Source organism: Pseudomonas sp. AC016, from assembly GCF_979253365.1.
This window is the reverse complement of the sequence record NZ_CEEDCC010000001.1, coordinates 1,611,678-1,668,712: the sequence shown is the minus strand read 5'-3', so window position 1 is coordinate 1,668,712 and position 57,035 is coordinate 1,611,678. Positions and strand designations below refer to the sequence as shown.

General features: G+C 56.2%; 48 protein-coding genes and 2 pseudogenes (1 of these 50 only partly in view). 33 read left to right on the top strand and 17 right to left on the bottom strand.

Annotation, left to right across the window (positions count from 1 at the left end; genetic code table 11):
- Positions 1-13: 13 nt before the first annotated feature.
- Positions 14-850 (top strand): CvfB family protein, encoded by an 837-nt coding sequence (locus AC0IXS_RS07365; protein WP_004887568.1) that lies wholly within the window; start codon positions 14-16, stop codon positions 848-850.
- Between the two features lie 42 nt (positions 851-892).
- On the opposite strand, the gene AC0IXS_RS07360 is transcribed toward AC0IXS_RS07365, so the two are convergent.
- Positions 893-1,525 carry a DsbA family protein gene (locus tag AC0IXS_RS07360; protein WP_471824235.1) on the bottom strand — a complete coding sequence of 211 codons (633 nt, stop codon included), beginning with the start codon at positions 1,523-1,525 and terminating at the stop codon, positions 893-895.
- A gap of 153 nt (positions 1,526-1,678) precedes the next feature.
- Here AC0IXS_RS07360 and AC0IXS_RS07355 point away from each other — a divergent pair, with 153 nt between their 5' ends.
- Entirely contained in the window at positions 1,679-2,080 is a 402-nt protein-coding gene (locus tag AC0IXS_RS07355) for a DUF2177 family protein (protein ID WP_191954980.1), read from the top strand.
- 257 nt (positions 2,081-2,337) lie between these two features.
- Here the strand turns inward: AC0IXS_RS07355 and AC0IXS_RS07350 are convergent, their stop codons facing one another.
- Positions 2,338-2,718, bottom strand: coding sequence for a hypothetical protein (locus tag AC0IXS_RS07350; RefSeq protein ID WP_004888248.1), 381 nt, complete (start codon positions 2,716-2,718; stop codon positions 2,338-2,340).
- A gap of 245 nt (positions 2,719-2,963) precedes the next feature.
- On the opposite strand from AC0IXS_RS07350, the gene AC0IXS_RS07345 reads away from it, so the two are divergent.
- The 3 genes from AC0IXS_RS07345 (at position 2,964) to def (ending at position 4,938) form a co-directional block, all read left to right on the top strand.
- Positions 2,964-3,155: a CsbD family protein gene (locus AC0IXS_RS07345; protein ID WP_004888250.1), complete on the top strand. Its 192-nt coding sequence runs from the start codon at positions 2,964-2,966 to the stop codon at positions 3,153-3,155.
- 226 nt (positions 3,156-3,381) lie between these two features.
- Positions 3,382-4,371 carry a YihY/virulence factor BrkB family protein gene (locus AC0IXS_RS07340; RefSeq protein WP_043306150.1) on the top strand — a complete coding sequence of 330 codons (990 nt, stop codon included), beginning with the start codon at positions 3,382-3,384 and terminating at the stop codon, positions 4,369-4,371.
- A 27-nt stretch (positions 4,372-4,398) separates the two neighbouring features.
- Positions 4,399-4,938 (top strand): peptide deformylase, encoded by a 540-nt coding sequence (def, locus tag AC0IXS_RS07335; protein ID WP_057408057.1) that lies wholly within the window; start codon positions 4,399-4,401, stop codon positions 4,936-4,938.
- Between the two features lie 9 nt (positions 4,939-4,947).
- Here the strand turns inward: def and AC0IXS_RS07330 are convergent, their stop codons facing one another.
- Positions 4,948-5,358, bottom strand: coding sequence for a GNAT family N-acetyltransferase (locus AC0IXS_RS07330; RefSeq protein ID WP_137202945.1), 411 nt, complete (start codon positions 5,356-5,358; stop codon positions 4,948-4,950).
- A gap of 155 nt (positions 5,359-5,513) precedes the next feature.
- Here AC0IXS_RS07330 and AC0IXS_RS07325 point away from each other — a divergent pair, with 155 nt between their 5' ends.
- The 9 genes from AC0IXS_RS07325 (at position 5,514) to AC0IXS_RS07285 (ending at position 13,788) form a co-directional block, all read left to right on the top strand.
- Positions 5,514-6,527, top strand: a complete 1,014-nt coding sequence (locus tag AC0IXS_RS07325; protein ID WP_043306147.1) for an ABC transporter substrate-binding protein — start codon at positions 5,514-5,516, stop codon at positions 6,525-6,527.
- A 7-nt stretch (positions 6,528-6,534) separates the two neighbouring features.
- Positions 6,535-7,062, top strand: coding sequence for a GNAT family N-acetyltransferase (locus AC0IXS_RS07320; protein ID WP_025994754.1), 528 nt, complete (start codon positions 6,535-6,537; stop codon positions 7,060-7,062).
- Between the two features lie 99 nt (positions 7,063-7,161).
- Positions 7,162-7,662, top strand: a complete 501-nt coding sequence (locus AC0IXS_RS07315; RefSeq protein WP_025994753.1) for a hypothetical protein — start codon at positions 7,162-7,164, stop codon at positions 7,660-7,662.
- Positions 7,663-7,693: 31 nt separating this feature from the next.
- On the top strand, positions 7,694-8,131 hold the full coding sequence (locus AC0IXS_RS07310; protein WP_025994752.1) for a nucleoside deaminase: 438 nt from the start codon (positions 7,694-7,696) through the stop codon (positions 8,129-8,131).
- A 513-nt stretch (positions 8,132-8,644) separates the two neighbouring features.
- Positions 8,645-9,466, top strand: a complete 822-nt coding sequence (locus AC0IXS_RS07305; RefSeq protein WP_057408384.1) for an alpha/beta fold hydrolase — start codon at positions 8,645-8,647, stop codon at positions 9,464-9,466.
- Positions 9,456-10,631, top strand: coding sequence for a PAS domain-containing sensor histidine kinase (locus tag AC0IXS_RS07300; protein ID WP_058432471.1), 1,176 nt, complete (start codon positions 9,456-9,458; stop codon positions 10,629-10,631). The genes AC0IXS_RS07305 and AC0IXS_RS07300 overlap by 11 nt, the downstream gene beginning before the upstream one ends.
- Before the next feature lie 230 nt (positions 10,632-10,861).
- Positions 10,862-12,073 carry a GAF domain-containing sensor histidine kinase gene (locus tag AC0IXS_RS07295; RefSeq protein ID WP_057408382.1) on the top strand — a complete coding sequence of 404 codons (1,212 nt, stop codon included), beginning with the start codon at positions 10,862-10,864 and terminating at the stop codon, positions 12,071-12,073.
- A gap of 173 nt (positions 12,074-12,246) precedes the next feature.
- Positions 12,247-12,567, top strand: a complete 321-nt coding sequence (locus tag AC0IXS_RS07290) for a hypothetical protein (RefSeq protein ID WP_025994748.1) — start codon at positions 12,247-12,249, stop codon at positions 12,565-12,567.
- A 54-nt stretch (positions 12,568-12,621) separates the two neighbouring features.
- A complete protein-coding gene (locus tag AC0IXS_RS07285; RefSeq protein ID WP_191954968.1) occupies positions 12,622-13,788 on the top strand; it encodes a PQQ-dependent sugar dehydrogenase in 1,167 nt (388 codons plus the stop codon).
- A gap of 97 nt (positions 13,789-13,885) precedes the next feature.
- Here AC0IXS_RS07285 and AC0IXS_RS07280 read toward each other — a convergent pair whose 3' ends face one another.
- On the bottom strand, positions 13,886-14,194 hold the full coding sequence (locus AC0IXS_RS07280) for a PepSY domain-containing protein (protein WP_004888273.1): 309 nt from the start codon (positions 14,192-14,194) through the stop codon (positions 13,886-13,888).
- Positions 14,195-14,480: 286 nt separating this feature from the next.
- On the opposite strand from AC0IXS_RS07280, the gene AC0IXS_RS07275 reads away from it, so the two are divergent.
- From AC0IXS_RS07275 to AC0IXS_RS07255, 5 genes and pseudogenes are all read left to right on the top strand, one after another.
- Entirely contained in the window at positions 14,481-16,652 is a 2,172-nt protein-coding gene (locus AC0IXS_RS07275) for a TonB-dependent siderophore receptor (protein WP_137202939.1), read from the top strand.
- Positions 16,653-17,198: 546 nt separating this feature from the next.
- Positions 17,199-18,515: an MFS transporter gene (locus AC0IXS_RS07270; protein WP_057410451.1), complete on the top strand. Its 1,317-nt coding sequence runs from the start codon at positions 17,199-17,201 to the stop codon at positions 18,513-18,515.
- Positions 18,516-18,926: 411 nt separating this feature from the next.
- Positions 18,927-19,180: pseudogene (locus AC0IXS_RS07265) on the top strand (helix-turn-helix domain-containing protein).
- Positions 19,181-19,379: 199 nt separating this feature from the next.
- A complete protein-coding gene (locus AC0IXS_RS07260) occupies positions 19,380-20,099 on the top strand; it encodes a hypothetical protein (RefSeq protein ID WP_471824228.1) in 720 nt (239 codons plus the stop codon).
- Between the two features lie 69 nt (positions 20,100-20,168).
- The gene (locus AC0IXS_RS07255) at positions 20,169-21,062 is read left to right on the top strand and encodes a hypothetical protein (RefSeq protein WP_471824226.1); all 894 of its coding nucleotides are present in this window, start codon (positions 20,169-20,171) and stop codon (positions 21,060-21,062) included.
- Between the two features lie 4 nt (positions 21,063-21,066).
- Here the strand turns inward: AC0IXS_RS07255 and AC0IXS_RS07250 are convergent, their stop codons facing one another.
- Positions 21,067-22,143, bottom strand: a complete 1,077-nt coding sequence (locus AC0IXS_RS07250) for a diguanylate cyclase (RefSeq protein WP_471824224.1) — start codon at positions 22,141-22,143, stop codon at positions 21,067-21,069.
- Positions 22,144-22,396: 253 nt separating this feature from the next.
- Entirely contained in the window at positions 22,397-23,611 is a 1,215-nt protein-coding gene (locus AC0IXS_RS07245) for an MFS transporter (RefSeq protein WP_471824223.1), read from the bottom strand.
- 109 nt (positions 23,612-23,720) lie between these two features.
- On the opposite strand from AC0IXS_RS07245, the gene AC0IXS_RS07240 reads away from it, so the two are divergent.
- Positions 23,721-24,629, top strand: a complete 909-nt coding sequence (locus AC0IXS_RS07240; protein ID WP_057410447.1) for a LysR family transcriptional regulator — start codon at positions 23,721-23,723, stop codon at positions 24,627-24,629.
- Between the two features lie 12 nt (positions 24,630-24,641).
- Here AC0IXS_RS07240 and AC0IXS_RS07235 read toward each other — a convergent pair whose 3' ends face one another.
- Both AC0IXS_RS07235 and AC0IXS_RS07230 read right to left on the bottom strand, forming a co-directional pair.
- Positions 24,642-25,232 carry a DcrB/PsbP domain-containing protein gene (locus AC0IXS_RS07235; protein ID WP_057410446.1) on the bottom strand — a complete coding sequence of 197 codons (591 nt, stop codon included), beginning with the start codon at positions 25,230-25,232 and terminating at the stop codon, positions 24,642-24,644.
- Positions 25,233-25,739: 507 nt separating this feature from the next.
- The gene (locus AC0IXS_RS07230) at positions 25,740-26,111 is read right to left on the bottom strand and encodes a topoisomerase DNA-binding C4 zinc finger domain-containing protein (protein ID WP_122667718.1); all 372 of its coding nucleotides are present in this window, start codon (positions 26,109-26,111) and stop codon (positions 25,740-25,742) included.
- Positions 26,112-26,326: 215 nt separating this feature from the next.
- Here AC0IXS_RS07230 and AC0IXS_RS07225 point away from each other — a divergent pair.
- Positions 26,327-26,608: pseudogene (locus AC0IXS_RS07225) on the top strand (PAS domain-containing protein); the annotation flags it as partial.
- A gap of 249 nt (positions 26,609-26,857) precedes the next feature.
- Positions 26,858-27,892: a methyl-accepting chemotaxis protein gene (locus AC0IXS_RS07220; protein WP_412778835.1), complete on the top strand. Its 1,035-nt coding sequence runs from the start codon at positions 26,858-26,860 to the stop codon at positions 27,890-27,892.
- Between the two features lie 1,038 nt (positions 27,893-28,930).
- On the opposite strand, the gene AC0IXS_RS07215 is transcribed toward AC0IXS_RS07220, so the two are convergent.
- Together AC0IXS_RS07215 and AC0IXS_RS07210 are read right to left on the bottom strand one after the other, a co-directional pair.
- Positions 28,931-29,653: a DUF4225 domain-containing protein gene (locus AC0IXS_RS07215; RefSeq protein WP_122690823.1), complete on the bottom strand. Its 723-nt coding sequence runs from the start codon at positions 29,651-29,653 to the stop codon at positions 28,931-28,933.
- Positions 29,650-30,135, bottom strand: a complete 486-nt coding sequence (locus AC0IXS_RS07210) for an Hcp family type VI secretion system effector (RefSeq protein WP_057410442.1) — start codon at positions 30,133-30,135, stop codon at positions 29,650-29,652. Before AC0IXS_RS07210 ends, AC0IXS_RS07215 begins: the two co-directional genes overlap by 4 nt.
- A 289-nt stretch (positions 30,136-30,424) precedes the next feature.
- Between AC0IXS_RS07210 and AC0IXS_RS07205 the strand changes: the two genes are divergently transcribed.
- On the top strand, positions 30,425-31,141 hold the full coding sequence (locus AC0IXS_RS07205; protein ID WP_057410441.1) for a hypothetical protein: 717 nt from the start codon (positions 30,425-30,427) through the stop codon (positions 31,139-31,141).
- A 90-nt stretch (positions 31,142-31,231) separates the two neighbouring features.
- Here the strand turns inward: AC0IXS_RS07205 and AC0IXS_RS07200 are convergent, their stop codons facing one another.
- Positions 31,232-32,575 carry a DUF7256 domain-containing protein gene (locus AC0IXS_RS07200; RefSeq protein WP_122667719.1) on the bottom strand — a complete coding sequence of 448 codons (1,344 nt, stop codon included), beginning with the start codon at positions 32,573-32,575 and terminating at the stop codon, positions 31,232-31,234.
- Between the two features lie 221 nt (positions 32,576-32,796).
- Entirely contained in the window at positions 32,797-33,372 is a 576-nt protein-coding gene (locus tag AC0IXS_RS07195; protein ID WP_471824219.1) for a BRO-N domain-containing protein, read from the bottom strand.
- Between the two features lie 663 nt (positions 33,373-34,035).
- Between AC0IXS_RS07195 and AC0IXS_RS07190 the strand changes: the two genes are divergently transcribed.
- The gene (locus AC0IXS_RS07190) at positions 34,036-34,995 is read left to right on the top strand and encodes a hypothetical protein (RefSeq protein ID WP_057410438.1); all 960 of its coding nucleotides are present in this window, start codon (positions 34,036-34,038) and stop codon (positions 34,993-34,995) included.
- Positions 34,996-35,011: 16 nt separating this feature from the next.
- On the opposite strand, the gene AC0IXS_RS07185 is transcribed toward AC0IXS_RS07190, so the two are convergent.
- Entirely contained in the window at positions 35,012-35,437 is a 426-nt protein-coding gene (locus AC0IXS_RS07185) for a very short patch repair endonuclease (protein ID WP_081021839.1), read from the bottom strand.
- Between the two features lie 29 nt (positions 35,438-35,466).
- Here AC0IXS_RS07185 and AC0IXS_RS07180 point away from each other — a divergent pair, with 29 nt between their 5' ends.
- The 6 genes from AC0IXS_RS07180 to AC0IXS_RS07155 all read left to right on the top strand — a co-directional run bounded on the left by AC0IXS_RS07180 (position 35,467) and on the right by AC0IXS_RS07155 (position 46,223).
- Positions 35,467-37,071 carry a DNA cytosine methyltransferase gene (locus AC0IXS_RS07180; RefSeq protein WP_471824217.1) on the top strand — a complete coding sequence of 535 codons (1,605 nt, stop codon included), beginning with the start codon at positions 35,467-35,469 and terminating at the stop codon, positions 37,069-37,071.
- 79 nt (positions 37,072-37,150) lie between these two features.
- Positions 37,151-38,602 carry an ATP-binding protein gene (locus AC0IXS_RS07175; RefSeq protein ID WP_057410436.1) on the top strand — a complete coding sequence of 484 codons (1,452 nt, stop codon included), beginning with the start codon at positions 37,151-37,153 and terminating at the stop codon, positions 38,600-38,602.
- Positions 38,603-38,608: 6 nt separating this feature from the next.
- Positions 38,609-41,446 (top strand): Z1 domain-containing protein, encoded by a 2,838-nt coding sequence (locus AC0IXS_RS07170; protein WP_057410435.1) that lies wholly within the window; start codon positions 38,609-38,611, stop codon positions 41,444-41,446.
- Complete coding sequence (locus AC0IXS_RS07165) at positions 41,430-42,443, top strand: PD-(D/E)XK motif protein (RefSeq protein WP_057410434.1); 1,014 nt, start codon at positions 41,430-41,432, stop codon at positions 42,441-42,443. Before AC0IXS_RS07170 ends, AC0IXS_RS07165 begins: the two co-directional genes overlap by 17 nt.
- On the top strand, positions 42,443-44,257 hold the full coding sequence (locus AC0IXS_RS07160; RefSeq protein WP_057410433.1) for an AIPR family protein: 1,815 nt from the start codon (positions 42,443-42,445) through the stop codon (positions 44,255-44,257). Before AC0IXS_RS07165 ends, AC0IXS_RS07160 begins: the two co-directional genes overlap by 1 nt.
- A gap of 574 nt (positions 44,258-44,831) precedes the next feature.
- Positions 44,832-46,223 carry an ATP-binding protein gene (locus AC0IXS_RS07155; RefSeq protein WP_057410432.1) on the top strand — a complete coding sequence of 464 codons (1,392 nt, stop codon included), beginning with the start codon at positions 44,832-44,834 and terminating at the stop codon, positions 46,221-46,223.
- A 333-nt stretch (positions 46,224-46,556) separates the two neighbouring features.
- Here AC0IXS_RS07155 and AC0IXS_RS07150 read toward each other — a convergent pair whose 3' ends face one another.
- A complete protein-coding gene (locus AC0IXS_RS07150) occupies positions 46,557-47,498 on the bottom strand; it encodes a 3-hydroxyacyl-CoA dehydrogenase family protein (RefSeq protein ID WP_081021838.1) in 942 nt (313 codons plus the stop codon).
- 303 nt (positions 47,499-47,801) lie between these two features.
- A complete protein-coding gene (locus tag AC0IXS_RS07145; protein ID WP_004887331.1) occupies positions 47,802-48,185 on the bottom strand; it encodes a winged helix-turn-helix transcriptional regulator in 384 nt (127 codons plus the stop codon).
- A gap of 103 nt (positions 48,186-48,288) precedes the next feature.
- Here AC0IXS_RS07145 and AC0IXS_RS07140 point away from each other — a divergent pair, with 103 nt between their 5' ends.
- Positions 48,289-49,407 carry an NADH:flavin oxidoreductase gene (locus AC0IXS_RS07140; protein WP_057408501.1) on the top strand — a complete coding sequence of 373 codons (1,119 nt, stop codon included), beginning with the start codon at positions 48,289-48,291 and terminating at the stop codon, positions 49,405-49,407.
- 1,097 nt (positions 49,408-50,504) lie between these two features.
- Positions 50,505-50,747 (top strand): hypothetical protein, encoded by a 243-nt coding sequence (locus AC0IXS_RS07135; RefSeq protein ID WP_449117614.1) that lies wholly within the window; start codon positions 50,505-50,507, stop codon positions 50,745-50,747.
- 153 nt (positions 50,748-50,900) lie between these two features.
- Here the strand turns inward: AC0IXS_RS07135 and AC0IXS_RS07130 are convergent, their stop codons facing one another.
- Both AC0IXS_RS07130 and AC0IXS_RS07125 read right to left on the bottom strand, forming a co-directional pair.
- Positions 50,901-52,148 (bottom strand): ribonucleotide-diphosphate reductase subunit beta, encoded by a 1,248-nt coding sequence (locus tag AC0IXS_RS07130; protein ID WP_029242457.1) that lies wholly within the window; start codon positions 52,146-52,148, stop codon positions 50,901-50,903.
- A gap of 846 nt (positions 52,149-52,994) precedes the next feature.
- Positions 52,995-55,907 carry a ribonucleoside-diphosphate reductase subunit alpha gene (locus AC0IXS_RS07125; RefSeq protein ID WP_004887321.1) on the bottom strand — a complete coding sequence of 971 codons (2,913 nt, stop codon included), beginning with the start codon at positions 55,905-55,907 and terminating at the stop codon, positions 52,995-52,997.
- A gap of 688 nt (positions 55,908-56,595) precedes the next feature.
- Here AC0IXS_RS07125 and AC0IXS_RS07120 point away from each other — a divergent pair.
- Positions 56,596-57,035 carry the 5' portion of a response regulator gene (locus AC0IXS_RS07120; RefSeq protein ID WP_162864889.1) on the top strand. 298 nt of this gene lie beyond the right edge of the window, so only the first 440 of its 738 coding nucleotides appear in the window; the start codon lies at positions 56,596-56,598; its stop codon lies beyond the right edge, outside the window.

Genomic DNA, 57,035 nt, shown 5'->3' with positions numbered 1-57,035 from the left:
AGGGTATCTGCACATGGCTTTAATCGGGCGCTACAACAGCTTGCAAGTGGTCAAGCACACTAACTTCGGTCTGTACCTGGACGGTGCGCAGGATGGCGAAATCCTTCTGCCCAATCGTTACATCCCCAAGGATGTGCCCAGCGAAGATGAAGACTGGCTCAACGTTTTCATCTATCTGGACAGCGAAGACAAGCTGATCGCCACCACCGAAAAACCCAAGGTTCAGGTGGGCGAGTTCGCCAGCCTCAAGGTAGTCGAAGTCAATAGCATCGGTGTATTCCTGGACTGGGGGCTGCCCAAGGACCTGCTGCTGCCCTATTCGGAAGAGAAGCGCACGCTGCAGGCCGGTGACTATTGCGTGGTGCACGTCTACCTCGACAAGCACACCCGCCGCATCACCGCCACGGCACGCCTGGATCGCTATCTGGACAAGACGCCTGCCAACTACAGCGTCGGTCAGGAAGTCGACCTGCTGGTGGCCGAAGCCACCGACATGGGCTTCAAGGCGATCATCAACAACAAGCACTGGGGCCTGATCCACAAAAACGAAGTGTTCAAGTTCATGCGCGCCGGCAAGCAGGAAAAGGGTTTCATCAAGGAAATCCGTGCAGACGGCAATATCAGCCTGAGTCTGCAACCGGTGGGTGCCGAAGCGGCGAGCAGTCTGAATTCGAAGATCCTGGCCAAGCTGCGTGACAACAACGGCACCTTGCCGGTCAGCGACAAGAGCGATCCGCAGGTCATCAGCGGTCTGTTCGGCGTCAGCAAAGGCAACTTCAAGAAAGCCATCGGTGCCTTGTACAAGCAGGGTCAGATCGTGATCCACGCCGATCGTATCGATCTGGTCTGACAGTGATCAGGGGCTGACCGCACTGCCCTGATGCAGCGCAGGTCAGGCCCGGTCTGACAGCCTGTCGATTTCCTGCTTCAAACGATTGAACGGCAGCGTGCCGTTGAACACCCTGGCCTGCTCAAGGGTTTCTTCATCGCGCCGCAGCAATACGACCGGAACCGCCCTCAACCCCAATTTCTGCGCCAGCGTCTGATCATCAAGCACGATTTTTTCGTATTCGCTGGCGACAAGCGCATCTTCCAGTGCCTGCCTGTCCAGACCGAGGGTATGGCCCAGCTCCAGCAGTGTCGGCGTCTCGCCGATGTCCAGCCCGTCCTCGAAAAACGCCTTGAACGCACCTTTGTGGAAATCGGCAAAACGTCCCGCCGTTCTGGCGAAAGCCGCTGCCTGAAGCACCTTGCGGCTACGGGGTTGAACCGTGGGCATCTTCATCACGACCTGACGTTTGTCGGCCATGGGCAGCACGGAGCGTGACCAGGTGGCACGCAAGTAATCGGCATCGGGGTCAAGCATGGCGATAGGGTCGGGGCGCAGTTCGAAGGCGTGCCAGTTGAATTCAAGCCGCTCGCCATAGCTTTGCTGAAGCTGTTCAAGTACCGACAGTTGCAGATAACAGAAGGGACAGACGTAGTCGCTCCACACATCGATTTTAAAAGGACCCGCAGTGTTCATTCGCCAAACTCCATAACGCTAATTAACACTGACTCCCGTAACCCCGTAAAAGTCCTGCCATTCGGAGGATCATTTTTCGACTTGCACAGGTCATACCCTCATACGAGGGCTTTCTGCCGTCGAAATCCTCAAGGACGCCCCATGAAAATACCTTTGAAAACGATCGTCACGGCTTACGTCGGCACGCTGTTGGCGTTTCTGGTGCTGGATGGAATCTGGCTGGGGGTGCTGATGGGCCCTACGTACCGCGAGTGGCTGGGACCCTTGATGCTGCAAACCCCGGTGATCGGGCCTGCGGTGGCGTTCTATCTGCTGTACGGCGCAGGTGTAGTGATATTCGGGGTGATGCCTGCGCTCAGGGAGCAACGCATGGGGCGGGCAACGCTGTACAGCGGTCTGTTGGGGCTGATTGCCTACGGCACCTACGACCTGACCAACTGGGCCACGCTGCAGGGCTGGCCTGCGCAATTGGCGCTGGTGGATCTGGCGTGGGGCACCGTGGTGTCGGCACTCGCGGGCACTGCGGGGTATCTGGCGGCGCGTCGGTTTGGCTGACAAGCCGCGCCGACTTGAATCGCCGGCAAGCCGCCTCTCATCAAACAACCTGTAACCCACTGAAGGAATGCGATTTTTTGTAGGAGCGCGCTTGCCCGCGATTGCGTCATGTCAGTCACTGATTTTCTGTGTGTAAGAACCTATCGTCGGATTGCCGCCCAGACCAAGCGCGCTCCTACGGTCCGTGTTTGCCGCGCGACAGCGTCTACGTCTAAGACGTGGTGAAGCCTCCCCACAGTCCAGCGTTCGCGGCGTGATCAGTCCTGCAAAAAGCCCGCAAAGCTCAGGTTACTGCCCTTGGGGCGCATGTCTTTGAGCCAGGAGTCCTTGTCGGCACTCAGCTCCAGGCTGACGGTGGGCTTGCGCTTGTCGGCGTTGCGCACTTCAAGGCCTTCGATGTGGTCACGCATGAACACGGTGGTGACTTTCAAGTGCAGAAGCTGATCCGTTTCAGGCGTGTACATCAGCAAGTGCAGCCACTCGTATTGGCCTACCTGCAGACGCGGGACGGGCAGGTCGAACCACCAGATATTGCGCTTGTGGTCGAGCACGGCGAAATGGGTGTTGTTGACGCCGAGCACAGCGCCGCCCAGATCCTGGTTCCTGCGTGCGATGGCCAGCTTTTTATCGAGTTTCATAACGTTCCTGTGAATCGGTTTGTTCAGCGCGCCGGACCGTGCCTGGCAACTGTGCGGCGCATTCTCGCACAAACTCTGCCTCTCGCTCGCGGCGAACAACAGAAATGCAGGTAAACGGGGCGGCAGACGAACGGCCGCCGGAGCACGAAAAATACTTGAAACTCTTGGCGAAAACCGCCGGTCAATCCTTATGTCGAGTACGACATCCGATTCCAATGCGGTCTTCAGACCCAGGAGATACACCCATGAGCAGCACTGGCGATAAAATCAAAGGCATGGCCAATGAAGCAGCTGGTAACGTCAAGCAGGCTGTTGGCAAGGCGACTGACAACACCAAGCTGAGGGCTGAAGGCAAGGCGCAGGAAATCAAGGGCGAAGGCCAGCAGGCCAAGGGCGAAGCCAAGGATGCCATAAAGAAGGGCGTCGACAAGGCGTAAGCCGATCTCTTCCGGCGAGCAGTCCGGGAGGAATACGATGCAGATAACGGTCATCCCAGGATGACCGTTATGCATTCTGCTCTGCGCAACTGAAACCTTTTACGGCCCGTCAAGTCAATGTGACATCGGTCGCTGCGCATGCTTGTCATTGAATTGGCAGATAATTGCAGCGATGTCCGGTCTTGACGATGTAAGGTGTTCCAGTAAGGGAGCGAGAGGAAACGCCATGATTTTCCCCCATTTGCGTAAACTGTCGGTTGGCAAAGTGCTGGTACGCACCGTCAACGAGTTTCTCGACGACGAGATGTCCACCTACGCGTCGGCACTGGCCTACCAGATGCTGTTTTCTCTGTTCCCGTTTCTGCTTTTTCTGATCGCGCTGATCGGTTTCCTGCACTTGCCTGACTTCTTTTCCTGGCTGCGCCTGCAGTCGGAACTGGTCTTGCCACCGCAGGCACTGGAGCAGGTCAACCCGGTGATCGACCAATTGCAGCAGTCCAAGGGCGGTCTGCTGTCCATTGGTATCTTCATCGCGCTCTGGACCGCTTCGGCGGGTGTGCGCCTGATGATGAGTGCGATGAACGCTGCCTACGATGTGGTGGAGGGCCGCCCGATCTGGAAGCGCTTTCCGCTGTCGATCTTCTACACCGTCGGCATCGCCGGGATGCTGCTCGCCGCAGCTGCGTTCATGGTGCTGGGTCCGCAGGTGATGAACTGGATTGCAGCGCAGATCGGCATGGAAGAGTTCATCGTGACGCTGTGGACCATCCTGCGCTGGCCGGCCATCATCCTGCTGCTGATGGTCGCCGTGGCGCTGATTTATTACGTCATGCCTGACGTCAAACAGGAATTCCGCTTCATTACCCCAGGCTCGGTGCTGGCGGTGGTTGTATGGATCGTCGCGTCGCTGGCGTTCGGTTTCTACGTCAAGACCTTCGCTGACTACAACGCCATGTACGGCAGCATTGGTGCGATCATCGTGCTGTTGCTGTATTTCTACATCTCCGCTGCGGTGCTGCTGCTGGGTGCGGAAATGAATGCGGTCATCGAGCACATGTCTGCCGAAGGCAAGGAAGAGGGCGAGAAGGAAGCGGGCGACGGTGGTGGCGAGGGTGTTGGCAAACAGCACGTTTCCGGCCTGGGTCGCGATCATTCCGTGCCGCTGCCCAAGGCTGATGAACCTGATTCGGACAATCGCATGTCCACACAGCGATAGCGCTGAATCCTTGAAAGGACTGACTTCGTGATTCACAAGATACTGAAAATGGGCGATGAGCGCCTGCTTCGCATCGCTCCACCCGTGCCGCAGACAATGTTCGGCAGTGAGGAACTCAAGACCCTCATCGCTGACATGTTCGAAACCATGGAGAGCGTTGGCGGTGTGGGTCTTGCCGCCCCGCAGATCGGCGTCGACTTGCAGCTGGTGATCTTCGGCTTCGAGCGCAGCGAGCGCTACCCGCAGGCTGAAGCCGTGCCGCAGACGATCCTGATCAATCCGGTCATCACGCCGCTGTACCCGGCCGTGGAAGAAGGCTGGGAAGGCTGCCTGTCGGTGCCGGGCCTGCGTGGCATGGTCAATCGCTTTCAGAGTATCCGCTACGAAGGCTTCGATCCGGACGGACAACCGATCCAGCGCGACGCCTTCGGTTTTCACGCCCGCGTCGTGCAGCATGAATGCGACCACCTGATCGGCCGTCTTTACCCTTCACGCATCACCGACTTCAGCAAGTTCGGCTTCATGGATGTGATGTTCCCCGACATGGACCCCAACGCCGACGAGTGACCTTGGCTTTCATGCGTTGCGGCACAGGGCGACCAGCGCCTTGCTGCGGCTGTAACGCATGAAACGCTCGCCCAGCGACTGCGGCAAGCGCTGCGCCTCCTCGAATCCCAGAGGCTGATAGAAGCCCGTCAAATCCGGATGACAGAACAGCCAGACCGGTCCGGTCAGCGGTTGTACTGCGGCCTCGATCAAACGCTTCGCCACGCTTTGTCCACGTTCTTCCGGTGCCACGAATAGGCTTGTCAGCCAATGTCCGTTCTCGACCGGCGTGAGGCACAGTGCGCCGATGATTTCCTGCCGTTTCGCCACCCAGGCCTGACCCTTGCTGGCGGCGCGCATCGAGGACTGATGCTGGCGATAGAACTTGCCCAGCAAAGGCCGACACGCATCGGGCAAGGGCATGAAATGTGTATCAGGCATGAGTAACGGCTCACAGGTGCACAACAGAGGGGCCGCATCATACAGCTCGGCGGCTAACCTTCCCGCATGCTTGCGCAGACGGCTACAACTAATCGTACCCGGCCGGTGTCGATAGCTTTCAGACATCCAGTTCACACCCGCACCTTGAGGTGATCATGAAATCCATAACAAAACTTCTGGGCGGCTCGCTGCTGGCATTCGGGCTGCTCGGACAGCCTGTGCTGGCGGCCGACAAGGCAGAGCCGATCAAATTCGGCGCGCTGACCTGGGAAAGTGGCAGCCTGATTACCGAGGTGCTGCGCACAGTGGTCGAGAAAGGTTACGGCTACTCGACCGACACGCTGCCCGGCAGTACCGTCAGCCTGGAAACCGCGCTGGCCAAAAACGACATTCAGGTCATCGCCGAAGAGTGGACCGGCCGCAGCCCGGTGTGGGTCAAGGCTGAAGCCGACGGCAAGGTGTTCGGGCTGGGCGACATCGTCAAAGGCGCGACCGAAGGCTGGTGGGTGCCTGAATACGTCATCAAGGGCGATCCGGCCAAGGGCATCAAACCGCTGGCTCCCGAGCTGAAAACCGTTCAGGACCTGGCCCGCTACAAGGATGTGTTCAAAGACCCTGAGTCGCCGGACAAGGGACGCTTCCTCAACAGCCCAAGCGGCTGGACCTCGGAAATCGTCAACACTCAGAAGCTCAAGGCATACAAGCTGGATGACAGCTTCGTCAACTTCCGTACCGGCTCCGGGGCCGCACTGGACGCCGAGATCGGTTCGTCCATTCGCCGTGGCAAACCGGTGCTGTTCTACTACTGGTCGCCCACGCCATTGCTGGGCAAGTACAAGCTGATCAAGCTGGAGGAGCCGCCTTTCAACGCCGACGCCTGGAAAACCCTGACCGATGCCAGTAACGCCAATCCCCAGGGCTCCGCATCGCTGGCGGCCAAGCTGTCCATCGGCGTGTCAGCACCATTCAACGAGAAACACCCGGAGCTGGTGACGTTCTTCAAGAAGGTGGATCTGCCCATTGATCTGCTCAACAAGACCTTGGCAGACATGAGCGAAAAACGCACCGATCCGAAGGTCGCCGCTCAGGCATTTCTCAAGCAGCACCCTGAAGTCTGGAAGGCGTGGCTGCCCGATGATGTGGCTGCCAAGGTCAGCAGTGCGCTGTAACTGAGCGATGAACACGACGCAGACCGACCGACTGGTGTTGCGCGACTTCGAGGTCGCCGACGTGCCTGCGCTGGCAGGGATACTCGGCGACCCGCAGGTCATGCGCTATTCCGTACGCGGTGTGCTCAGTGAGCGGGCCACGGGCGAATTCGTGCGTAACTGTATGCACGCTTACAGTGCCGACGGTTTTGCTCCGCAGGCTGTCATCGAGGTCGAGACGAACCGGTTGATCGGGTTCTGCGGCCTGAACGCCGAGCAGGTCGATAATGTGATGGAAGTAGAGATCGGCTATCGACTCGCGCCGTCACATTGGGGCCGAGGACTGGCCAGCGAGGCAGCGCTTGCGACCTTGCGACATGGATTTGAAACCCTGCAGCTTGCCTCGGTCATTGCCATCGTTCAGCCGCAGAACACTGCGTCGGTCAGGGTTTTGCAGAAAACCGGTTTCAGCGACTACATCCACAGCCAGTACCACCGACTGGGCGTGCGCGTTTACCGCCTCACACTGGAGCAGTGGCGGGCGAGACATTGCTGAGAGCGCCACAGGTGTGCGGTATGCGACGTCGGTTGTGGCAAGGGCGATATGAGCTGTTAACGTCCCACACTGCACTGATTCACGCGTGGGGAGGGACGAATGACTGAGAGCCGGCAGGGATTGCAGGTTGCGCTCAGGACCGGTCTGGCATTACTGGCCTGTCTGTTGCTTGACGTTTCAAGGCAGGTGGCTGCCGATGAGGTTGACGATACCGCTCTGACCTTCGTGCAGGAGCGAAAGCTGGGGGACGGTCTGGCGTGGCTGGGTTATCAGGTCGCATCGCGGACGACGACCTTTGCCAGCATCGTTGAAACGGTCGGCAAGACGGAGGCGCAGGAACTGGTGCAGCGCGAGCTGCAACGTCTGCAACCGGACTATCAGGCTGAATGGGACCGCCATCTGGCGACGGCGTATGCGCATTCTTTTTCGGCCGAAGAATTGCGTTCGCTCAGTCAGGGCGACGGCTCGTCTTCGGTGGTGAACAAATTCAGGGCCAGAAACACGCAGGTCAGCGCCGAAATGAAAGCCAGCTCATCGGCATTGTTGGAGCGTTACGTCAGCAGGGCACTGGGCAATGCCCAGAATATTTTGAAACAGTGACACTCAACGAAAGCGAGGCAACATCATGGATATGGATCCGTTCATGCAGGCTGCAATAGACGAGGCCATGCAAAGTCTCGAAGAGGGCGGTATTCCTATCGGCTCGGTGATTGTCCACGACGGCAAGATCATTGGTCGCGGCCATAATCGCAGGGTGCAGGAAAGCAGCGCAATCAAGCATGGCGAAATGGACGCTCTGGAAAATGCCGGACGCCAGCCCGCCAGCGTCTACCGCGAGGCTGTGCTGTACACCACACTTTCACCCTGCGCCATGTGCAGCGGCGCGATTCTGCTGTACGGCATTCGCAAGGTGATCGTCGGCGAAAACCGCACGTTCATGGGCGAAGAAGAACTGCTGCGCTCGCGCGGCGTGGAAATCGAAGTGCTCAACGACGAGACCTGCGAACACATGATGCACCGCTTCATCGGCCACAGACCTGAACTGTGGAACGAGGATATCGGCGAGTAAGAAGCTGATGCCCGCGTAATCCAAACCTGGAAGTCCCTGCAGAGCTTGGCGTCAGATTCGAGAGCGGACGCGGAGCGTCCTGGGAGGCATTCCCACGCAGAGCGTAGGAACGATCATTGGTTTCAAGCACACCGATCGTGCCCATGCTCCGCGCTCATCGTTATACACAAATCGACCTGAATGAACGCGGTATCCGAAAGTGGGAGCGGACTTGTCCGCGAATACCATGTTTCAGACGCTGCATCTTCGTCGGCGTCACCTGCTTTCGCGGACAAACGGAACGCCGCCCGGTCCGCTCCCACGACCGTTTTCGCCCCTCGACGAATCATGCAGATGAAGCAAAGTGAGGAAACTGCTCCGCTCTGGCCCAGACTTTCTCAGCGCTGTCTTTCCCATCGTTCATCATAAATTCGGTTTGTGCCACTAGATTGCCTGTAACGATGATAATCTCGCCATATCGTATTGGCTGTACGCGCGCCGTGAAGGATGCGCGCCCGTTTTCTGGAGCCCGTTATGTCGGTCCAACAGCGTAACAATGTCAAAGTCATGGGCGAAGGACCGACCACGCTGATTTTTGCCCACGGTTTTGGTTGCGATCAGAACATGTGGCGCTTCATGTCGCCTCATTTTGCAGAGCATTACAGAGTTGTGCTCTTCGATCTGGTCGGCAGCGGGCAGTCGGACACCTCCGCCTACTACCCGCACAAGTACGCAACGCTCAAGGGTTACGCCACGGACCTGCTGGAACTGGTCGATGAATTCGGCGGTTCCGGGCCGATCATTCACGTCGGCCATTCGGTCAGTTGCATGGTCGCCGTGCTTGCCGAGCTCCAGTCGCCTGGCCGTTTTGCGGGCCACGTGATGGTCGGCCCGTCTCCGCATTATCTGAACGACGGGGATTATGTGGGCGGCTTCACGCGCACTGATGTGGATTCGTTGCTGGAAACCCTGGAAAGCAATTACCTGGGCTGGTCCAGCACCATGGCGCCCACGCTGATGGGCGCGTCCGACCGACCGGAGCTGGGTGTGGAGCTGGTTGATAGTTTCTGCCGCACCAATGCCGACATCGCCAAGCAGTTTGCCCGTGTGACATTTCTTTCCGACCATCGCGCCGATGTCGCTCTGTTCAATGCCAAAACACTCATTCTGCAAAGCAGTGACGATCTGGTCGTGCCGGTTCAGGTCGGCGAATACCTGCATCGCGTGATCGCGGACAGCACCCTGCACATGATCCACAACGTGGGGCATTACCCGCACATGAGCGCGCCGCAGGCGTGTATCGATGCCATGAACCTGTTCCTCGATTCCTTTGGAAGCGCCCCGCATGGTCATTGAAGAAACAGGCCTGCCTGCAACCGAAGCACTTTACGAACACGCGCCTTGCGGACTTTTGATCACGCAACCCGACGGCACGATCGAGCGGGTCAACCAGACGTTCTGTCTGTGGCTGGGCCTTGAGCGCGAGGCAGTGCTGGGGCGTCGTTTTCAGGATCTGCTGAACATGGCCGGCAGGGTCTTTCTGCAGACTCACTGGGCGCCTCTGCTGCAGACGCAGGGCTCGATTGCCGAAGTCAAAGTCGAGATCACTCACGCCGACGGTCGTTCCATTCCCATGATGCTCAACGCGGTACGCCGCGAGTATCCGGCGGGTGTGTTGCATGAACTGGCGGTGTTTCTCGCTGAGGAACGTAACAAGTACGAACGCGAACTGCTGGCGGCGCGCAAGATGGCTGAGGAGCTGTTGCAGCATCAGATGTCAGTTCAGAGTGAGTTGACCTCGGCCCGTAACCGCCTGCGCCTGGCACATGCCGAGGCGGAAATCCGCGCGATTTTTGCCGAACAGATGGTGGGCATCGTCAGCCATGACCTGCGCAACCCATTGGCCGCGATCAAGATGGCGGCCGGCTTGCTGGAGCGCAGTCTGCTGGAGCCTCGCCAGCAGCGTTTCCTCGGCCAGATCCATCATTCCACCGACCGCGCCGAGCGCATGATTGTCGATCTGCTGGACTTCACGCAGGCCCGCGTAGGCCAGGGCATCAATCTCTCGATGCAGCCGATCGATCTGCACGCCACGGTGGCCAGGGGCGTCGAGGAATTGCGACTCACCTTCACCGCAAATACGCTGATTCATCGCATGGAAGGAGAGGGCGCTTGCATCGCTGACCCGGACCGCCTCCTGCAACTGGTCGGTAACCTGGTCAGCAACGCGGTCACCTATGGCACACCGGACAGCGAGATCGTCATCACTTCGGCATTCGAGGCGAACGTGATCAAGGTATCGGTGCACAACCGTGGCGAGCCGATTCCAATGGAGAAGGTCGATAGCCTGTATGAACCGGCCGTGCGTTTGGTCAGCGACAGTGATGAAACCCGAACCGTCGGACTGGGTCTGTTCATCGTCCGTGAGATTGTGCGGGCGCATCTGGGTGATATCAGTGTTCGGTCATCGGTTGAAGAGGGCACCACCTTCACGGCGACACTTCCACGTCCCGCAGCTTGAATTTTTGTTGTGTGGAGAATATTGCCTACCTCGCCAAAATCAATTCAAATGGATAGATAGCAATATTCATATGAGTTGAATATTTTCATGTGCAGCGCGTCCCGTCTGGAAGAACGGTACAGGCGCGGAACTAAACGTTAAGGTTGCGCAGACATTGATATACAAAACGGTCTGCGCGTCTAAAATGTTTCGTCATGCACAGCACATCAAAGCTTCGTTACAGGTCTGACATGCGGCAATCCATTGCAAATGATGTAGCCACAATCGGTCGGATCAGCGCTGTTCCCGCCATTCTGCAAGTCGTGACCGAATCGACCGGTCTCGGGTTTGCAGCCGTTGCGCGCGTCACACAAACGTCCTGGACCGCCTGCGCCGTTCTGGACAACCTTGACTTCGGTCTGGAGGCGGGCGGCGAGCTTGAATTGACGAGCACCATCTGCCATGAAATCAGTTCTTCACACCAGCCTGTAGTGATTGATCACGTGGCAGAAGACGCGAAGTTCTGCGCCCACCACACACCGCGCCTGTACAACTTCGAAAGCTACATCTCTGTCCCGATCTTTCTTGCCGACGGCTCGTTCTTCGGCACCATCTGCGCGCTGGACCCCAAGCCCGCCACTCTGACCGGCACACCAATACTGGCCATGATGGAGTCATTCGCCCGGCTGCTGGCGTTGCAGATTGAAGCCGAGGACAACATGCAGCAGGTGCAGGCCGATCTGCTGGCCGAGCGTGAAGTCTCGGAGTTGCGCGAACAGTTCATCGCCGTGCTCGGGCATGACCTGCGCAATCCGCTGTTCGCCATCAACGCCAGTGCCGAATTGCTGTTGCGCCGTCCGCTGGACGACAAGGCGCAGCAGATCGTTCATCACATCCTGACCTCCGGCAAGCGTGCCTCGCAGCTGGTGGACGATGTACTCGACTTCGCCCGGGGTCGCCTGGGGCATGGCATTCCGCTGAGCATTCATGATGCGCAGGGCCTGGATGCCACCCTTGAGCACGTGGTTTCCGAGATTCAGCGTGTGCATCCCACAAGGCTGATTCGTTCCCGGATCGGTCTGCTGAAACACATCCGCTGCGACCACGAGCGGATTGCGCAGCTGTTGTCCAATCTGGTGTCCAACGCGATCAGCCACGGCGATGCGCAAAGCCCGGTCGATGTCTTGGCGCTGGTCGAGGGTGGCTCGTTCCTGCTCAGCGTGACCAACCAGGGCGCGCCCATCCCCGAGCCGGTTCTGAATCAGCTGTTCCAGCCTTACTCACGGCCCGTGACGGACGAACCTCAGGCCGGCCTCGGTCTGGGGCTTTACATCGCCAGCCAGATTGCTCTCGCGCATGGCGGCACGCTCCAAGTGTGTTCGACACGCGAGCGCGGTACGACATTCACGTTCAGCATGCCGCTGGTCTCGGCTTCATCGTCGTCCATCGTGAGCGCCCGATAAGCGCCGCCAGGTCATGTGCGGATACGTTTTCGTGCCGCACTGACCATCCTTGTTACAAACTCCTCCGCCGCTTTACTTGCTCATCGCCACTGCCGGGCCGAACCTGAAGCCTTGATTGCCATCAAAGGCCTGAGTCTTCACCGTTCTCGACGCAAACCCATAAGAGGTAAGTGATGAACAGTTTCGTGCGCAAACTGATGTGGGGTGCGCTATGCGTGTTATCCACAGTAAGCGCTGTACAGGCACAGAACCTGCCAAACAGCACGCTGAATAACGGCGCCAGCAGCAACCCTTACAACAGCCCGATCCACCGCGCCAATCCCAATAGCCGCCAGGGCACCGAATCGAGTGTCCCACCTTCACGTGCGCCCAACATCGCGCCGCCGGTGCGCAAGCCCACGCTGGAAAACGGCGGCATCGGCAATGGCTATCCAAACCGTCAGACACCCCAGCGGCCCTCCACGCAGAATCGTGATTCACAGCGTAATCAGTGACGTCATGTTCGGGCCGTGAGGCAGGACATCCAATCAATGCATAAGGAATCGCTCATGTTCAGAAAAACCCTGTTTGCGACACTGTGTGCCACTGCCGTGTTGAGCCTGCCGCTGTCTGCGGGTGCTGCTCCCACCGAGAATTACAAAAGTGACCTCGGCACCGTGACCGTAACGCCACTCGCCGAGGGCTTGAACTACCCATGGGCACTGGCGTTTCTGCCGGACAGGAAAGGCATTCTGGTGACCGAGCGCTCGGGCAATCTGCGCCTGGTGTCTGCGGACGGTAAGCTATCCGCGCCGATTTCCGGCGTGCCGCAAGTCTGGGCCAGAAAGCAGGGCGGTCTGCTGGACGTGGTGCTTTCGCCTGACTTCGCCAAGGACCGCATGGTCTACCTGACGTACTCCGAAGGCAGTGGCAAGACTGCCGCCGAAGGCGACACCGCAGGCACTGCCGCAGGGCGCGGGCGGTTGTCGGCGGACATGACCAGACTGGAAGATTTTGAAGTGATTTTCCGTCAGGAGCCCAAGCTGTCGGTCGGCAATCACTTTGGTTCGCGCATGGTGTTTGACCGCGACGGTTACCTGTTCATCGCGCTGGGCGAGAACAACGAACGCGCAACGGCGCAGGACCTGGACAAGTTGCAGGGCAAGATCGTGCGTATCTTCCCTGACGGCAACGTGCCCAAGGACAACCCGTTTGTTGGCCAGAAAAACGTGCGTCCGGAAATCTGGTCCTACGGCCATCGCAATCAGCAGGGTGCTGCGCTGAACCCATGGTCTGGCACCTTGTGGACCAACGAGCACGGTCCCAAGGGGGGCGACGAAGTAAACATCATCGAGCGTGGTCAGAACTATGGCTGGCCGATCGCGACGCATGGCATCAACTATTCGGGTGAGCCGATTCCGGAAGCCCAGGGCAAGTTTGTCGAAGGCACGAAAGTGCCGTTTCAGGTCTGGGAAGTTTCACCGGGCGTCAGCGGCATGGCTTTTTACGACGATGGTCGCTTCAAGAAGTGGGACCACAACCTGTTCATCGGCGCGCTGGCCACTGAAGAGCTGATTCGCTTGAAGTTTGAAGGCGACAAGATCGTTCAGGAAGAACGTCTGTTGAAAGACATGAAGCAACGTATTCGCGATGTGCGTCAGGGACCGGATGGTTACTTGTATCTGCTGACGGATGACAGCAAGGGGCAGTTATTGAAAGTCGGCCTGGCCGAATAAGCTACCCCCTTATACAACGCACAAAAAATTCCCACGCAAAGTGGGAATTTTTTAATCGGTAATCAAGCGCTGAACGGCTCAGCGCCCGACAGCAGGATTAACGATCCTGTTCGTCACGTACAACGGCGCCGGTCTTGGCGTTCACGTCGTAGTTCCACTCAACGCCCTTGGCGTCCTTGAGTTCGATCTGGTAGATGTAGTTGCCGCCAACATCCTTATCGAGTTCAGTGTCGTGAATCTCAAAGCCTGGGTGCTTGGCTTGCGCTTGCTTGTTGAACTGTTCCAGATCACCGATCGCACCGGATTTCTGCAGGCCGGCAATTTGATCAGGACGAACATCAGCGTGGGCGGCACCGGCAGCAACAGTCAGGGCAGCAGCAGCGAAGAGGGCAGAGATAAGTTTCATAAGAGTATTCCTTCTGATTGATCTGTTGTAATGGATTACTGGCTCGCTGAATCGTTCAGCGGCTTTGTTGAATTCAGATTATCCACGCTGACTTAATTCACGCTTAATAAACCGTTGTGTCCGGTTATTTCGAATCAGCGGGGTGAGTAAAGTGTGCTCACTCGATTCGTCTACAGAATGACGTGCACGCAAGGGTTGAAAAAAACCGGCGGTGAACGTAAAAGGTTGCCCCCTGCCGGAAGGTGCTTCGCGTCTGTCCAGGCGCCTGATCTTCTGGAGTCCGACAATGAGTACGCCCCACCGACCTGCCGCGCGCCTTGCGTCTAGCTTGTTGCCTTTGGGCATGGCCGTCGCTTCGCCGGTGCTGGCGGTCGAGCCGGTCAATCTGGAAGCCGTTAATGTCTCGGGCACCCGCGAAGAAAGTGTCGGCGACTATAAAGCGGCGCGGGCCTCCATTGCAGGTTACGACCAGGCGACGTTGCTCGACACGCCCGCATCGGTATCGGTATTCACTGCTGCGCTGATCGAGGATCGCCAGGCCAGACTGCTCAGCGAGGTGCTGCGCAACGATGCCTCTGTCGGCGAAAGCTATGCCCCGGTCGGCTACTACGAGAACTTCGTGGTGCGCGGTTTCTCGCTCAACGCTGCCAACAGCTATCGCATCAATGGCCGCAGCATCACCGGCGAGCAGAATGTGGCGCTGGAAAACAAGCAGCAGGTCGAATTGCTCAAGGGCTTGTCGGGCCTGCAGAGTGGCGTGTCGGAGCCGGGTGGTGTGATCAATTACCAGACCAAGCGCGCGGAGGACGTGCGCTCGGTCACGGTGTCCACCAACGAGCATGGCGAGCGCTACATTGCCACTGATGTGGGCGGCTGGTTTGGCAGCGAGCAACAGTTCGGCCTGCGTGCCAATCTGGCGCATGAAGACATTCGCTCCTACGTCGAGCATGCCGATGGCCAGCGGGATTTCGCGTCCCTGGCGTTCGACTGGAACATCAGCGACCGCGCCTTGCTGCAGCTGGACGTCGAGTACCAGACCAAAGAGCAGCGTTCCGTGCCCGGCTACCAATTGCTCGGCGGCACGACCCTGCCGCACGATGCTTCGCCGCGCAAACTGCTGGGTTATCAGAGCTGGTCCAATCCCGTCGGGATCGACTCCCTGAACATGAACGGCCGCTTCGAGTATCGCTTCAATGACAGTTGGAAGGGCAGCCTCAGCGCCTCCCGCAGTCGTGTGGTGATCGACGACTACAGCGCGTTCGCCTGGGGCTGCTACGGTTCGGCCAGTTGCGCGGCAGAAGCGGTGCCCAATCATTTCAGTGCCGAAGGCGGGTATGACATCTATGACTTTCGCAGCCCTGACGACACGCGGCGCAACGATGAGGTCGAGGCGGCCATGTCCGGCGTTTTCACTACCGGCCCGCTCAGTCATGAGCTGACCTTCGGCACCAGCGCCTACCGTCGTACGGTCGACACGCGAGGCACCTTCAACGAGTTTGTCGGCTCCGGCAATATCAACGAAGCGCCTGAAACGGTTTCGCCCTCCGACTTGCCATTGCCGCACACCGAGCGTCGTCTCGACAGCCGCCAGTACGGGCTGTTCGTCACCGACCGCATCAGCTTCAACGAGCGGTGGCAAACGGTGCTGGGCGGGCGCCAGGTGCGTCTCGACGAGCAGGCGTACGCCGAGGACGGCAGCGATGCGCGCCACACCGAGCGCTGGGTGTTTCTGCCTCAGGCTGCGCTGATTTACAAGCCGGTGGACAACCTGTCGCTCTACACCAGCTACAGCAAAGGGCTTTCGCTGGGTGGGACGGCGGCGTGGTTCACCACCAACGCCAGCGAAATTCTCGCCCCGACCGTGTCGCGACAACTGGAAGCCGGGATCAAGTACGACTGGCAGCGCATGAGCTTCACCGCCGCGCTGTTCCAGGCGCGTCAGGCCTATCAGTATTCCAGACCCAACGATGACGGCACCTTTACCTACGTACAGCAGGGCGAGCAGAAGAACACCGGTCTTGAGTTGGGTGCCAGCGGCTGGGTGACGGAGCGTCTGCAGATTTCCGCCAGCGCCGCAGCGATTCGGGCGCGGGTCGAAGGCAGCGGCACCGAGGCTTACGAAGGCCATCAGGCGCTCAACGTGCCCAAATACCGTGGCAGCCTGCAGGCCGACTACAGCTTGCCGATTCGTGGCCTGGCGTTGCTCGGTGGCGTGCAGTACAGCGCCAGCAAAATGGCCGACCGCGAAGGCTCGGTGCAGGTCAATGACTACGCGCTGTTCAACGTCGGCAGCCGCTACAGCACGAACATCGGCGGATACGACACGGTCCTGCGCCTGACCGTCGACAACTTGTTCGACAAGCGCTACTGGCGCGACGCTGGCGAATACCTGGGCGACGACTACCTGTTCATGGGCGCCCCCAGAACCGCCAGACTCTCGGCTTCAGTCAACTTCTGAGTGGCGGCTGACAGCGGACGCGGAGCGTCCTGAGCGGCATTCCCACGCTGGAGCATGGGAACGATCAGTGATCTGAAAAACCTGTGGGAGGCGGCTTGCCGGCGATGGCGTCAGTTCAGTCGCTGATATGTCGCGTTAGGGAATGCATCGCCGGCAAGCCGCCTCCCACAGTCCGTGGTCGCAGCAAGACTCGGGTATAACGCTGAGCACAAGCATGGGCATGATCGGCGTGCTTGAGATCATGCTGATCGTTCCTACGCTCCGCGTGGGAATGCCGCTCAGGACGCTCCGCGTCCGCTTTCGAATGTGGCGCAGATGCGTGGACAAGCTCCAGCGTTATCCACGTCATGCGCTCGGCTCACTGAATCCGCAATCTGTGCCATTTGTGGCGCTCTGCGTCACATTCGAAGGGCAGCGCAGCAGGCAGGGACCAGTCTGCCCGCGATAAGTACACCGTCTCCAAACCCCACAGCCGGATCCAAGCTTTGCTATTCTTCGCGCCCAGCGAGCGCGGGACGCGCTTTTCAGCCATGTATCGGGGGCTTCATGACGGCCATCGTTCGACCACCTCAAGCGCCTTTCAGCCGTGGTGACTACAAGACTCTGGGTCTTGCAGCGCTGGGCGGGGCGCTGGAAATCTACGATTTCATCATCTTCGTATTCTTCGCGCTGACCCTCAGCCAACTGTTCTTCCCGCCTGAAATGCCCGAGTGGCTGCGCCTGCTGCAGAGCTTCGGTATCTTCGTGACTGGCTATCTGGCACGTCCGCTGGGCGGGATTCTGATGGCGCATTTTGCCGACCGTCTGGGACGCAAACGCGTGTTCAGCCTCAGCATCCTGATGATGGCCTTGCCCTGTCTGCTGATCGGCATCATGCCCACCTACGCCCAGATCGGCTATTGGGCGCCGTTGGTGCTGTTGGCCCTGCGCATTCTTCAGGGCGCAGCGGTCGGCGGCGAAGTGCCGAGCGCCTGGGTATTCGTTGCAGAGCACGCCCCGAATGGCCATCGCGGTTACGCTCTGGGCGTGCTGCAGGCCGGTCTGACCTTCGGCTACCTGCTGGGAGCCCTGACCGCGACCTGGCTGGCCCGTGTCTACAGCTCGGCAGAGATTCTCGACTGGGCCTGGCGCATTCCGTTTCTGCTCGGCGGTGTGTTCGGCGTGGTGGGCGTCTGGCTGCGTCGCTGGCTGAGCGAAACGCCGGTGTTCATGGCCCTGCATGCCCAGCGCGAGGGGCTGCAAGGCCTGCCGCTGAAACAGGTCCTGAAAGATCACCGTGCCTCACTGCTGCCCGCCGCCTTGCTGACGTTCGTACTCACCTCGGCTGTTGTCGTACTGGTGGTCATCACACCAACAGTCATGCAGCAGCGCTTCGGCATCTCGGCCAGCCAGACGTTTGCCCTGAGCGCCGCCGGTATCGTGTTTTTGAACATCGGCTGTGTGCTGGCCGGCATGTTGGTCGACCGGATCGGCGCTTGGCGCGGCGTCATGCTTTACAGCCTGTTGCTGCCGCTGGGCATCGGCGTGCTATACGCCAGCCTGATCGAGCAGTGGCTGCCGCTCAGCGTGGCCTACGCCATTGCAGGTCTGGCCTGCGGAATCGTGGGTGTGGTGCCTTCGGTCATGGTGGGGCTGTTCCCGGCCAACATCCGCGTGTCGGGCATCTCCTTCACGTACAACATCGCCTATGCGTTCTGGGCCAGTACCACGCCGCTGCTGCTGATCGCGCTGATGCCCTGGAACGTCTGGGTCTGCGTTCTTTACGCCGTCGTGATGGGCATGACCGGTCTGCTAACGGCCGTGGTGTTTGGCCTGCGCAGGGGCGTGCAGGTCGATGACGTGGTGATGGGCCGGGCCAGTTAGCAGCCCGGCTTGTATCCATCGGTCGGTTCGAGTTCATCGACAACCTGCCTCCCCCCGCTTGAACGGATGAATTCAGGCAATACATGCTTTCAAGAATGTATTGCCTGACGGGGCTGACTCAGTTGTAAAAAATGATCGTAATTGTCAATTCGCAATTTCGTCTTGCACCTGCTGACAACCTGATTTGTCGGGTTGGCAGGTGCGTGATCAATGGTGTTTGTAGTATTTGTTTGATTAGTTGTTAAAGCGTTTCCGAGTTCTGTGTAGGAACTTTCCTGGAATTTCCAATATAAAAAATAACGCTAAACAAAACGGCATCAAAGCCGATTTGCTCTTGAGGTCGTGGATGGCAGTTGTAGGAAGCATCTTACACGTTCATCCGTGGGCATAGTGACAACAAGAGGGAATACCATGTGGGCGACTCTTCGAGAACAGGAAGTCCTGGCGCTTTTGCTTCAAGGATGTACCAACAAGGAAATTGCACAGCAGCTCTGCATCAGCGGCTATACCGTGCGTGATCATGTGTCTTCACTGCTTCGAAAGAATCAGGCCAGAACGCGTGCTGAACTCATGGCGCGCTGTATGTCTTTTCTGCTGACTCCCGGCAAACCCCGCAGCCCCCTACATCTATCGGATTGTTTGTCGAGATGACTTGGCCAGAATAGGGGTTATCGAGATAAGTGTTTTAACGCGTGTCTGTTCTTGCGGGGCGGCAGGAGCAGGCTTGTGTTCTTACTGCTGGCACTGTGGTCTTGGCTGCCGCGTCAGAGAATACGCCGGGGTCGAGTTTTATCAAGGGCCGATCAATACGCTGAACATCACTGTTTGGCGCCACTGCACAATAAACAACAAAAGGAGCAACACGTGACTGTTTGTCTTGTTCAGCAGGATTCCCTTTCCGATCAGTCATTGCGGCCGGATACGCACCGTACTTATATCAACCCGATGACGGACTTCCAGCAACTGGCCGCGCGCCAGTCGCTCCTTTCACGAGCCGCCCTTGCCCAACAACAGGCCATGCTGCTCGGGCCTGCGGGCCAGTTTGCCGGACTCTCCCGGCAGGTTCGAGAGCAGGCACGGCAAGCTCCGGTGTTCCAGGACCTGGAGCGCCTGCACGACAGAAAGCGCAAGTCGCTCGCCGAGCAGGCAGTGATGTTCGCTCTGGGCGAGTTCTGCCGTCGTCCACCGTCCGATAATCCGTTCTACCGCAAGCCTCGGGAATATCTGTGTTGTGTCGTGTTCGACGACACCGGGCTTTACACGCTGGTTGAACGCTACGCCGCAGCCGAAGCACTCAAGCAGGGTGACAGCGAGTACTTCGCCAGCCTCATCGCCACCACGCGAAACACGGTCGAGCGGCGAATTGTCTTTCACGGGCTGCTGGAGCATTTCGACCGTCTGCTGCCTATCGAGAAAAGCATTTACCCGCTGGACTACCGCAGTGCTCAACAAGCGCATCTGGATCATGAGGAATCGCTCTACGGCAAACTGGAACTGGAACAACCGATCAGCGTGATTTTAGAAACCCGTGAACCGCAGTGGCTGCTGGATCATTTGCCTGAACTTCAGCGCGCTGTCAGCTGATGTCGGTTTAACGCGTTGTGTTTTTTTTATTCGCCCGTAAGTACCAAAGCGTGAGCAAGGGAGCCATTAATGAGAGTTGTCAGTCAGGATATCGAATCACGAATCGCCATCATGCAACTTGATAAACGGAACGCTCAAAACAGCCAGTCGGCAGGCGCAGTCATTTCAGCAAGCACTCACGAAAAACCGCCCGTCCAACGTCCAACCGTTTCTATCAGCGGCGAAGCGCTTTTACGGCAAAGATTATTTCATATAACCGACCCGAATCGTGCTTTGCCTGTATTTGTACAGATGGAACGTGGGGCATTGGGTTGTAGAGTCGATTTCCTAACGGATAACGACAGGCAATTGCTTGGGGACGTGTACGAGTGGGCGCAGGAACAGGGTGCTGATTTGAAGTATGTTGATGACTTGGGGTTTAGACTCGCGTCCTACCGCGAGTCAGACAACGGCAGAATAATGATGCGCGAAAATACGGGGCACAGCTATGACGGCGAAGGGCATAAGCTCTATCTCAGCTTTACCGATAAGGATGCGGCTTCCGCTAAACGGATCCTGGAAAGTGATGCATTGAAAACGACGCGTCTGGATCACGGCTTCGTTCGCTTTATGACCGACAAGGATTACGGTGCTATCAACCACAACGATTTTGATTTCATGGAACAGGTCATCAATCGATTTTCCAATCGAAAAGATGAGTCGCAGCCCTTGACGCCCAGGTTTGCAAGGCACGAGTACCTTAAAAACAACTATGTCAGAACGCTCTCCAAAGAAAAATATGGCGATGATAAAGACAACGTCCAAAATGATCAGGGCACTCAGTCGGCCGCGAAGAAAACCACCAAACCCAAGCCTGTCACCGTCGAATCCCTGCGTGACGACATGCGGTCGGCATTGTTCAAAGCGATGAACGTCACAAGCTTCAAGTCTCTGTTTGCGCTTTTGTTCGGAGACAAGCGCTGACTCGCTACGTCTGAACGCTCATGTCCTGACAGTCGGCGCTAATGTCATCCGCAATGACCACACGATTGCGGCCTGTGCTCTTGGCGAGGTAGAGGGCTTTGTCGGCTTCGTGAAGCCAGGCTGATGTGTCGTTCAGGCCGTGGTTATAAGCCGCAACGCCGATGCTGAGGCTGACCTTCAAATCTTCGTGCAGGGAGTAGGTGAGTTCATCGATGGCCAGCCGCAGCTTTTCAAGCACTTTGCGGGCTTGCGCAGTGTTGGCGCCCGGCAGGATCACGCAGAACTCATCGCCGCCGCAGCGTCCCGTCACGTCGTTCTTGCGCAGGTTGTCCACCATCGCCTGGCTGATGCTCTGCAGCACGGTGTCGCCCACCAGATGGCCGTAGGTGTCGTTGATCGTCTTGAAGAAATCGATATCGAATAGCGCGACCACGCATTCCTGATTCAGGCTTCGGCTTTTTGCAAACTCGAGATCAAGCAGTTCCTTCCAGGCGCCATGGTTGAGTAGCCCGGTCAGGCTGTCGGTGCGGCTGAGCCTGTGCAGTATGTTCCTGTGTTCACGCAGCTTGAGCGTGACCTGATGACTCATCCAGCCGATGAAGATCGGGTAGATCACCAGCACCGGAAGGCAGGCATACATCTGCATCGGAGTGCTTTCCAGATTGATCACCGGATCCAGCACCAGCAGTGAAACCATGATGCCTGCCGCTTGGGCGACGAAGCCGCTGAACATGAGGCGTGGGCCGGCCGCTGCGATGTTGTGCATGGCCATCATCGCGACCACAGTGATCGCGGGCAGCACACTGAACCCCATTGCACCGATCCAGAAGCCGCCGCAGAACGAGTCGGTCAGCAGGTTGCGCCATTCCGCCTGGTAGGGCTGCCTGGATGTTCTGGCCAGGTAGTAGGCAACGTGGGGCCATATCAGCGCATTGAAAAATGCCAATGCCCAAAGCCATGGCGCGGCATTCAGGTGAAACAGGGAGGCTGCGACGGTGAGAAAGCCCACGCTGACGCCGACCGTTCGTGGCGCATAGATTCGCTTGGCGAATGCCAGTCCTTTGCCTTGAAATCGGTTCATAACGCTTACCGGAATCTGATTGAACCGGTCAGAAACCTTCATCCTTGACCGAAAGGGTAGAGTTTGGCGTGTCACAAATGCCATGGGAAGAGCATTTTGCCATTATTCATGCACATCAACGCCTGCTGCTGCCATTAACGGTCGCATCGAAGACGATTTGGATGGAGAAGCGCAGCTGAGACCTTCAAAAGAACGGCCAAGCCAGTGGGGCCGCTTGCCGGCGTGCTCGACAAACGGTCCCGAGGCGAGTGGGTTACGCGGGAACGGCTGACCCGGAGGGGCGGGCTTTGCGTGCCATTGTCAGCCAGGCAAGCGCGATGGCCAGCACGGCAACAACGGCAGCGACATAGCCGACGGCTTCAAGGCCCAGGTATTCAATGGTGACGCCACCAATGATCGACCCCAGCCCAATGCCTGCATTGGCGGCCGACACGTTCAATGTGCCAGCGAGCGCCTGAGCCTGCGGTGCGGCTTTCATGACCCGGATCTGGCAGATGGGGAACAGCGCGGTGTGCGCAATGCCCCATACCGCCAACACCACGGCCAGCAATGGCAGTGATCCTGCGGCCGGCACACTTGCCGTCATGCCCAGCGCCAGCAACAGCGCAAAAGCGATGGTCGCACCCAGCGGGCTGCGATCCACGAAGCGGCCGCCCAGTGCGTTGCCGATCAGGCCGACTGCACCAAAGCCCATCAGCCACCAGCCCACCTGCGCCGACTCGATCCCTGCGATCCGCTCAAGCGTGTCAGCCAGGTAGGTGTAAGCGCCGAACATCGCGGTGAACAACAGAATCGACAGCAGCAGGTTGGCAATGAAATGCGGGTCGCGCAGGATTCTGGCCTGTTGAGCCAGCCCGACTTTCTCAGTGGGTGCCATCTTTGGCATCGAGAAGGCAAGCAGCACCGCCATCAAAACAGACAGTGCCGTCAGTGCCCAGAACGCGCCACGCCAGCCCACTGCGTCGGCAAACACCGTGCCCAGCGGAATGCCGAACAGCATGGCCGCCGAGATGCCCAGATACACCTGAGCAACGGCCTTGCCCGCCTGTTTGGGGCCTGCCATCAGCCCAGCGGTCTCACTGGCCGTACCCCAGAAAACCGGTAACGCCAACGCCGGAATGAAGCGCGCCAGCGCCAGCACCCAGATGTTGCTCGACACTGCCGCCAGTGCACTGGAGGCGGCGAAGATCAGCAGAATGACGATGAACGTTCGCTTGCGATCCAGGTGCGATAGCATCGCCGTCAGTGGTGGGCCGAACAGCATTACCGTGAAGGCGAACAGGGTGACCAACAGCCCGGCGTTGGAGATCGAAATGCCCAGATCCCGAGCCAGTGCGGGCAGCAGACCGATGATGAGAAATTCAGTGGTGACGATCACAAATCCGGCCAAGGCCAGAATGGCGATGGACAGACCGGCCCCGGTCGAGCGTTCGCTCGCGGCGGCGGATGTGGTTTCTTGAGACGACATGACACAAACCCGATAGAAAATAGCGTGCCAGCATATTTCAGAAACCATTTCCTATCTGTGGCGAATTTTCCGTACATTACGGAATTAAATTCACTAATGGTCAGCATCCATGCTTTCTACGGATCGTCTCAAAGGCATTGAAACGTTTGTCGCCGTTGCCAACGCAGGCAGCTTCACGGCCGCCGCCGAGCGCCTGAGCCTGACCAACTCGGCCGTCAGTAAGAGTGTGGCGCGTCTGGAAAGCCGTCTGGGCATGCGTTTGTTCGAGCGCACGACCCGAAGCCTGGCGCTGACCGAGGAGGGCGCGACCTACCACGCTGTCTGCACGCGCATGCTGGCCGAACTGGAAGAAGCGGAAACCGCCCTGGCGGCGCAGCGCTCCGAGCCGGCCGGTCAGTTGCGCATCGACCTGCCCGCCACCTTTGGCCGACTGCACGTACTGCCGCAGATTCTGGCATTTGCCGAAAGTCATCCCAAACTGCGTCCGCATGTCACGTTCACCGACCGCTTCGTCGACATTCTGGAGGAGGGCATCGACCTTGCGGTGCGCATCGGTGGCCCGTCGATCTGGCCTGCAGGGCTTGCGCATCGCAGCCTGGGGACCGAACGGGTGATCTTCTGCGCCGCGCCTGCTTATCTGCAACGCCACGGCATGCCGCGTACTTTCGAGGATCTGGTCGACCATGCGTGCATCCTGTTTGGTCGGGGCGATGGCACTGTCAGTCCTTGGCTGTTCGTTGACGCGCAGGGTCAGCCTGAAACACGGGCGGTGGAAGCCCGTATCGTGGTGGGCAACGGGGAAGCTCAGGTCGCTGCCGTGACGTCGGGCTGCGGCATCGCGCAACTGGCGACCTGGCTGATCAAGGACCAGTTGCAGCGTGGCGAACTGGTGGAAATCCTTCCTCATCTGGCCACTGACGGCCTGGCCCTGCACCTGGCCTGGCCGCGCAGCCGTGAATCGCTGCCCAAGGTGCAGGGTCTGGTGGCGTTGCTGTCAGGCGCCTTGCGGGTGGAGTGACGGGGCTGCGGGTTATTGGCCGATGACGGCCTTCACCAGTGCGGCGTGCTGCTTGGGGTCTTTGGCGTTGGAGACCACATTCAGAACCGCCGCGCGTTTGCCTGAGGCCGCCATGATCGTCGTGCTCAACACCTTGGTGTCGCTCATGGTGGCCGAGGTGTCCACCTGACGGATGCCGAGACCGTTCTTCTTGACGATCTTCTTCTCACCCAGCTTCTTGAAGTCCTTGTAGCCCGCGCCCTGTTGAGCCATGGTGCCAGCGACCAGACCGTCGAGCACCACGCTGTCGTTGTCACCGACCTCAACGCCTGCCGGCAGCGGTGTCTCTGTCGCGATGACCACACGCTTCTCGGCTGCGTTGGTGTACAGAGAGCCTGTCACGCCTTGAGCCTTGGCTTTTTCGTCGATCTCGGGCATGTCGCCCTGCACGAAACCCGCAGGCAGCGTGAACGCCAGCTTGCCGCCGAGCAGCGAAGCCTTCTGGGTTGTCGCCGTTGCTGGCGCAGCAGCCTGCGTCTTGGACGCCGCCTGAGCGTTGACCATCCCCAGCGTGCCGACCAACGCCATGCACACCACGATTGCCTTGAAACTGAACGACGGCATAGGAACTCCCTGATTGCCTGATATTGGATGGACAGCATTGTGCCTGAGGGATACGAGCAGGCAGACAGGAAAAAGTGCCATTGAGGCACGAGGCGCATTCAAGACCGGACGCTCTGGAATGTGGCGCATATGCTTGGCCAAGCTCCAGCGTTATCCACGTCATGCGCTCAGCTAACTGAATCCGCAGTCAGTGCCATTTGTGACGCAGAGCGTCACGGGATGCATCCCCACGCGGAGCGATGGGCACGATCAGTGGTGAGCCGGATTTGTGTATAACGATTGATGATCGTTCCCACGCTCCAGCGTGGTAACGCCTCTCAGGACGCTCCGCGTCCGCTCTAAAATGTGGCGCAGATGCGTTGCCAGGCTCCAGCGTTATCCACGTCATGCGCTCGGCTAACTGAATCCGCAGTCTGTGCCATTTGTGACGCAGAGCGTCACGGGATGCATGCCCACGCGATGGGCACGATCATCGTTGAGCCAGACTTGATGATCGTTCCCACGCCCTCATTCCTTCCTAAAAATCGGCCGAATACCGCGGCATTTCGGGTACGCCACGCACCCCCAGAAGTCACCGGCGTTCTTTCCAGTGCGCGCCAATTTGATGACCATGGGCTTTTTGCAGTGTGGGCAGTTGGGCGTGGCGGGTTTTGTTTCGGGTTTTGGCGTTGTCGGTCTGGACTTTCGCTTGCGAGGCTTTGCTCTGGTGTTAGCAGGCTGTTCGCTGACGTCGAGTGGTGCAGCCTTAAGATCAGGCTCGTCCCGTTTTTCATTGCCCGCGTCCGGCTTGCGGCGACCGATAATCGCCGCCGCTGCCTTGCCCAGCTCGCGTATCGCGCCAATGAAAGCCTGCAGGGGAGGCTGAGTCTTGCGCGCCATGGAAGCCTCCAATACACGAGTAATCGATTCAAGGGCGGCATGGTGCAGAGAACGAGGCCGCCAAGTAAAGCGCGCCAAACCGCCCGTCCACTCAAGACCTCGTCCCGCCGGACGATACAGGGACGCTGTACTATCGGTTGTGCCTTGGTGGGTGTGTGCTACACCTTCAAGGCGTGCCCCAGGATATTTCGCATTTACCAGGGAGTGGATGTTCAATGCGTGTCAACTTGCCCGTTACCCAGACAGAACGGACCTTTCCAGCGTCTGAGCGTCTCATTTCCACGACGGACCTCAACAGCCACATCACCTACTGCAACGATGCGTTCGTGTCGCTTAGCGGTTTCACGCGTGAAGAACTGATCGGGCAGCCGCACAACCTTGTGCGCCACCCCGACATGCCCGTATCAGTATTTGCCCACATGTGGGAAACCATCAAACAGGGCAAACCCTGGATGGGCGTGGTCAAGAACCGCTCCAAGCAGGGCGACTATTACTGGGTCAGCGCCTACGTCACTGCGGTGTACGAAAACGGCCGCATCGTGGGTTACGAATCTGTCCGCTCCCTGCCGACCCGCGACCAGGTGCGCCGCGCCGAAGCGCTCTATGCGCGCCTGCGTGCTGGCAAGTCGGCTGTTTCCAAAGCCAGCGCTGCGGCTTATCACCTCGTTCGCCAATTGCCGATGATTCTTTGCACGCTGGCGTTGATTGGCGGTGTGTACCTGCTGGACGATCAGGCCTCGTTCGTCATGATTCTCGTCGTGCTGCTCGCGTTAGGCAGCTTTCTCGAAATCCGTCACCGCAACAGCCTGCGCAAAACGCTGGAAGAGCACCCCAAGGCGTTCACCAGTGCCTTGGTTGCGTTGACCTACAGCGACAACCGAGGCCCGCAAGGCCAGCTCGATCTGGCAATGCTCAGCGAGGAAGCCCGACTGCAGGCCGCCTTGACTCGCCTTGTCGACACAGGCGAGAGCGTCAGACAGCACGCTGGGCAATCGGCGCAGTTGTCGGTTCGGCAGGCTGAATCGCTCGATCAACAACGCAGCGAAGCAGATCAGTCCGCCACCGCGATCAACCAGATGGCCGCGACCATTCAGGAAGTCACGCACAACGTACAGAACACCGCCCACGCCGCCGAAGAAGCCGACAAACTCGCCCAGCAGGGGCGTGGACTGGCGGACGAAAGCCTGCTGGCGATCCGTCACATGGCCAACTCTGTAACCGAGATCGGTCAGGCCGTCGGTGACCTTGCCGATGCGACACAGTCCATCGGCAGTGTGGTGGACGTCATCACTTCCATCGCCCAGCAGACCAACCTGCTGGCGCTCAACGCCGCCATCGAGGCAGCACGTGCGGGCGAGCAGGGCCGTGGCTTTGCCGTGGTCGCCGACGAGGTTCGTTCGCTGGCCTCACGCACCCAGTCCTCGACCGAACAGATCCAGCAGATCATCACCACCCTGCGCGACGGCGCCTCCCGCGCCGTGCAGACCGCCAGCAAGGGCGAGCAGATCTCACAGGAAAGCGTCGCCAGCGTCGAAGCCGTGCAAAAGGCGCTCGACGGCATCAGCCAGTCCGTTACCCGCATCACCGGCATGAGCCAGCAAATGGCATCCGCCTCCGAAGAACAAAGCCACGTGGCAGAAAACATCAGCCAGCAAATCACCCGCATCGCCCAACTCTGCGATCAGAGCGCGGGCCAGGCTCAACAAGGTTCGCAGATCAGCAGCGAGCTTGAAGGCATGGCGGAGTATCTGCACAGTCTGGCGGAGCGGTTTAGTCGGTAGTCCGAATGAAGGTGTTGGGTGGGGAGTCTTGCACAGTGAGCGAGAGTGCCCACCGCATTTTTCTGCAAGCACCGGACTGTGGGAGGCCTCACTACGTCTTCGACGTAGCGCTGTCGCGCGGCAAACAACGAACTGTAGGAGCGCGCTTGGTCTGGGCGGCAATCCGACGATAGGTTCTTACAACAGAAATCAGCGACTGACACGACGCAATCGCGGGCAAGCGCGCTCCTACAAAAAAAACGCGCTCCTTCAGTGGTTTACAGGTTGTTTGATAAGAGGCGGCTTGCCGGCGATGCGGTTTCCTAAACGCCAATCATCAACTGAACTGACCCATTCGCCAGTGAGTGCTGAAGTTGAGTTTATTCACTTCGTAATGGAAGCCGATACGTCTGTTAGTACCTTGTCTTTCTTGAGAACCAAGGTTTGATATCCCATGTGACGGTGTGGGCGCAGGCATGAGCCACAATCATTACCAGTGAAAACAGTATTATAATCGAGCTGTCCTGCTCTCCGTAAAAGGGGAGGCTGTTCTGGTCGATGACGCGCATGTGTTGATAGGCAAAGAATATATTGTAAATCATGTTTATCCAATATTTGGTAGGCGTGAAGTTTTCTCCTGACCATGCATACCGCGTGCACAGTGCAGGCAGGTAAAACGCTATCCCGCAAGCCAGGAATATAGCGTATATGGCTGTTTCATTCATTGATCGTCATCCCGTGAAAAGAGAGGCTGTTGTAAGTTTTCGTTAATCCTATCCGGTGCCTGTCTTTATTCGTGGAGTAGGTAACAGAAGCGCGAACGCTAACGGGATGAATAGCGACAGCCATCTTAGCTCTATGCTTCTCAGGGTTATGTCGAAAGGCAATGTTCCATATTTCGCGTATTTCAAATACAGATGGCCGCAGAATATGTTATAGGTCAACGTAAGCACCAGTTTGGGTGTCGAGAAGTTTTTAGCTGAGAAAGCACATGTTGCCCACACTGAGGGGGCGAGCAGCAATAGTGTTATGGCGATGAACGCACTGTGGCTCAATAAATCATTCAAAAGCACATTCCGCCTGACCCAGGACTGCTCCAGTTGTGATCAAGTCACTCGCCCCCTCCAACGCAAGAACTGTAACTGGCATGGTTTTATAGGCCATGACACGATCCGTTCTCACGTAGTCGAAGAGTTTCCAAGCGTCAGGCTTTACAACAAGTCTGATCGCGCCATAAAACGACATCCCCAGATCAACTGTGCCGTAGGCGATATTTCCCGCGCAGGAGTTTAGCCCGCTTGCCTTGGCAATTTCTTGGTAAGCCTTTCTTACCGGCCCTTCGACATCTGAGCGTCCCTCTAACAGACCTCTACCATTTTCATAAAGGTTGTTACCGCCATGAAGCATCATTGGCGCTCCGAAAACTACGCAGAGTGGTCCGCGTGACGCGTAACAGATGCCTGCGCCCCCCACCAGCTGTAACGCACCGGCGATGGCACCAACGCTTTTTTGTGCGATTTCGGTGGACTGCCTTAACAGCCGATCTTGCTCCGTCTCAATCGCCTCCAGCCCCTCATCAACACTCTTCCTGCCGGCCTTCACATCCCGAACGATCCCTTGCGCGTAATAGGCCACGTCCCGATTGAACTGCAGCCTGAGCGTCCCGTCGCGGATGTGCCGGGCAGACACCGTACAAGCCTGTCCTGCGAGATGGCCTGCCGCCTCGCTGACCCGCCACAGGTCGTGGTGTCCGGAGGATCGTTGTTTTTCCGGCAGGCTCATTCCTCTGCGATCCACGAGGCGTAGCCGTTGGTGTTTCCCTGGTGATGGGTCCAGATGATGTCCCGGTAGCGGATGGCGACATGCTCTTGGGGTTCTGCGTCGTTCTGCAGAATGGCGTGGGGCATGTCGAGTGTCAGGTCGGCGATAATGCCTTCCCGGATTTCAACGGTGTAGAACTTCTCCTGAACGCCTGTGGGCGAGGTGCGATAGAAGTCGATTGTGCAATCGACCGGCTCGCGATTGGCGAGCGCCTGACCGAGCATTGGGGAGGATTTATCGACGTGCTTGGTGATGACGACCGGTCGGTGAGTGGCGTGCTTGATGTTGTCGATGTTGCTCATGTTATGGGTCAGCGACAGCACCATGATCTCGTTCAGGTGACCCGCCTGACATTTCGCACCCATCGACTCGGGGCTAGAGCATCCTGCAGAAATGAGGCCTTGATCCTTGCCTTTGATGGTCATGTAGCCGTGGTTAGCCATTCTGCGATCGTCCTGAAAAAGAGAACGGGCAGTGTATTTTCGGGATCTTGGAATGAATGTAGGACGCGTCCGAAAATGCTTTTGGCGAACGATGCCAACGTCGTGATCCGAACAGACCTGAAATGCTTTGGTCAGGACTCTTCGTCAACGCTGTAAGAAGCACCCCATAACCTAATCAGACTTGCCTGACATCATCATAAGGCTGCAGTAATTACCTCCCGGATTGCTTTGCGCTCTTATGAACGCCCGAACGCCCACACACCGCGTTCACAGTCGTTCAAGGAAAGCCATGAGCAACGAAATCGAAAGGTACCTGCACATCAAAGCCCAGATCGAACAAGCCGACAGGCATGTCGTCAATACGCTTCGACAGGAACACAGCACCAGCAGGCGACTGCAGATGAGCACCAAACGCTTCTGGCTCTGCGTGACCGCTCCGCTGTTCCTCGCCGTACTGGTTGCACTCGCAGGCCTGATCGAACCCATGCGCTGGATCTATTACACCAGTTGGGGGCTGATCGCGGTTTCGTATGGGGCGCTCTTTATCTACCCGGTCCTGTGCATCGGGCGTTACCGAGACTCGGTGAGAAATGTACTGGCTGCACCCTTCGCGGGTCTGGCGGGCATCAACATCAAAACCCGCCTGCTCATCGACGAACAATTCCTGCCGCTCCTGACATCGCTTTCCAGTCACACACTGGCACTCGGCGTGCTCGAACTGAAAAACGAGCGCAGCGGCTTCGAGAGACGCCTGCGTCTGGTCACCGGAGTACTGCAGAACATCGGCATAGCCCCGGGCTTGCTTGCGCTGTCAGCCGGGCTGATCAGCTTGTACAAAACCCTGTTCGGCATGGGCTCGTTCGCACTCTACCTGGACTGGGTGTTCACCCTGGCGGCAGTCAATCTCTTCCTGTACCTGCTGTGTGGCTACGCGCAGACCGTACTGACACGCGACGACCGCATGATCGCCCTGACGGAACTGGCGATGGAGCGCAAGAGCAAGTAGTACGCCGTCTGACGCAAGCCGAAGGTGTGGCCTGGGCATCGTGACAACTTCCCAGCCACAGCGCCGACCGGTAGCAACAGCCTCATCCTTTCAGCACGCCCAATCCAGCGCCATTTTCTCCAGATCAATCTGGCCGTTGCCGCTCCCGAAGTTGAAACCGCCAAAGTTTTCTTCGAACTCAAGATAGTAAGGGCCAAACTCGGGGTAGCCCTGTACCGGAAACATGGTGCCGCCCAAGTGATTGCGGTTTGCGAAACGATCAAGGTCGAGGGCTTCGCCTTCGGGGGTCACGTAGGGTCGGATGTAGCCGCTGTGTTCGCATTCATCGTCCCATTCGCGTGGCGGTTTGCCGACGTTGGGATCGCCTTCCCGTATCTGTGCCCGAATCGCAAAGGCGGTGTCCAGACCTGCCGCGCGGCCGTCGCCCGGGAGCCATTCGAAGGCTTCGGCGTCGTGATTGCGCACGGTGTCGTACTGATAATGCTCTGAGTAGCTCTTGTCGTACCAGCCGGGCGCATCGCACAGCAGTGGATTGCCACGCAAGTCAGGAGGCATGCACAGCGAGCCGTCAAATTCCGCCTGGGTCAGCCAGATGGCAACGTAGTGCGTGTCCAATGTATCGGTCATGTCGAAGTGCAAGGGATGATGGGCGCGACGATGCGTCCAGAATGGCAGAAGGTGCTGGTCCTCGGGTGGCGTAGGCAGTAACGGCGACGCGAAGAAGGCTTCGACCGCACTGCTCGGCGACAACTCTTCCATCTGATCATCAACGAACAGGCTGAACGCGACCCGCTCGGCGCCTTGCTTGCGATACTGCTCAGGGACATACAGCGTGAACGCGTGCCGCAACGGATGACCCATGACCGGGCTCAAAGGCCATTGTTCAGGCGTGATGCCTGGCGGCAAGCCAAGGCTCCAACCACCGCTCCACTCAGGTCCGCGCCCGCTGACCGGCAGATGACATTGCGGGTCGCGGATCAGATCGTAGGCCACCGTCAGGTTCGGGTCTGCCAACAGTTTTACGGGTTCGGGATAGACAGCCCCAGGCTGCGAAATCTCGATGGCCAGGATAGAGTCTTCCTTGACCCGCACCAACAGCTCGTACGCCTCATCCGTTCGATCCTTGAAGGTCAGCCACTCGGGCGGGTCATCAGGCTCGCCGGCAGCAGGCTGCAAGTGAGGACGCGCACGCAGCGCGTCAGCGAGCGGCATGCCGATGTGCAATCGTTCGATCAGATCCCCGCAGGGGAAAGACGCATGAAAGCTGACCGTACCAATCTCGCCATTGATATCCATTCTGACCCCGTAGCCAAGGTCATGGACGCCAAGAAGATAACCGCTTTCAGAAATCGCCAACCCATACTCGCCGGTCAGCCCGGCCAACGCTTCTTCAGACAGGGTGGGGCGCAGCGCTACGATCCTGGCAGCATTCATCTCTTCTGTTCCTTGGCGTCAGTGGTGGCGATCAGATTGACCAGAATAGAACGTGACGCTATCGATCAAAAGTCTATAAATCTGGAAAAGTTACAAAGTGTGAGGCAAGTGAGCTACCGATGCAGCCAGCGCAGCGCATACCGCCGCCGCTTGAAAACCTGAACGGTGTGTGCCTGGAATCAAAACAGGCCGTGATAGAACGTCACGGCCACCTCATACCTTCAACCCAGCCGAAACACTGGCAATGCCGAACGCCACCACGGTTTGCTCACCTGTCGCGGCGTCGGCTCAGTCTGCATCTGCGGATGAGCCAGCATCAATGGCATGTCCCGCAGCCTGATCCAAGGCTCGCTCTGCCAGTGCAACACGCTCACCGACAACCCCGGCCATTGCAGCATGCTCAGGTGCGGCGCGTGATCATCAGACGGCACCTCGGCGTCCCGCAGCATCGGCACCACCTCGTGGGTCAACCACTGCCGCAATCCGCGATTCTCCGCGTGGTAGTGATGCACCAACATCGCGTAAGCCCCTGACTCACTCACCATCAATTCCGGCTCAGGGCCACTGTGCTGCTCAAGCGTCATCATCCGGTACTGGTCCGCATCAAGCTTGCGCATCGTGCGCTCGTTCAACGGCCAGCCGATGAGACGACCGAGATTGCGGGCGCTGAACCAGGGTTGGTGTTCGAAGAGCAGGGCTTGGAGAGGGCGGTTGTGGCGGTGGAAGAGGGTGGGTACGTAGGCGGATGTTTCCGCTTGAAGTTGATGAGCCTGTGCCTTGAATCTGTCGCTGAACATGCTGAACCTCTACAAAGGACTTGGAATGGCGCTAAGGCCAACGTAGAGCGGGCTTAAGAAATCCCAACGGAGCGGCTCGGCATTTCTGAATTCGTGTTCGAATAGAACGAAAAATTCAGAGCTAATGCTGAAGTCACTGTGTCTACGTTGGGTGTTTCTTAGGCACCGGCGATTAAGATAAACGCGTACGTAACGCTCTGCTATCGGATAGGGGGCGGCACTAATGTCAGATTTTTCCGTTCGTTTGAGTGGCGTTCAGACGACTCAATCTGATCGTTCCAACGCTCCAGCGTGGGAATGCAGCTCGTGACGCTCCGCGTCACATTCTCGCGCCCTCGCACAATCTCCAGAACGACCAACCCTTTGCTTTACCCATGCTGGCAATCTAGATACTGTTGACGGAATTTCCTACAGGTATGCTTGGCGGTGCAGTCATGGGGCCGGTAGCTCGGAAAGCGATGTGGCTAGTGAGTTAAATTGCTTAGCTCTTTTGCTGCCAATATTGATTGGACGCCACATTAATCTTCAGTCTTTGCAAGCTAGCCATACGTGCTGTTTCTCTATACAAAACTTAGTATAAAGGTTGATAAAATCGTCTAATTGTGTGTGCTATGTCGAGATGCGACAGGCAAGGAATGGTTGAATATTTGAAATGGAAAATTAATGAGTTCGTCAATCAAGGTCATGTTGCGGGGAATAGAGATCGATCGGATCGTGAACTCCGCGCGAGTGGAGCCATTTACTCATATTGTTACCTATAGGCATCAGTTATGGCGGGTCGTCGACGATTGCATTTCTTTGGATGATAGGTACTTAGGTCACGAGTCGCACCGGCGTGAGTGGGCTCAGCTTATCGAGAGGCTATTGCCGAAGCAGCTTCCTGGGCAAATTGAGCGCTGTACGGCTCTGATCGAATCTTGCTTTCGAGACGTATTGCCTAAAGGCGTTTTACAAGCCGTTTGCTACCTTGTATCGCTTCGTCTTGAGCAGCAGGCGCGAGAGCTGCTGGTTGATTTTCTGAGCCAAAAGCACGATTCGGCTCTCCTGCTTGGGCTATTGCAACCTCCTTTCGTAGAGAGTACCGAGAGTACCAAATCTATGGTTTCTTCGGCCTCGGCGTATCTAGATGTTTCGTTCGACATTCTGACGGAAGAGGCGGACTGGGAATGGGATGAGGTCGACGAGTTTGGAAAGCCAAGCGTTGATGATATGGCGCTCAGGCATGCTGCTGAGAAGGTGCAGGCGAGTATTGGCAGCCATAGAGCGCTCGAGTCAGGAGACCCTACGCCGGGATTCGATGATATGGACGATCTATCATGGACGGATAAACCTGCTGTTGTGAGCGCCGTTGAGAGCCGTTTGGAAAACGAAAGAGTGCTTATGGAAAGGATCGGTAAGCTCGGTCCGGTTGCACTGGATTTGCTTAGGTACTTTTCGAACAATTCCGGCGATCGTGCGTTCCATGCGCAGCAGGTGCTAGGTTACTCTGCCGCCGAGATTAACCGCCTGCTTTCCGGCAGTTTAGCTCTTTACCTCACTCGAAACACCTCGGGCGGATGGGAATGTCATCCATGGACTACCGATGTGCTGGAGGCCCTCAACGGTGCCTCCTCTTCCTCATGACAAGGCGATGTCGGAATCATCGTTTTGGCGGAGAAGTGCATCGCAATGTCTGAAGCAGTCTCGGCAAGGCGGTCCCGGTATCGCGCAGTTCGCATTCCCAGACAACGATCACATGCCAGTCGGCGCTTTGCAGTGCCTCGACCGCCTTTTGGTCCCGAGCAACATTGCCATTGAGCTTCGTCTCCCAAAACTCCCGACGTGTCTTCGGAAGCACTGCGTATCGACATCCTGCATGTCGATGCCAGAAACAACCATGTACAAATATACATATTTTCAGTCTAGGCAGTACAATATCTGGCTTTCCCGGAAGGTCTGTTCGATGGAGTCGGAAACGGTACCCGTTGGCGTGCAAGAACCTACGTACCAGCATTTCGGGCTTCGTGTCCTTTCCCCGTATGGTCGCCATCATTCGCGACCTGCGGGCGGGATCAACAATGTCCATTTAGAATTATTTCTATACAGCGTGGTTTCATGAGTCGTACTCCACCCATTCAAATTGTCGATCTCTTCGCCGGTCCTGGCGGCCTTGGAGAAGGCTTTTCGTCTCATGTCAACGGTTCCGGTGAAACCTTTGAAATTAAAATCTCCGCCGAGATGGAAGCATCTGCTCGGTCGACGCTTCGGCTTCGGGCGTTTTACCGCCTGTTGAAGCGCAACCAGCCTGAGGCTCTCGAAGACTACTACGAGTTCTGCGAGACCTCGAATGCAAGTCAGCCAGATACGCCGAGGACCCGCGAAGCCTGGATGCAGGCGGATCATGAAGCACAGTTGCTCGAACTCGGTACTGAGGAGGGGAATGCCAAGCTCGACAGGATGCTAGAGTCGAGATTAGACGAAACCAAGCCTTGGGTTTTGATTGGAGGACCTCCGTGCCAAGCTTATTCGGTGGTCGGGCGCTCAAGGAACCGGGGCAAGCTTGATTACAAGGCGGAGGATGATCGGCGCCATTTTCTCTACCGTGAATATCTTCGGATCATCCAAAGCAAGCGCCCGGCAGTTTTCGTTATGGAAAATGTTAAGGGTATTCTTTCGTCCCACGTGGCTGGGGAGCGAATTTTTCCCAAGATTCTCAAGGATCTGTCTGATCCAGACGCCGCCCTTGGTCTAAGCGCTAACGGGCCCAAGTATCGGATCTGTTCATTAGTGGCCGATTACGTTTATGAAGCTGGTACAGATGCGGACAGCATCGAGACTGACAATTTTATAATCCGGGCGGAAAGCTACGGCGTTCCGCAGGCTCGGCACCGAGTCATCCTTCTTGGCGTATCGGAAGAGTATGCGAACGCACTTGGAGACCATCGTCTTACGCCGTCGAATGGACCGTCGATCGAGCAAGTGATAGGTAGACTGCCACCGCTACGAAGTACTCTCACGCGGCAGAAAGACTCGCCCGATGCTTGGGCTGCGGTTATCCAAGAACATCTTAGTGATCTACATCGGGAATCCCGACATCGGGCATTGTTGGACCCAGAGAAGATTAAGCTAGCATCGCGTCTAGGTATACTTGCCGATAGCTGTACGTCCAACCCAATGACTAGTGGTGCGCTTCGAGTTCTCAAGAAGGGCGAGTACGATGGAATTACCCGAACTCGGCTTGACAGCTGGCTAGGAGATGAGCGGCTCAGATATTGGCTTAATCATGAAGCTCGGGGCCACATGAGTTCGGATCTTCGACGCTATGTTTATGCTGCGGCATTTACCGAAGCGTATCAATACTCGCCCAAGGGGCATCGTGACTTTGATCTTCCCGGTCTTGAACCTGACCATAAGAACTGGAAAAGTGGAAAATTTAGCGACCGTTTCCGTGTTCAGCGAAAAGGGTTTCCATCGACCACTATTACGAGTCACATAGCTAAGGATGGTCACTACTTTATCCACTACGACCCCAGGCAGTGCAGAAGTCTCACAGTCCGCGAGGCGGCCAGACTTCAGACCTTTCCGGACAACTACTTCTTTCTTGGCAATCGGACAGAACAGTTTCATCAAGTAGGCAATGCCGTTCCGCCGCTTCTGGCGTATCAGATAGCCGATGTGGTCGCGCGTATCATTGGTGCCGGAAAAGTGCAGGGCGTTTAGCGAACAATCACTTAAGACAGGGAGTTTAGTCGTGCAGCCCACCTTTAAGAGCCGTAGTGCACCGCCTAGGGCGAGCGCAATGATCGAGGCGCTCCGCGGTTTGGGTTACAACCCCCAAACTGCGCTGGCGGACATTATTGATAACAGTATTGCCGCAGGTGCCACGGAGGTTCGACTCGACTTCATCTGGGCCGAGCGGGAGAGCCGTGTTCTGTGTCTCGATAACGGCTGCGGAATGTCTGCGACCGAACTGGACCGCGCGATGCGGCTAGGTGAACGCAGTCCGCTCGAAAAACGCGCTGAGAATGATCTTGGCCGTTTTGGCTTGGGCCTCAAGACGGCGTCCTTCTCACAATGCAGGCGACTGACTGTTGCTACGAAGGGCGTCGATGCATTGCACTCGCTTCGCTGGGATCTGGATTATCTCGCAAACAGTGTAGACGACGGCTGGCATCTGCTCGAAGGTCCGCACCCAGGATCGGAAGGATTTCTGGGAAGCGTTTCCAGTGGGGCGAGTGGAACGCTGGTGCTTTGGGAAGACTTGGACCGGATAGTCACGCCTGGAACTACAGTGCAGGATTTCCTCGATCTCGCGGATAGGGTCGAACAGCACTTGGGCATGGTATTTCATCGCTTCCTTGAAGGCGCGCGACCACGTTTGAAGATCCTCTTGAACGGCGCACATGTCAGGCCTTGGGATCCCTTTATGACCGATCATCCTGGGAAACCCTATAACCCGCCAGTTTTCACACACCCAATGCGCAGCGGCATCGAGGCGGAATGCCATGTTTTGCCGCACAAGGACATGCTGACACCTCAAGCCTTCGAGCGTCTTGCAGGACCGGAAGGCTGGACCGCGCAGCAGGGCTTCTACGTGTACAGGAATGGACGACTCTTGGTCGCAGGCAGTTGGTTGGGACTTGGAACCGGCCGTGCTTGGACGAAGGATGAGGCCCATCGTCTTGCTAGGATTCGTTTGGATATTCCGAACTCGGCAGATGTGGACTGGAAGATCGACATTCGGAAATCGACTGCAAGACCACCGGTGTACCTCCGTCAGTGGCTGACAGGTCTTGCAGAGGCCACCCGTTCCCGCGCACGCAAGGCTTTTGCACACCGGGGTAGACCGAGACTGATTGGCAACCGGCAGGTCATGGAAGCGTGGAAGGTGGAAAAGCTGGCCGGAGGAGTCCGGTATCGAGTAGATCCCGAACATCCTGCCATAAGGGCCGTATTAGACGAAGCAGGGCCGCTTCTTCCAATTGTTCGCGCTATGTTACGTGTCATTGAGGAGTCGGTGCCGGTGCAACGTATATGGATCGACACGGCCGAAAACCGGGATACGCCTCGGACCGGCTTTGATCAAAGTCCGCCCGATGAAGCGCGAGAGGTGCTGCTTGTGATGTATCGCAACATGATCGAGCGAAAAGGATACTCTCCAGAGGCCGCCCGCGAACAGCTAAGGGCAACCGAGCCGTTCCATGTCTTCCCCAGTCTGATTGACGCGCTGCCCGACAGCCTGAAGGAGTAGTATTTTATGTCTGAAGACAACAAATGGAGCGTGGTCAAGTTCGTTCAAGAGATACTTGCAGGCGAAAAGGACAAATCAGCGATCACTCCGAAACTTATCGCCGGAAAAATCGACATGGTACTCACCCTAATGCCGCATTGGGGAGTCGGTCTTGATCGCTCTGAGGTCATTGACGAGCTAATTCGACGGTTCAGTATTTGGGTCGGCGACGATTCATCGCTTGTGGATACGGCCGGTCACGTTCCATGGCTGACTTCTGAGCGAAAAGCCGATTGGCGGTATTGGCGACGCTATAGAGAGTGGCAGGAGCAGAAGTTATCTTGGGAGATCGCCGAAAAGCTCGACCGGAGTACCGACAGTATCCTTTCAAAACTGGAAGACCCAATGCGTGACGGTCATTGGGATCGCCGTGGTATGGTGGTCGGGCACGTTCAGTCGGGTAAGACTGGTAGCTACACTGGTCTGATCTGCAAGGCCGCCGATGCTGGCTATAAGATCATCATTGTCCTTGCTGGACTGCATAATAACCTTAGGGCGCAGACGCAGATGCGGCTTGACGAGGGCTTTCTCGGCTATGAAAGTAGTCCCGTGGAAGGAGGAGGCAATCTCGCCATTGGAGTCGGAAAGATAGATTCGTCGCCGGCACTTCGCCCTCAGTATGTAACCAATCGTTCGGAAACCGGTGATTTTAACACCAAGTTTGTGAAAAACCTCGGGATATCTCCCGAACAGAAACCTTGGCTGTTTGTTGTCAAGAAGAACAAAACGGTATTGACGCGGCTGCTGGCTTGGATACACAAACATGTGGCTGAGTCTACTGATCCGGAAACCGGCTGCCCGCTAGTGACTCACCTCCCACTTCTTATAGTCGATGACGAGGCGGATCACGCATCGGTAGATACGGGGGAGAGGGTGGTAGATGGAAATGGGGCTCCGGATTTGGATCATCAGCCGACCGCCATAAACAGCCTCATTCGCCAAATTCTGCATTCGTTTTCTCGCAAAGCTTACGTCGGCTATACGGCTACACCATTCGCAAATATCTATATCCATGAGCATGGTGAAACACTTAAGGAGGGACCGGATCTCTTTCCGGCCGCATTTATTACCAATCTCGCTGCGCCCTCAAACTACGTAGGGCCTTCCCGGGTCTTCGGTCTGGCTGGCGAGGAGGGGCGACTCGGTGCGCTCGATCTAGTCCGGTCTGTTTCGGATCAGTGCTCAGAGAATAAAAAAATAGGGTGGATGCCTGTCAGTCACAAAAGTACGCATGTACCTTCCATTGACGGATACGATCGGATACCGAACTCGCTAGTGGAGGCCATCAACGCGTTCATTTTGTCGTGCGCGATTCGACAGCTTCGAGGGCAGAGTAGCGAGCACAGTTCGATGCTCATCCACGTTACCCGCTTCAATCTCGTGCAGCAGCATGTTCACCGGCAGGTGGGTGATTATGTTCTGCATGTAACCCAAAGACTGAAGCGTCGTATTGACCATGAGACCTGCCTGAGTGCCCTTCACGACCTTTGGAGTACGGATTTCATTTCAACTACCGCCAGTGTTGCAGCACAGAGCGATCTCGACATCAATCATTCGTCCGACGATTGGTCAGCTATCGAGGCTGTACTGCCCGATGTACTTGAGCAAATCGATGTCCGAATGATTAACGGTACTGCAAAGGACGCCCTCGACTACGCGGACAGCGCGTCCGGGCTGAAAGTTATAGCTATTGGTGGCGACAAGCTGGCGCGAGGGCTGACCTTGGAAGGGCTTTGCGTAAGCTATTTTCTTCGCGCATCGAAAATGTACGACACGCTGATGCAGATGGGACGCTGGTTTGGTTACCGGCCTGGTTATTTGGACCTTTGTCGGCTCTATACTACGAACGATCTAGTGGAATGGTTTGAACACATTGCTGATGCATCTGAAGAGCTTAGAGCCGAGTTCGACTATATGATTGAAAGTGGTCTTACGCCTCGCGACTACGGTCTTAAGGTTAAGTCACATCCGGTATTGATGATAACCTCCCCTCTAAAAATGCGAACGGCTAGGAAGCTCTACCTCTCCTTTAGCGGCGAGGTGGTGGAAACGGTGGCGTTCTTTACTGATCGCGAAAAAGTGGCTCGTAATTTTGCAGCACTCCGGACGCTTGAGGCTAGCTTGGGGGTTGCAACTGCGATCCCCGCCCAAGCAAGAAACGGTAGGACAGACAGTTGGAACGGTGCCTACTGGAGCGGTGTTACTGAGCAACCTGTGATCGAATTTCTCCGGGCCTATGAGACGCATCCGGACTCTAGAAAGGTACAAAGCGGTCTGTTGGCTGATTTTGTCGACGAGATGAGCCGATCCGGCGAGCTGACCGAATGGACCGTAGCAGTCGTTGGCGGCAGCATCGCGGCTACAGAAGTTATAGGGGGCAAGCAGGTCAGGAGGATGCTTCGGAGTAACAATTCATCCGAACCGGAGAAGTATTCGATTGGACGGCTGCTGTCGCCAAAAGATGAGAGTTTGGATCTGGATGAGGCGAGCTGGATGGCGGCACTTGAGTTGACGCGAAAGAACTGGAAGCCTGATCCTGGGCGATCGAAGGGACAGAAGCTTCCGGACAGCCCCAGCGGCCCCTACCTCAGACGCATAAGAGGATTTGGCGTCGATGATATCCCGCCCCATCCAGAGCGGGGGCTTCTTCTCATTTCGCTGCTGGATCCCATCGATCCCCCCACAATAGGCAACGGGCCAGTAGTTGCATTTGCTATCAGCTTCCCTTCTAGCAACAAAGGGAAGTCTGTGCCCTATTTAGTCACCAACCTTCTTTGGGAGCAGCAATATGGCGGCAGCGACTAGCAGGGAGATAGAAGAGGTCTGGCGCGCGTTGTCGGGCAACCGGCCTACCCCAGGATGGGGGTCGATTGATCTTTTGAGTTCAGGCACCTGCCGAATTAGAGCTGCGCGGCATTCGCCTGGCAATGAGGAAGCTTTGCTTATCGGCTTCTCGAATACCAAAATTGCGCCGAGTAAACAGCTTCCCCAAGGGCGCGGCTTCCGTATGGAAAAGGCAGTGCTTGGAGATGTTGGAGGTGCATATCAATGGCTTTCCATCACGCGGCAGCCCGCTGGAGGTCTTGAACTCTTCAGCGCGGTAGCAGCCGATGTGTGTGCACTTGTGTGCTCTCTCGCTGACTCGACCGAAGATTGCGTGTATCAGCGGCTGCTGGGGCGCGTGCGAGGATGGCAAGAGTTCATGCGCAGGGGAACTGATAGGCTAAGCGCGGAGGCTGAGTTGGGGCTGGCTGGGGAGCTGAATATACTGCGGGATCTGCTTGATGAGGGGTTGCCGCTTTTTTCTGCTTTAAACGGCTGGAAGGGGCCTCAAGACGGGCTTCATGACTACCGATTAGGGAATGGCGCTATTGAGGTCAAGTCTACCTTGGCTTCGGAGGGGTTTCACGTTCGAATTGCGTCACTGGACCAGCTGGATGACGCCCAGTTGTCTCCGCTTTATCTCTGCGCATTGCGTTTCGTACAAGATGATGCAGGTATCTCGTTGCCGAACTTGGTTGCGCAAATGCGAGATCGTCTAAAACCCGACTCGGTTGCGTTAAATATGTTTGAACTTGCTCTAGAGGATGTCGGATATCTTGATATGCATGCCGAAAGTTATGTACGCCGCTTCTCATTGGTTGAAATTCGGTTTCATCTCGTAAGCGGTGATTTTCCGCGGCTCACGCCACGTGTCATGCCACCTGCTATTCGGCGTGCAAGCTATGATCTCGATCTTGGCCTTGTCTCAGCCAGTCGCATTAACCTTGCCGCGGTGTTGGCCCAGCTTGGAGCTATCTGATGGAACTTCTGGATTTTCTTCTCGACACTCAAGCGTCCATACGCGAAGAAGTAGCGAAGGAGCTCGTTCCAGGCGAGGCCCCTATACCTGCAGAGGCGGTGTTCTCGTCGCACGTTATGAGCCACATGGCAGATCAAGGTATTTCATTCGAACCGACTTCGTGCCATTTCGAGGCGAAGGTTAGCAATAATAAAGTAAAAGTCAGTGGTTACGCAGTCTCTTACACGACAAATGAGCAGGGCAGTCCGGATAGGTTGGACCTATTTGTAAGTCTCTATAAGGGAGCTGAAACGCTTGAACAGATCCCGGATGCGGAGATCGGTAAGGCCGCCAAGCTAGGATTACAGTTTCTAAAGTTATCAGCGTCTGGAAAACTTTCGCGCGAGCTGGATGAAACCAATGATGTCTACCCACTTGTGGTCGAAGTGGAGCGTATATTTGAAACGCTAGAAGATATCAGGATTTTTGTGATCACAGATGCACTCGCAAAGACGAGAGCATACTCGCCCCAGTTAGTAGAGGGAAAGCAGATTCGGCTTGAAATAATGGACTTGCAGCGCCTCTACAATCATTGGCAGCAGGGCCGTGCACGTGACGAGTTGGTGGTGAATTTTCGCGATCTCTGCGGTACCGCCCTGCCCAGCGTTTGGGTGCCTGGGGGTGAAGACGCCGAGTATGACTACGCGCTAACGGCCATCCCTGGCGAGGCATTGCGTTATCTATACGAAAAGTACGGGCCTCGTATACTAGAGGCTAACGTCCGTTCGTTTCTCGGCGTTAGTAGTAAAGGAGTCAACAAAGGTATCAGGGATACGCTACGGGATTATCCTGATCGGTTCATGGCTTACAACAACGGTATCGTCTTGGTTGCGGATGCTGCTCAGCTAGATCGCGCGGCCGACGGATCTGTTGGTATTCTTTGGTTGCAAGGCATGCAGATCGTCAATGGCGGCCAGACCACCGCCTCCATCTACTTTGCAAAAAAGAAGAATGCCGATATTGATCTGAGCAATGTCCGCATACCGGCCAAGATCATCGTACTACGGGACGGGCAGGTCGATGATGAGGAGTTAATTTCCAATATTTCTAAGTATGCGAACAGCCAGAACGTCGTTAAACAGTCCGATTTGTCTGCCAATAAGCCTTTCCACAGAGAACTAGAGAAGATTTCTATGCGGACCTACTGCCCGGATGGAGTCGGACGGTGGTTTTATGAGCGATCTGCGGGTAGCTATAAAGTTCTCTTGGAAAAAGAGGCACCGACGCCCGCCCAAAGGAGAAAGCTTCAGGCCGCCATTCCTACGTATCGACGACTTACAAAACCGGACCTTGCCAAGTTTTTGTTTACATGGGAACAGAAACCCCACGTGGTAAGCCTTGGCAGCCAGAAGAACTTCCAATCATTCATGGACGCTCTTGCTGAGAGGGAGCAGGGTGGTGAGAGCGTTGTTCCTGATCAGGAAGACTATAAGCGCATGATTGCAAAGGCTATCATTTTCAAGGCGGCACATAAAGTCATCCGCCCTCTTTTTCCGGCCTTTCAAGCAAACATTACTGCATACACGGTCGCGATACTTGCTATGAAGGCCGAAGATCGGTTCAATTTCTCGCGCGTATGGCAAAAGCAGGATATTTCGCCGCAACTACAAAGGCAAATTGCAAACTGGGCGGTCGAGGTTAATGAGGCGCTACACCGCGAATCTGGTGGCAGGATGATTTCGGAGTGGGCTAAGAAGTCTGAGTGCTGGATTAGCACGCGTAATGTCAGCTATTCTCCGATGCTGCAAGGTATACCGGAGATGCTCGCTGGCTGAACGTCTCCCGACTCTGATACGAACCATACATTAGGTATTCACGTATAGCGGTCAAATATCAGGACTAGTATTCTGTCTTTAAAAAAGATGACCTGAGCTTTGCGTCTATGATTGGCCGGTGCTTGGAGCGCTTGTATGAGTTGCCAGTATCTTGCGCGACGTTAAGGGCGAGCAAATTTGGCTGTGTAGGCGCATAAGCTCGGCCACTATCTCGTCAACTCGCTGGTCCCCGTTCATAGATGATTTTCTAGCAGCTCAAGGTGTTGTGGTAGCGAATTGTCCAGTTCTCAGTCCTTGTCGCGATTTTTCACCTGATGATGAAAATTTTTTTAAGAGCTGCGCTTGCCTACCCAAACGAAGTCGAAATCGACCCTGCTGGTCCAAGCGGCGGAACCTAGGCTTGAGCATGTTAATTTGCCGCTAAACGGTCAATCTTTCTGAAGCAGAAAGTAGGAATACGGCTCGAGTCGTAATGAGGTGATTGCATTGCAATATTGTTTGTGAGACGGGGCATTAGCGTATAGTCTCTTATCGTTTTGGAAAATAAATTTCATGTCTTCGAGCAGGGGGTGTTATGTTTTCAAAAGATTTCTTAGGTGCGAGTGAGTTATTATCCCTGCTGGAACGTAGGGAATCCCATTACTTGGATTTTAAAGGCAAGGGAATTTCAGGTCGGGATTTGCAAAGACATATCGTCGGTTTTGCTAATGCGGACGGCGGCGAAGTTTATATCGGCATATCCGAGTCTGAGAAAGGTTATTTGGCGGAAGGTTTTGATTGTATTGAGGGCGCCAATCAGCTAATTCAAGCATCCCTTGTTGATATTAATCCCTCAGTCGAGGGTATGGTGATAGATTTTCTAGAAATAGACCCTTCTAATTTTTTGGTTAGAATCGTAATACCTAAGTCGCCCAAGGTTCATTACACATCTTCCGGCGATTGCTTTGTTCGTTTATCCGCGCAGACTCAAAAAATTAAAGGTGATCAAATTGCTTCACTTGCCTACGCAAAAGGATTTTATAAATTTGAGGAGCGGCCGGTACTCTCTGCTTCCATTAAGGATATTTTGAGTGCTGGGCACTTGCATGATTATCTTGATCGAATAGGAAGCATACAGTCGCCTGACAGATTTTTAAGAAGGAATAGGCTGTTGAATTCTCAGGCTCAAGGTTTGGATGTTGTTAATGTCGGATGTGTATTGCTTTACGACGACGATCCAGATGAGGTTTTATCTACCAAGGCAAGCGTTAAGATATTGCGAATGAAAACTGCGTCTAACCAGTATAAGAGAGAGCAGCTTTTTAGTCATGAAAAATTATCTGGACCGTTGGAGTCGCTTATTCGTAATGCTGAGCATAAAATACTTGAGCTGATGCAGGAGGCATCTTTCGAGATTGAGGGCGTAAAATTTGAGGTTAATTATCCGATTGAGGCCGTTCACGAGGTTTTAGTGAATGCTTTTCTCCATCGTGATTATTCTATTTCGGATGAAATACAAGTTACTATTTTTGATAATCGCATCGAGATCAAATCCCCTGGCCGCCTACCGGGTGGCGTCACACCAGAAAATATCTTAGATGTCCATTTTGCTCGAAATCCAAACCTTGTAAGGCTTATAAATAAGCTGCCTCGGCCTCTTAATCACGATTTGGGTGAGGGGTTAGATACAGCATTTCGTGCGATGAATAACGCAGGCTTAGCTAAGCCGGATATAATTCAAACAGATGACTCTGTTATTGTAACCTTACTGCATAAGAAAATTTCTTCTTATGAAGAATTGATTATGGCTCATCTTAAAAGTAATGATTGGATTACAAATAAAATCGCGCGAGGTTTAACTGGGGAAGGGTCCGAGAATAAGATAAAGAAGGCTCTGCAGATGTTGCGTTTTAAAGGCTTGATCGAGCCGGAGGATCCTAATGCTAGCAGGTTCAGTTATCGCTATAGGAAAAAGACATCCGAGTAATTTTTATGTTTTTAGACCATGTTCGTTAGGTGAATATTTTTCAATATTGAAAAGCCAGGCAGCTCACGCTCTTGGTTTTTTATGACGAACAGACCTAAAACAGCCTCCACTTTTGCCATATCTAATTAAGCTTCAGAGCCATAGATTTATATGCATTTTTCTCGATGACCTGACAATTGATTTAGAAATCAGGTGGCTTCGGAGATAGCGCATCAAAATGACTTTTAAGCTCACTCGGGGAGCCGTGCCAAGCGCTTTGAATGGATCGCCTAGAGCGCGCGGATATTGAGAGTCAATCGGCAAGCGGCTCCCACGTTTGATCTGGACTGAAATTCAGGGCTTGAGCGCAAACCGCAACTGGTGCCCGCGGCGACTCAGCAACCGTTCGTGACGTGCTTCATCCCAGCGATAGAACCCTTGACCGCTGCGTAGGCCGGTATTGCCCGCAGCCACTTTTTCCTTGAGCAGCTCGATGACTTCTGTCCCTTGGGCCAATTGCGGCATCAGGTGAGTGGATATGTCTATGAAAGTATCCAGTCCAGCCATATCGGCCGCCTCCAGCGGGCCCACCATGCCGTAGCGGCGGCCCAGTGAGGCCCGCATCACCCGATCAACCGTATCCGCATCGGCGATTCCACTCTGGACGATATGCAGTGCTTCTCTCAGCAGGGCAAATTGCAGACGATTTCCGATAAAGCCGGGCGCTGCTTTCTCCAGCAGTACGGCTTCCAGATCCATGGCCTCAAGCATCACACGCACTTTTTCGATAAGGCGCGGATCGGTGGCGGTGCCGGGCACCAGTTCCACTAACGGAATAAAGTGCGGAGGATTCCAGAAGTGCGCGATGAACAGTCGCTCCGGGTGCTTCAAACCCTCTGCGAGGCTGTCCGGCGGGAAGCCACTGGTATTACTGGCGAACACGCAGTCGTCTCTCACGATGCCTTCCAGTTCCCGATAAAGGGACTGTTTCAGCGGCAGACGCTCGGGTACCGCCTCTATCAGCAGATCCACATCTGCCAGTTCAGCCAGCGTGTTTACGGGTATCAAGCGCGACAAGGTCTCGTTGCGGTCAGCCTCGTCGAATTGGTCGGCCGCTATCAATTCGCTGAGAATGACGCCCGCTACCGTCGGAATTTCCGCCAGCCGCTCAAGCTGCGGGTCGTATAACCTGACTTGGCAACCGTGACGTGCAAGGTGCAACGCAATTCCAACCCCCATAAGGCCGGCACCCAAAACTGCTATGGACGCGAAGGCGGTTTTGGTGGAAGTGTCCATATTAATTATCCTTATTATGCGCCAAGGTTGGTTCAGAACCGGCGTGCTAACAGCCGGCTATTTATCCTCGTCAATGCAGAAAGACGAGTCCATTTCGAGTATGGACTTGACCGATTGATTTGTTAATTTTGTTTTTCTTATGCATTGATTTGTAAAACTAATAAATGATTTATTAAAAGGATTCGTTTCGAGGTATACGCGATAACCCTGGGCACTCATGCAGTGGTAGTAGGTTCAGGGACACCGCAGATGAACCGAGGAGATAAACCCACCGCAGATGGCAGTGGCGGCGAGTAACTAAAATTACTCTGTCAGGTTGACTTGTGCGGCCTCGTCGAACTTCAACCGGGCAGCTTCAACATCAGGCAATTTATCAAGCGTCCATTTATGCAGCTCACGAAATGGCTGCTGAAGTGTGCGTCCAAGTTGGGTGATCTCATATTGGACCGCAACGGGCGAGAACGAGATGATGTGGCGCGAGACCAGGCCGTTTCGTTCCAGTCGCCGCAGGCACTGTGTGAGTGCCTTCTGGGTGACGCCCTCGAGGCGGCGCTTGATAGCGTTAAAACGATGTGGGCCGTCATCGAGCACTGCCAGAACCATCATTGACCACTTATCAGCAATCTGGTCGAACAGCGCTCGACTTGGGCAGTCCGACGAAAAACATTGTGGCTTTAATTCCAACATCGAAGTTTCCTCATGTATACCTAGGCGACTCTAGGTGCCTAATTGACCTTCAGGTCTATAAAATATACTTATGTGGCTTCCTAAAGCAAATGGAGTCCACCCCATGTCAAAACTTGATACCAGCGTTTTATTTCGTCCTCTTTCCATCCGGTCGCTTGAGTTGAAAAATCGGATTGTCATGGCTCCGATGACGAGGCAATTTTCGCCTGATGGTATTCCTGGTGAAGGGAGTGCGGCCTATTACCGGCGCAGGGCCGAGGGTCGAGTCGGGTTGATTTTGTCAGAAGGCACCGTCGTTGATAGGCCCGCTTCACGCAATGGTCCCGGCATTCCTTTTTTTCACGGTGAGGCAGCGCTGGCCGGATGGAAGAACGTGATTGATTCGGTTCACAACGCTGGTGGTCGCATGGGGCCGCAAATCTGGCACACCGGTGCGGTGCGAGAAGCCAGCGGCTGGGAGCCTGATGCATCCGTTGAAAGCCCATCCGGCCTGAATTCGCCAGATGACCCGCGCGGCGTGGTGATGAGCGAAGAGGATATTGCAGACGCAGTTGCTGCGTTCGCAAAGGCAGCGGCGGATGCCAAACGCCTGGGCTTCGACACCGTCGAGATCCATGGGGCTCATGGTTATTTGATTGATCAGTTCTTCTGGGCAGGCACCAATCAGCGCACTGATCGTTACGGGGGACCGACGATCAAAGAGCGCTCCCGATTTGCCGCGGACATCGTATCTGCCGTCCGTCACGCGGTGGGGCCTGAATTCCCCATCATCATGCGTGTCAGCCAATGGAAGCAGCAGGACTTTAGTGTGCGCCTCGCCGAGACGCCTGCACTGATGGAACAGTGGCTGCTGCCGTTGGTCGAGGCGGGTGTCGATGTTCTGCACTGCTCGCAGCGACGTTTTTGGGACCCCGAGTTTCCCGAAGTTGATGGTGAGAACGGGCTCAACTGCGCGGGCTGGGCAAAGAAAGTCACTGGGGCTACAACCATCAGTGTCGGTTCAGTAGGGCTGGATAATGACGTGACTCACGCATTCGCCGGTGAAGGATCCACCCCGGCGAGCCTTGACCGGCTTGTTGAGCGCATGGAGCGTGAAGAGTTTGATCTGATCGCAGTAGGACGTGTCTTGCTGACCGACAAGGATTGGGCCGCCAAAGTGGAAAAAGGTGATTACGCAGACCTCAAGGGCTTCAATCCGGCATCGTTAGCTGAACTGGTTTGATGTTTATTGCGGCGTAGAAAGTGTGTGCCACGCAGGCTTCAGTCTTCAAGGAAACAGAGGTCTGTGATGGTGCTGCAAGCGACGTCAGCAATTATGAAGTTGTTGTAATACTGACCAAGTTGCATTCTACCTCACAGACCCTTCTTAAAAGAGGGGATGTCGCAGCTGTATTAGGTACGGTCTTGCGTGAGCTGGAATTAAGTCAAAAAGATCACAAGACGCGTTAGCTGCTAAAGTCAGGTTTCAGCATAATTATCAATCGCTCTGTATAAAATCCGAAGATGGGGGTGATTTGTTATATGGCTCCGCCAATCTGCGCTTGGCTGATGCTAAAGTGGAGGTCGTATGGTCGACGTGAGATGGACTGGTTTCTGGATCTTGACGCCTTTGGACTTTTCGTTGTTATACGTGGTGTCGAGTCAAGTGCCACTTGATAAACGTTATGTGTGTTTTTATGGCTTTGACTAAAGCTTTGTCGGGCATCGCTTGTAAGGTTTTATTATGTAGTCTTGTTCTGCTTGCTCTGTAGGCGTCCTCTGATTCGCTTTCAGCCCCCTACCAATACTTCTAAAACCCGCCAGACTGAAGTTCGACATCACTCAGCAGGGCAGTTTTTTGAAAGCGAATACTTACCGCCATCAGGGCCACTATGGCATCGTGTTCAACGTCACTTCATTTTTGGTCACGCCCCAGGAAAGAGCTACATTACGTGAGCTGTTTCTTTGTGAACTGGGCGCTGATTGCCATAAGGTGAATGAATTGATTGTCGAGATGTATGACCGGATGTTGGCTGGCAATCGCGCGTGCGAGATAGTGGTCAGTGTCTCAGCACCCTTGCTTCGGAATCAGGCGGATCTGCTGAATAGCCAGCGAGTCGCTGTTTCAAGACTCCTAAGTACAGCGGTTGGCAGCGTTATCAAGCCTATCAATAGTATCGCTGCAGCGGTCACTGCCGGTGCTACCAATCACTCGATCCAAGGGGGGCTCCGAACCTACCATGTCGGAGATATCCTAGTGTCGGTACAAGCTTCGGTCAGTGGAGGGATCGGGCCTCAACGATCTTCGAAGTCTCTCCTGATCAAGTCCCGGATTGGCTCATGATGGGGTTATTTCTTTTTTGTGCATCACTGATAATTTCCTGGATTTTACTTAGAAAAATCAAAGCAGCCGGTCGCAGGAAATGGCTTGGGATAGGGCTTGGCTTTACCGGTTTAATCGGCGTTTTGGTAACGCCAACAGATTTCGAAGGGTTCGACCCATTCGCTAGCTATCTTGTCATGTGGTTTACGGGGATGACGTTGTTTTTCAATCGCAACCGCTACTCCTCAGCTGTGACGTGAACTCCCCCGACGCTACGGACTGGCGGATTTATGCGGTGAAATTGGCTAATGATTATGGAGTGGTAGTGCTTTGACAATTTTGGACTCGCACAAAAAAGCCAGAAAGCTTTCGCCCCCTGGCTTTTTCACTACAACCGGTTCAACCCCAAGCTATCAATCCCAGCTCAACGCCCCACCTGTCTGATACTCAATAACCCGAGTCTCGAAGAAGTTCTTCTCTTTCTTCAAGTCCATGATCTCGCTCATCCATGGGAACGGGTTGGTGGTACCTGGGTACTCTTCTTTCAGACCGATCTGGCTCAGGCGACGGTTGGCGATGAACTTGAGGTAGTCCTCCATCATCGCTGCGTTCATGCCCAGTACGCCGCGTGGCATGGTGTCACGTGCGTATTCGATTTCCAGCTGAGTGCCCTGCAGGATCATCTGCGTGGCTTCTTCTTTCATCTCGGCATCCCACAGGTGTGGGTTTTCGATCTTGATCTGGTTGATCACGTCGATGCCGAAGTTCAGGTGCATGGATTCGTCGCGCAGGATGTACTGGAACTGCTCGGCGACGCCGGTCATTTTGTTGCGACGGCCCATGGACAGGATCTGGGTGAAGCCGCAGTAGAAGAAGATGCCTTCCAGAACGCAGTAGTAGGCGATCAGGTTGCGTAGCAGTTCCTTGTCGGTTTCGACGGTGCCGGTTTCGAACTTCGGATCGGAGATCGAACGGGTGTACTTCAGGCCCCACGCGGCTTTCTTCGCGACCGATGGAATCTCGTGGTACATGTTGAAGATCTCGCCTTCATCCATGGCCAGCGATTCGATGCAGTACTGGTAGGCGTGGGTGTGGATCGCTTCCTCGAAGGCCTGGCGCAGAATGTACTGGCGGCACTCCGGGTTGGTGATCAGGCGGTACACGGCCAGTACGAGGTTGTTGGCAACCAGCGAGTCGGCGGTGGAGAAGAAGCCCAGGTTGCGCATGACGATGCGGCGTTCGTCGTCGGTCAGGCCTTCCGGGTTTTTCCAGAGGGCGATGTCGGCGGTCATGTTGACTTCTTGCGGCATCCAGTGGTTTGCGCAACCGTCCAGGTACTTCTGCCAGGCCCAGTCGTACTTGAAGGGTACGAGCTGGTTAAGGTCGGCGCGGCAGTTGATCATCATCTTTTCGTCAACGGCAACGCGAGCGCTGGCGCCTTCGAGTTCGGCCAGACCTTCGGCAACGTCCAGTGCATCCAGCGCCTTCTTGGCGCGGACCAGGGCTGCGGAGTCGTTGGCGGTGACGGCACGTGCTTCCTGGGCCGCTGCGCCACCTGCGCTGTCGAGGCGGTCCATGTTGGCTTCGTTGGCGTGACCGGCGTTGGCCGCTTTGGCAACTACTTCGCCGTCTTCTTTATCGAATTCGTCCCAGCTCAGCATGGTGATGAGGCTCCCGCTTGAGGATCGCCGTAGCGACCTTGGTTAGATTTTAAGGTGTGAAGTGCCCACGTCGTCAGGTCGAAAACGCAGGTACTGAAATTGAGGCTGTCTTGATGCTGCGATTGACCGGTTATGAGCGTGTCGGTCGTCCGTTCGGTTTGCTGCCGTGGCAATGCCCTACAGGCGAGCAAAGCGAGTGATCTGGATTGCTTTGAGGTGATGCAATTTTGCTGATGCAAATTGTCATTCGAGTACCCTGAAGCGAGCGCGGGATTATACAGATTTTGCCCGGCACTTGTTGAACCGAAAGTAGATTTCGGTGGGTGATTCACGCTTTTTTCTCGCAGGCTTCAGCATCGGTTTACGCGTTGCTGAAAGCCGCAGGAAATTCAGCTGAATCCCTTATCTAGTGTTTTTTACATTTCGAAACGCAGCATATAGTGCCTGCAGGTTTTGGGCAACAGGCTGCGTTGTCGCACATAGGTCCGGTTTTCACTGATGCGTAATCGGTAGATTTCCTGCGCATCGCGGCTGCCGGGCTTCTTGGCGTGATGAGATGTTTGAGGGGATGATTGGCGGTCTTTTTCGGCGCTGATTTTAACTGCGAATTCATGCGGGATTCGACGAGCGGTGTATTGGCGCCTTTCAGTGTTTCTTCAACACAGACTGTATTTGCGCGCAGCTTTAGACCTTGTTTTTTCAGACCCAATGGGACGCAGAGCGTCCCGGGCGGCATGCCAACGCGGAGCATTGGCACGATCATATTCCAGCGTAACCGCCACACAACAAAAAGCCCCTGAAAAGGGGCTTTTTGCTTACTGCCGTACGGGGCTCAGACGCTCAGCCTTATTGGCAAGCCTCGCAATCCGGCTCGTCAATGGCGCATGCCTTTGGAACCGGTGCCGGACCTGCCGGTGCGGCTTCGGTCGGGCGCGGGGCGGTGATGGCCGAGTCGTCCGGGCCGTGGCCGCCGCTCGATACTGCGTTGAGCTTGCCGGTGTTGACGGTCGACTTCTCGGTGCTGGTCGCAGCCAGGGCACGGAGGTAGTAAGTGGTTTTCAAACCACGGTACCAGGCCATACGGTAGGTCACGTCCAGCTTCTTGCCCGATGCGCCAGCGATGTACAGGTTCAGCGACTGAGCCTGATCGATCCACTTCTGACGACGGCTTGCCGCGTCGACGATCCACTTGGTGTCCACTTCGAAGGCCGTCGCGTACAGCTCTTTGAGCTCCTGCGGGATGCGCTCGATCTGCTGCACCGAACCGTCGTAGTACTTCAGGTCGTTGATCATGACCGAGTCCCACAGATCGCGAGCCTTGAGGTCGCGAACCAGGTACGGGTTGATCACGGTGAATTCGCCCGACAGGTTCGATTTCACGTACAGGTTCTGGTAGGTCGGTTCGATCGACTGCGACACGCCGGTGATGTTGGCGATGGTGGCGGTCGGTGCGATGGCCATGATGTTCGAGTTACGAATACCTTTCTGCACGCGGGCACGTACCGGTGCCCAGTCCAGGGATTCCTTCAGGTCGACGTCGATGTACTTCTCGCCACGCTGCTCGATCAGGATCTGTTGCGAATCCAGCGGCAGGATGCCTTTGGACCACAGCGAACCCTGGAACGTCTCGTAGGCGCCACGCTCGTCGGCCAGATCGCAGGACGCCTGGATGGCGTAGTAGCTGACCGCTTCCATCGAGGAGTCGGCGAACTGCACGGCAGCATCGGAACCGTACGGGATGTGCTGCAGATACAGCGCGTCCTGGAAGCCCATGATGCCCAGGCCGACCGGACGGTGGCGCAGGTTGGAGTTCTTGGCCTGCGGCACGGAGTAGTAGTTGATGTCGATGACGTTATCGAGCATGCGAACGGCTACGTCGACAGTGCGCTTGAGCTTGTCGGTGTCCAGTTTGCCGTTGACGATGTGGTTCGGCAGGTTGATCGAGCCCAGGTTGCAGACCGCGATCTCGTCCTTGTTGGTGTTCAGGGTGATCTCGGTGCACAGGTTCGAACTGTGAACCACGCCCACGTGCTGCTGCGGGCTGCGCAGGTTGCACGGGTCCTTGAAGGTCAGCCATGGGTGGCCGGTTTCGAACAGCATCGAGAGCATCTTGCGCCACAGATCCTTGGCCTGGATGGTCTTGAACAGTTTGATCTTGCCTGGGTATTCGGTCAGCGCTTCGTAGTACTCGTAACGCTCCTGGAAGGCCTTGCCGGTCAGGTCATGCAGGTCCGGTACTTCGGATGGCGAGAACAGGGTCCACGGGCCGTCATCGAAGACGCGCTTCATGAACAGGTCAGGGATCCAGTTGGCGGTGTTCATGTCGTGGGTACGACGACGGTCATCACCGGTGTTCTTGCGCAGCTCGATGAACTCTTCGATGTCCATGTGCCAGGTTTCCAGGTAGGCACAGACAGCGCCCTTGCGCTTGCCGCCCTGGTTGACTGCTACAGCGGTGTCGTTGACCACTTTCAGGAACGGCACGACGCCCTGCGATTTGCCGTTGGTGCCCTTGATGTACGAGCCCAGTGCACGAACCGGCGTCCAGTCGTTGCCCAGACCGCCTGCGAATTTGGACAGCATGGCGTTGTCGTGGATCGCGTGGTAGATGCCCGACAGGTCATCCGGCACGGTGGTCAGGTAGCAGCTGGACAGCTGTGGACGCAGGGTGCCGGCGTTGAACAGCGTCGGGGTCGACGACATGTAGTCGAAGGACGACAGCAGGTTGTAGAACTCGATAGCGCGGTCTTCACGAGCCTTCTCTTCGATGGCAAGGCCCATGGCCACGCGCATGAAGAAGATCTGCGGCAGTTCGAAACGTACGCCATCCTTGTGGATGAAGTAACGGTCGTACAGGGTCTGCAGGCCCAGGTAAGTGAACTGCTGATCGCGCTCGTGGTTGATCGCCTTGCCCAGCTTCTCAAGGTCGAACTCGGCCAGCACAGGGTTGAGCAGCTCGTACTTGATACCGGCAGCGACGTAGGCAGGCAGTGCCTTGGCGTACAGGTCGGCCATCTCGTGGTGCGTGGCGCTTTCGGCCACTTGCAGGAAGCTCAGGCCTTCGGCACGCAGGGTGTCCATCAGCAGGCGGGCAGTCACGAACGAGTAGTTCGGCTCACGCTCGACCAGCGTACGGGCAGTCATCACCAGCGCGGTGTTGACGTCTTTCAGCGCAACGCCGTCGTACAGGTTCTTCAGGGTTTCGTTCTGGATCAGGTCGGCGTCGACTTCAGCCAGACCTTCGCACGCTTCGGTAACGATGGTGTTCAGGCGGCCCATGTCGAGCGGCGCGAAGCTGCCGTCAGCGCGGGTGATGCGGATCGAAGGGTGAGCCTGGACTTCGTCTTCCGGTGCACGAACGGCACGCTCTTTGGCGCGCGAGTCACGGTAGATGACGTAGTCGCGGGCCACTTTCTGCTCGCCGGCACGCATCAGGGCCAGTTCGACCTGGTCCTGGATTTCTTCGATGTGGATGGTGCCGCCCGAAGGCATGCGACGCTTGAAGGTGGCGGTGACCTGTTCGGTCAGGCGGGCAACGGTGTCGTGGATGCGCGACGAGGCGGCAGCAGCGCCGCCCTCAACTGCAAGAAACGCCTTGGTGATGGCGACGGTGATCTTGTCATCGGTGTAAGCGACGACAGTGCCGTTACGCTTGATCACGCGCAGTTGACCAGGAGCGGTTGCGGACAGGTCCTGCTGGGCCTGGCCTGACAACGGCGCAGTGGTCGGCGAGTTCTCGCGAGTTGTGTCTGTTTGCATGGGTGTCTCCACGTTCTTTAAGTTTGTTCGGGCATCGCTGCCCACCGTTCCGTTTTGTGACAGTGAGTCGCCAACCGGACGACTCAATGACTCCAAAACGGAGGTGGAGGCGGGTTTGGCCGCTTCCGGGTTTTGAAGTCAAAAAGGGACTGGGTCATGTGCCCAATCCCTTGCAGATCTGATGAAGCTTGCGTGTTCTATGTTGCAAGACGTGTACCGGGTCGCCTGGGTGTAAGCGCGCGCGGTTTGGTTACTGATTACGTCTTAAAGTTCAACCCCTCAAACGCAAGAAAAATGCTTGAATTTTTCAATTGAGTTGTGCTGGAGTTTTCGCAGAAAACCCTACATGTAGGGTGTGACTGCAGGTCGGGCTACAAGATAATGCGTTTCGGACATCAATTGCAACGTACGACCTGTGGATAAACTTGTGAGTACTTTGTGTATGAATCACCCACATCGCGTGTAGGCCGCATGGCTGCTGCGTCGGACCGTTTGTCACTGATTTTTACAGATGTCATTGGGCTGCAACGGATTTTTGCGGGCGCGAACCCTATCACAGAAAAAGCAGCCTGCAAGGGGCATCTGGCATGTCGTGTGGTTTGCCGCGCGATTGCTACAATCGCCGGACATCCGCGCGACGCGGCGGTGCCTGAATCCGCTATTCAATAACAACAAAAGGAAGCCCTTCGTGGAGCCACATACCTGGCAGGTGCTCATCGTCGAGGACGATCAGCGATTGGCGGAACTGACCTGCGACTACCTGCAGAACAACGGCCTGAGCGTCAGTATTGAAGGCAACGGCGCGCTGGCGGCAGCGCGCATCATTCAGGAACAGCCGGATCTGGTCATCCTCGACCTGATGCTGCCCGGCGAAGACGGCTTCAGTATTTGCCGCAAGGTGCGAGACCGCTATGACGGGCCGATCCTGATGCTCACCGCCCGCACTGACGACACCGATCACATTCAGGGGCTGGACACCGGCGCTGACGATTTCGTCTGCAAGCCGGTTCACCCGCGCGTGCTATTGGCGCGCATTCACGCCTTGTTGCGCCGTAGTGAGGCGCCACAGGTGCCCGCCGCCGAGCTGCGCAGGCTGGTGTTCGGGCCGCTGGTGGTGGACAACGCACT

What these genes read in the sequence shown, in the direction of transcription:
- AC0IXS_RS07365 (WP_004887568.1), top strand. Translation starts at nt 14, where the DNA reads ATGGCTTTAATCGGGCGCTACAACAGCTTGCAAGTGGTCAAGCACACT.
- AC0IXS_RS07360 (WP_471824235.1), bottom strand. Translation starts at nt 1,525, where the DNA reads ATGAACACTGCGGGTCCTTTTAAAATCGATGTGTGGAGCGACTACGTC.
- AC0IXS_RS07350 (WP_004888248.1), bottom strand. Translation starts at nt 2,718, where the DNA reads ATGAAACTCGATAAAAAGCTGGCCATCGCACGCAGGAACCAGGATCTG.
- AC0IXS_RS07345 (WP_004888250.1), top strand. Translation starts at nt 2,964, where the DNA reads ATGAGCAGCACTGGCGATAAAATCAAAGGCATGGCCAATGAAGCAGCT.
- AC0IXS_RS07340 (WP_043306150.1), top strand. Translation starts at nt 3,382, where the DNA reads ATGATTTTCCCCCATTTGCGTAAACTGTCGGTTGGCAAAGTGCTGGTA.
- AC0IXS_RS07330 (WP_137202945.1), bottom strand. Translation starts at nt 5,358, where the DNA reads ATGCCTGATACACATTTCATGCCCTTGCCCGATGCGTGTCGGCCTTTG.
- AC0IXS_RS07325 (WP_043306147.1), top strand. Translation starts at nt 5,514, where the DNA reads ATGAAATCCATAACAAAACTTCTGGGCGGCTCGCTGCTGGCATTCGGG.
- AC0IXS_RS07320 (WP_025994754.1), top strand. Translation starts at nt 6,535, where the DNA reads ATGAACACGACGCAGACCGACCGACTGGTGTTGCGCGACTTCGAGGTC.
- AC0IXS_RS07315 (WP_025994753.1), top strand. Translation starts at nt 7,162, where the DNA reads ATGACTGAGAGCCGGCAGGGATTGCAGGTTGCGCTCAGGACCGGTCTG.
- AC0IXS_RS07310 (WP_025994752.1), top strand. Translation starts at nt 7,694, where the DNA reads ATGGATCCGTTCATGCAGGCTGCAATAGACGAGGCCATGCAAAGTCTC.
- AC0IXS_RS07305 (WP_057408384.1), top strand. Translation starts at nt 8,645, where the DNA reads ATGTCGGTCCAACAGCGTAACAATGTCAAAGTCATGGGCGAAGGACCG.
- AC0IXS_RS07300 (WP_058432471.1), top strand. Translation starts at nt 9,456, where the DNA reads ATGGTCATTGAAGAAACAGGCCTGCCTGCAACCGAAGCACTTTACGAA.
- AC0IXS_RS07295 (WP_057408382.1), top strand. Translation starts at nt 10,862, where the DNA reads ATGCGGCAATCCATTGCAAATGATGTAGCCACAATCGGTCGGATCAGC.
- AC0IXS_RS07290 (WP_025994748.1), top strand. Translation starts at nt 12,247, where the DNA reads ATGAACAGTTTCGTGCGCAAACTGATGTGGGGTGCGCTATGCGTGTTA.
- AC0IXS_RS07285 (WP_191954968.1), top strand. Translation starts at nt 12,622, where the DNA reads ATGTTCAGAAAAACCCTGTTTGCGACACTGTGTGCCACTGCCGTGTTG.
- AC0IXS_RS07280 (WP_004888273.1), bottom strand. Translation starts at nt 14,194, where the DNA reads ATGAAACTTATCTCTGCCCTCTTCGCTGCTGCTGCCCTGACTGTTGCT.
- AC0IXS_RS07275 (WP_137202939.1), top strand. Translation starts at nt 14,481, where the DNA reads ATGAGTACGCCCCACCGACCTGCCGCGCGCCTTGCGTCTAGCTTGTTG.
- AC0IXS_RS07270 (WP_057410451.1), top strand. Translation starts at nt 17,199, where the DNA reads ATGACGGCCATCGTTCGACCACCTCAAGCGCCTTTCAGCCGTGGTGAC.
- AC0IXS_RS07255 (WP_471824226.1), top strand. Translation starts at nt 20,169, where the DNA reads ATGAGAGTTGTCAGTCAGGATATCGAATCACGAATCGCCATCATGCAA.
- AC0IXS_RS07250 (WP_471824224.1), bottom strand. Translation starts at nt 22,143, where the DNA reads ATGAACCGATTTCAAGGCAAAGGACTGGCATTCGCCAAGCGAATCTAT.
- AC0IXS_RS07245 (WP_471824223.1), bottom strand. Translation starts at nt 23,611, where the DNA reads ATGTCGTCTCAAGAAACCACATCCGCCGCCGCGAGCGAACGCTCGACC.
- AC0IXS_RS07240 (WP_057410447.1), top strand. Translation starts at nt 23,721, where the DNA reads ATGCTTTCTACGGATCGTCTCAAAGGCATTGAAACGTTTGTCGCCGTT.
- AC0IXS_RS07235 (WP_057410446.1), bottom strand. Translation starts at nt 25,232, where the DNA reads ATGCCGTCGTTCAGTTTCAAGGCAATCGTGGTGTGCATGGCGTTGGTC.
- AC0IXS_RS07230 (WP_122667718.1), bottom strand. Translation starts at nt 26,111, where the DNA reads ATGGCGCGCAAGACTCAGCCTCCCCTGCAGGCTTTCATTGGCGCGATA.
- AC0IXS_RS07220 (WP_412778835.1), top strand. Translation starts at nt 26,858, where the DNA reads ATGATTCTCGTCGTGCTGCTCGCGTTAGGCAGCTTTCTCGAAATCCGT.
- AC0IXS_RS07215 (WP_122690823.1), bottom strand. Translation starts at nt 29,653, where the DNA reads ATGAGCCTGCCGGAAAAACAACGATCCTCCGGACACCACGACCTGTGG.
- AC0IXS_RS07210 (WP_057410442.1), bottom strand. Translation starts at nt 30,135, where the DNA reads ATGGCTAACCACGGCTACATGACCATCAAAGGCAAGGATCAAGGCCTC.
- AC0IXS_RS07205 (WP_057410441.1), top strand. Translation starts at nt 30,425, where the DNA reads ATGAGCAACGAAATCGAAAGGTACCTGCACATCAAAGCCCAGATCGAA.
- AC0IXS_RS07200 (WP_122667719.1), bottom strand. Translation starts at nt 32,575, where the DNA reads ATGAATGCTGCCAGGATCGTAGCGCTGCGCCCCACCCTGTCTGAAGAA.
- AC0IXS_RS07195 (WP_471824219.1), bottom strand. Translation starts at nt 33,372, where the DNA reads ATGTTCAGCGACAGATTCAAGGCACAGGCTCATCAACTTCAAGCGGAA.
- AC0IXS_RS07190 (WP_057410438.1), top strand. Translation starts at nt 34,036, where the DNA reads ATGAGTTCGTCAATCAAGGTCATGTTGCGGGGAATAGAGATCGATCGG.
- AC0IXS_RS07185 (WP_081021839.1), bottom strand. Translation starts at nt 35,437, where the DNA reads ATGGACATTGTTGATCCCGCCCGCAGGTCGCGAATGATGGCGACCATA.
- AC0IXS_RS07180 (WP_471824217.1), top strand. Translation starts at nt 35,467, where the DNA reads ATGAGTCGTACTCCACCCATTCAAATTGTCGATCTCTTCGCCGGTCCT.
- AC0IXS_RS07175 (WP_057410436.1), top strand. Translation starts at nt 37,151, where the DNA reads ATGATCGAGGCGCTCCGCGGTTTGGGTTACAACCCCCAAACTGCGCTG.
- AC0IXS_RS07170 (WP_057410435.1), top strand. Translation starts at nt 38,609, where the DNA reads ATGTCTGAAGACAACAAATGGAGCGTGGTCAAGTTCGTTCAAGAGATA.
- AC0IXS_RS07165 (WP_057410434.1), top strand. Translation starts at nt 41,430, where the DNA reads ATGGCGGCAGCGACTAGCAGGGAGATAGAAGAGGTCTGGCGCGCGTTG.
- AC0IXS_RS07160 (WP_057410433.1), top strand. Translation starts at nt 42,443, where the DNA reads ATGGAACTTCTGGATTTTCTTCTCGACACTCAAGCGTCCATACGCGAA.
- AC0IXS_RS07155 (WP_057410432.1), top strand. Translation starts at nt 44,832, where the DNA reads ATGTTTTCAAAAGATTTCTTAGGTGCGAGTGAGTTATTATCCCTGCTG.
- AC0IXS_RS07150 (WP_081021838.1), bottom strand. Translation starts at nt 47,498, where the DNA reads ATGGACACTTCCACCAAAACCGCCTTCGCGTCCATAGCAGTTTTGGGT.
- AC0IXS_RS07145 (WP_004887331.1), bottom strand. Translation starts at nt 48,185, where the DNA reads ATGTTGGAATTAAAGCCACAATGTTTTTCGTCGGACTGCCCAAGTCGA.
- AC0IXS_RS07140 (WP_057408501.1), top strand. Translation starts at nt 48,289, where the DNA reads ATGTCAAAACTTGATACCAGCGTTTTATTTCGTCCTCTTTCCATCCGG.
- AC0IXS_RS07135 (WP_449117614.1), top strand. Translation starts at nt 50,505, where the DNA reads ATGATGGGGTTATTTCTTTTTTGTGCATCACTGATAATTTCCTGGATT.
- AC0IXS_RS07130 (WP_029242457.1), bottom strand. Translation starts at nt 52,148, where the DNA reads ATGCTGAGCTGGGACGAATTCGATAAAGAAGACGGCGAAGTAGTTGCC.
- AC0IXS_RS07125 (WP_004887321.1), bottom strand. Translation starts at nt 55,907, where the DNA reads ATGCAAACAGACACAACTCGCGAGAACTCGCCGACCACTGCGCCGTTG.